Source organism: Kitasatospora sp. NPDC127060 (assembly GCF_042724935.1).
Classification (GTDB): Bacteria; Actinomycetota; Actinomycetes; order Streptomycetales; family Streptomycetaceae; genus Kitasatospora.
In genome coordinates, this window is the sequence record NZ_JBHXEG010000052.1 from 1 (window position 1) to 56783 (window position 56783).

Annotated in this window: 48 protein-coding genes and 1 pseudogene (1 of these 49 running past the window's edge); 21 read left to right on the forward strand and 28 right to left on the reverse strand. The window is 72.5% G+C overall.

Translation table 11 applies throughout. The features are described from left to right. Together ACFWIS_RS25685 and ACFWIS_RS25690 are read right to left on the reverse strand one after the other, a co-directional pair. Positions 1 to 437 (reverse strand): ParB/RepB/Spo0J family partition protein (locus tag ACFWIS_RS25685; RefSeq protein ID WP_380457830.1); only part of this gene is annotated, 437 nt, incomplete at its 3' end. 287 nt (positions 438 to 724) lie between these two features. After that, positions 725 to 1270, reverse strand: a complete 546-nt coding sequence (locus ACFWIS_RS25690; protein ID WP_380457829.1) for a hypothetical protein — start codon at positions 1268 to 1270, stop codon at positions 725 to 727. 231 nt (positions 1271 to 1501) lie between these two features. Here ACFWIS_RS25690 and ACFWIS_RS25695 point away from each other — a divergent pair, with 231 nt between their 5' ends. Then, positions 1502 to 2203: a DUF4328 domain-containing protein gene (locus tag ACFWIS_RS25695; protein ID WP_380457827.1), complete on the forward strand. Its 702-nt coding sequence runs from the start codon at positions 1502 to 1504 to the stop codon at positions 2201 to 2203. A 75-nt stretch (positions 2204 to 2278) separates the two neighbouring features. On the opposite strand, the gene ACFWIS_RS25700 is transcribed toward ACFWIS_RS25695, so the two are convergent. Beyond that, positions 2279 to 3124, reverse strand: a complete 846-nt coding sequence (locus tag ACFWIS_RS25700) for an SAM-dependent methyltransferase (protein ID WP_380524001.1) — start codon at positions 3122 to 3124, stop codon at positions 2279 to 2281. Between the two features lie 325 nt (positions 3125 to 3449). Between ACFWIS_RS25700 and ACFWIS_RS25705 the strand changes: the two genes are divergently transcribed. Next, positions 3450 to 5444, forward strand: a complete 1995-nt coding sequence (locus ACFWIS_RS25705) for an NHL repeat-containing protein (protein ID WP_380457823.1) — start codon at positions 3450 to 3452, stop codon at positions 5442 to 5444. A 347-nt stretch (positions 5445 to 5791) separates the two neighbouring features. On the opposite strand, the gene ACFWIS_RS25710 is transcribed toward ACFWIS_RS25705, so the two are convergent. Then, on the reverse strand, positions 5792 to 6184 hold the full coding sequence (locus tag ACFWIS_RS25710) for a nuclear transport factor 2 family protein (RefSeq protein WP_380457821.1): 393 nt from the start codon (positions 6182 to 6184) through the stop codon (positions 5792 to 5794). A 101-nt stretch (positions 6185 to 6285) separates the two neighbouring features. On the opposite strand from ACFWIS_RS25710, the gene ACFWIS_RS25715 reads away from it, so the two are divergent. The 3 genes from ACFWIS_RS25715 (at position 6286) to ACFWIS_RS25725 (ending at position 9242) form a co-directional block, all read left to right on the forward strand. Next, positions 6286 to 6732 (forward strand): MarR family winged helix-turn-helix transcriptional regulator, encoded by a 447-nt coding sequence (locus ACFWIS_RS25715; RefSeq protein WP_380457819.1) that lies wholly within the window; start codon positions 6286 to 6288, stop codon positions 6730 to 6732. A 197-nt stretch (positions 6733 to 6929) separates the two neighbouring features. After that, entirely contained in the window at positions 6930 to 8117 is a 1188-nt protein-coding gene (locus tag ACFWIS_RS25720) for a serine hydrolase domain-containing protein (protein WP_380457817.1), read from the forward strand. A gap of 105 nt (positions 8118 to 8222) precedes the next feature. Beyond that, the gene (locus ACFWIS_RS25725; RefSeq protein WP_380457815.1) at positions 8223 to 9242 is read left to right on the forward strand and encodes an AraC family transcriptional regulator; all 1020 of its coding nucleotides are present in this window, start codon (positions 8223 to 8225) and stop codon (positions 9240 to 9242) included. 165 nt (positions 9243 to 9407) lie between these two features. Here the strand turns inward: ACFWIS_RS25725 and infA are convergent, their stop codons facing one another. The 3 genes from infA to ACFWIS_RS25740 all read right to left on the reverse strand — a co-directional run bounded on the left by infA (position 9408) and on the right by ACFWIS_RS25740 (position 12000). Beyond that, positions 9408 to 9632, reverse strand: coding sequence for a translation initiation factor IF-1 (gene infA / locus ACFWIS_RS25730; protein WP_188306513.1), 225 nt, complete (start codon positions 9630 to 9632; stop codon positions 9408 to 9410). A gap of 117 nt (positions 9633 to 9749) precedes the next feature. Beyond that, positions 9750 to 10532 (reverse strand): GNAT family N-acetyltransferase, encoded by a 783-nt coding sequence (locus ACFWIS_RS25735; RefSeq protein ID WP_380457813.1) that lies wholly within the window; start codon positions 10530 to 10532, stop codon positions 9750 to 9752. Between the two features lie 367 nt (positions 10533 to 10899). Continuing rightward, the gene (locus ACFWIS_RS25740; protein ID WP_380457811.1) at positions 10900 to 12000 is read right to left on the reverse strand and encodes a chemotaxis protein; all 1101 of its coding nucleotides are present in this window, start codon (positions 11998 to 12000) and stop codon (positions 10900 to 10902) included. Positions 12001 to 12179: 179 nt separating this feature from the next. On the opposite strand from ACFWIS_RS25740, the gene ACFWIS_RS25745 reads away from it, so the two are divergent. Then, positions 12180 to 12590: a tautomerase family protein gene (locus ACFWIS_RS25745; RefSeq protein ID WP_380457809.1), complete on the forward strand. Its 411-nt coding sequence runs from the start codon at positions 12180 to 12182 to the stop codon at positions 12588 to 12590. Here the strand turns inward: ACFWIS_RS25745 and ACFWIS_RS25750 are convergent. From ACFWIS_RS25750 to ACFWIS_RS25760, 3 genes are all read right to left on the reverse strand, one after another. Beyond that, on the reverse strand, positions 12583 to 13830 hold the full coding sequence (locus tag ACFWIS_RS25750; RefSeq protein WP_380457807.1) for an NAD(P)/FAD-dependent oxidoreductase: 1248 nt from the start codon (positions 13828 to 13830) through the stop codon (positions 12583 to 12585). The genes ACFWIS_RS25745 and ACFWIS_RS25750 overlap by 8 nt on opposite strands. After that, complete coding sequence (locus tag ACFWIS_RS25755; protein ID WP_380457805.1) at positions 13827 to 14024, reverse strand: ferredoxin; 198 nt, start codon at positions 14022 to 14024, stop codon at positions 13827 to 13829. The genes ACFWIS_RS25750 and ACFWIS_RS25755 overlap by 4 nt, the downstream gene beginning before the upstream one ends. Positions 14025 to 14131: 107 nt before the next feature. Beyond that, a complete protein-coding gene (locus ACFWIS_RS25760; protein ID WP_380457803.1) occupies positions 14132 to 15331 on the reverse strand; it encodes a cytochrome P450 in 1200 nt (399 codons plus the stop codon). Positions 15332 to 15634: 303 nt separating this feature from the next. Between ACFWIS_RS25760 and ACFWIS_RS25765 the strand changes: the two genes are divergently transcribed. Both ACFWIS_RS25765 and ACFWIS_RS25770 read left to right on the forward strand, forming a co-directional pair. Next, the gene (locus ACFWIS_RS25765) at positions 15635 to 16246 is read left to right on the forward strand and encodes a MarR family winged helix-turn-helix transcriptional regulator (RefSeq protein ID WP_380457801.1); all 612 of its coding nucleotides are present in this window, start codon (positions 15635 to 15637) and stop codon (positions 16244 to 16246) included. 191 nt (positions 16247 to 16437) lie between these two features. After that, a pseudogene (locus ACFWIS_RS25770) lies at positions 16438 to 16695 on the forward strand (IS5/IS1182 family transposase); the annotation flags it as partial. A gap of 502 nt (positions 16696 to 17197) precedes the next feature. Here the strand turns inward: ACFWIS_RS25770 and ACFWIS_RS25775 are convergent. Beyond that, positions 17198 to 17809 carry a hypothetical protein gene (locus ACFWIS_RS25775; RefSeq protein WP_380457799.1) on the reverse strand — a complete coding sequence of 204 codons (612 nt, stop codon included), beginning with the start codon at positions 17807 to 17809 and terminating at the stop codon, positions 17198 to 17200. Positions 17810 to 17820: 11 nt separating this feature from the next. Next, positions 17821 to 29466, reverse strand: a complete 11646-nt coding sequence (locus ACFWIS_RS25780) for a LamG-like jellyroll fold domain-containing protein (RefSeq protein ID WP_380524003.1) — start codon at positions 29464 to 29466, stop codon at positions 17821 to 17823. Positions 29467 to 29902: 436 nt separating this feature from the next. Here ACFWIS_RS25780 and mycP point away from each other — a divergent pair, with 436 nt between their 5' ends. Further along, positions 29903 to 31132 (forward strand): type VII secretion-associated serine protease mycosin, encoded by a 1230-nt coding sequence (gene mycP / locus ACFWIS_RS25785; RefSeq protein WP_380457795.1) that lies wholly within the window; start codon positions 29903 to 29905, stop codon positions 31130 to 31132. Between the two features lie 30 nt (positions 31133 to 31162). After that, positions 31163 to 31696, forward strand: coding sequence for a hypothetical protein (locus ACFWIS_RS25790; protein WP_380457793.1), 534 nt, complete (start codon positions 31163 to 31165; stop codon positions 31694 to 31696). Here the strand turns inward: ACFWIS_RS25790 and ACFWIS_RS25795 are convergent. Further along, complete coding sequence (locus ACFWIS_RS25795; RefSeq protein WP_380457791.1) at positions 31691 to 33049, reverse strand: M14 family zinc carboxypeptidase; 1359 nt, start codon at positions 33047 to 33049, stop codon at positions 31691 to 31693. The genes ACFWIS_RS25790 and ACFWIS_RS25795 overlap by 6 nt on opposite strands. Before the next feature lie 157 nt (positions 33050 to 33206). On the opposite strand from ACFWIS_RS25795, the gene ACFWIS_RS25800 reads away from it, so the two are divergent. Next, positions 33207 to 36053 carry a BTAD domain-containing putative transcriptional regulator gene (locus tag ACFWIS_RS25800; RefSeq protein ID WP_380457789.1) on the forward strand — a complete coding sequence of 949 codons (2847 nt, stop codon included), beginning with the start codon at positions 33207 to 33209 and terminating at the stop codon, positions 36051 to 36053. Positions 36054 to 36089: 36 nt separating this feature from the next. On the opposite strand, the gene ACFWIS_RS25805 is transcribed toward ACFWIS_RS25800, so the two are convergent. Next, positions 36090 to 36218 (reverse strand): hypothetical protein, encoded by a 129-nt coding sequence (locus ACFWIS_RS25805; protein ID WP_380457787.1) that lies wholly within the window; start codon positions 36216 to 36218, stop codon positions 36090 to 36092. Positions 36219 to 36250: 32 nt separating this feature from the next. After that, positions 36251 to 36493 carry a hypothetical protein gene (locus ACFWIS_RS25810; RefSeq protein WP_380457785.1) on the reverse strand — a complete coding sequence of 81 codons (243 nt, stop codon included), beginning with the start codon at positions 36491 to 36493 and terminating at the stop codon, positions 36251 to 36253. Positions 36494 to 36604: 111 nt separating this feature from the next. On the opposite strand from ACFWIS_RS25810, the gene ACFWIS_RS25815 reads away from it, so the two are divergent. Next, a complete protein-coding gene (locus ACFWIS_RS25815) occupies positions 36605 to 37231 on the forward strand; it encodes a hypothetical protein (RefSeq protein WP_380457783.1) in 627 nt (208 codons plus the stop codon). Positions 37232 to 37306: 75 nt separating this feature from the next. On the opposite strand, the gene ACFWIS_RS25820 is transcribed toward ACFWIS_RS25815, so the two are convergent. The 7 genes from ACFWIS_RS25820 to ACFWIS_RS25850 form a co-directional block, all read right to left on the reverse strand. Then, the gene (locus ACFWIS_RS25820) at positions 37307 to 37669 is read right to left on the reverse strand and encodes a peptidoglycan-binding protein (RefSeq protein WP_380457781.1); all 363 of its coding nucleotides are present in this window, start codon (positions 37667 to 37669) and stop codon (positions 37307 to 37309) included. A 155-nt stretch (positions 37670 to 37824) separates the two neighbouring features. Next, positions 37825 to 38712: an NAD-dependent epimerase/dehydratase family protein gene (locus ACFWIS_RS25825; protein ID WP_380457780.1), complete on the reverse strand. Its 888-nt coding sequence runs from the start codon at positions 38710 to 38712 to the stop codon at positions 37825 to 37827. Between the two features lie 2 nt (positions 38713 to 38714). Continuing rightward, on the reverse strand, positions 38715 to 39815 hold the full coding sequence (locus ACFWIS_RS25830; protein WP_380457778.1) for a cytochrome P450: 1101 nt from the start codon (positions 39813 to 39815) through the stop codon (positions 38715 to 38717). Beyond that, positions 39812 to 41281, reverse strand: coding sequence for an AMP-binding protein (locus tag ACFWIS_RS25835; RefSeq protein ID WP_380457776.1), 1470 nt, complete (start codon positions 41279 to 41281; stop codon positions 39812 to 39814). Before ACFWIS_RS25835 ends, ACFWIS_RS25830 begins: the two co-directional genes overlap by 4 nt. 70 nt (positions 41282 to 41351) lie before the next feature. Beyond that, positions 41352 to 42092, reverse strand: coding sequence for a glycosyltransferase family A protein (locus ACFWIS_RS25840; protein WP_380457774.1), 741 nt, complete (start codon positions 42090 to 42092; stop codon positions 41352 to 41354). Next, positions 42089 to 43102 carry a 3-oxoacyl-ACP synthase III family protein gene (locus ACFWIS_RS25845; protein ID WP_380457772.1) on the reverse strand — a complete coding sequence of 338 codons (1014 nt, stop codon included), beginning with the start codon at positions 43100 to 43102 and terminating at the stop codon, positions 42089 to 42091. The genes ACFWIS_RS25840 and ACFWIS_RS25845 overlap by 4 nt, the downstream gene beginning before the upstream one ends. 154 nt (positions 43103 to 43256) lie before the next feature. Beyond that, positions 43257 to 43976: a ricin-type beta-trefoil lectin domain protein gene (locus ACFWIS_RS25850; RefSeq protein ID WP_380457770.1), complete on the reverse strand. Its 720-nt coding sequence runs from the start codon at positions 43974 to 43976 to the stop codon at positions 43257 to 43259. Between the two features lie 275 nt (positions 43977 to 44251). On the opposite strand from ACFWIS_RS25850, the gene ACFWIS_RS25855 reads away from it, so the two are divergent. Beyond that, a complete protein-coding gene (locus tag ACFWIS_RS25855) occupies positions 44252 to 45103 on the forward strand; it encodes a PIG-L family deacetylase (RefSeq protein WP_380457768.1) in 852 nt (283 codons plus the stop codon). A 186-nt stretch (positions 45104 to 45289) separates the two neighbouring features. On the opposite strand, the gene ACFWIS_RS25860 is transcribed toward ACFWIS_RS25855, so the two are convergent. Next, positions 45290 to 45994 (reverse strand): G1 family glutamic endopeptidase, encoded by a 705-nt coding sequence (locus ACFWIS_RS25860; RefSeq protein WP_380457766.1) that lies wholly within the window; start codon positions 45992 to 45994, stop codon positions 45290 to 45292. A 194-nt stretch (positions 45995 to 46188) separates the two neighbouring features. Between ACFWIS_RS25860 and ACFWIS_RS25865 the strand changes: the two genes are divergently transcribed. The 3 genes from ACFWIS_RS25865 (at position 46189) to ACFWIS_RS25875 (ending at position 49662) form a co-directional block, all read left to right on the forward strand. Beyond that, positions 46189 to 47142, forward strand: coding sequence for a LuxR C-terminal-related transcriptional regulator (locus ACFWIS_RS25865; protein ID WP_380457764.1), 954 nt, complete (start codon positions 46189 to 46191; stop codon positions 47140 to 47142). Between the two features lie 223 nt (positions 47143 to 47365). Beyond that, on the forward strand, positions 47366 to 48769 hold the full coding sequence (locus ACFWIS_RS25870; protein ID WP_380457762.1) for a uracil-xanthine permease family protein: 1404 nt from the start codon (positions 47366 to 47368) through the stop codon (positions 48767 to 48769). A 149-nt stretch (positions 48770 to 48918) separates the two neighbouring features. After that, complete coding sequence (locus ACFWIS_RS25875) at positions 48919 to 49662, forward strand: heparin lyase I family protein (RefSeq protein WP_380457760.1); 744 nt, start codon at positions 48919 to 48921, stop codon at positions 49660 to 49662. A gap of 57 nt (positions 49663 to 49719) precedes the next feature. On the opposite strand, the gene ACFWIS_RS25880 is transcribed toward ACFWIS_RS25875, so the two are convergent. The 5 genes from ACFWIS_RS25880 to ACFWIS_RS25900 form a co-directional block, all read right to left on the reverse strand. Beyond that, the gene (locus ACFWIS_RS25880; RefSeq protein WP_380524005.1) at positions 49720 to 50916 is read right to left on the reverse strand and encodes an MFS transporter; all 1197 of its coding nucleotides are present in this window, start codon (positions 50914 to 50916) and stop codon (positions 49720 to 49722) included. Positions 50917 to 51003: 87 nt separating this feature from the next. After that, the gene (locus ACFWIS_RS25885) at positions 51004 to 51210 is read right to left on the reverse strand and encodes a DUF397 domain-containing protein (RefSeq protein ID WP_380457757.1); all 207 of its coding nucleotides are present in this window, start codon (positions 51208 to 51210) and stop codon (positions 51004 to 51006) included. 11 nt (positions 51211 to 51221) lie between these two features. Further along, positions 51222 to 51434, reverse strand: a complete 213-nt coding sequence (locus tag ACFWIS_RS25890) for a DUF397 domain-containing protein (protein ID WP_380457755.1) — start codon at positions 51432 to 51434, stop codon at positions 51222 to 51224. 10 nt (positions 51435 to 51444) lie between these two features. Next, positions 51445 to 51642 carry a DUF397 domain-containing protein gene (locus ACFWIS_RS25895; protein WP_380457753.1) on the reverse strand — a complete coding sequence of 66 codons (198 nt, stop codon included), beginning with the start codon at positions 51640 to 51642 and terminating at the stop codon, positions 51445 to 51447. Then, positions 51635 to 52426: a helix-turn-helix domain-containing protein gene (locus ACFWIS_RS25900; RefSeq protein ID WP_380457751.1), complete on the reverse strand. Its 792-nt coding sequence runs from the start codon at positions 52424 to 52426 to the stop codon at positions 51635 to 51637. Before ACFWIS_RS25900 ends, ACFWIS_RS25895 begins: the two co-directional genes overlap by 8 nt. Before the next feature lie 181 nt (positions 52427 to 52607). On the opposite strand from ACFWIS_RS25900, the gene ACFWIS_RS25905 reads away from it, so the two are divergent. From ACFWIS_RS25905 to ACFWIS_RS25925, 5 genes are all read left to right on the forward strand, one after another. Further along, positions 52608 to 52853, forward strand: a complete 246-nt coding sequence (locus ACFWIS_RS25905; RefSeq protein WP_380457749.1) for a hypothetical protein — start codon at positions 52608 to 52610, stop codon at positions 52851 to 52853. 69 nt (positions 52854 to 52922) lie between these two features. After that, positions 52923 to 53414, forward strand: a complete 492-nt coding sequence (locus ACFWIS_RS25910; protein ID WP_380457747.1) for an NUDIX domain-containing protein — start codon at positions 52923 to 52925, stop codon at positions 53412 to 53414. Positions 53415 to 53640: 226 nt separating this feature from the next. Continuing rightward, on the forward strand, positions 53641 to 53988 hold the full coding sequence (locus ACFWIS_RS25915) for an SseB family protein (RefSeq protein WP_380457831.1): 348 nt from the start codon (positions 53641 to 53643) through the stop codon (positions 53986 to 53988). Then, positions 53981 to 54553, forward strand: coding sequence for a hypothetical protein (locus ACFWIS_RS25920; RefSeq protein ID WP_380457745.1), 573 nt, complete (start codon positions 53981 to 53983; stop codon positions 54551 to 54553). Before ACFWIS_RS25915 ends, ACFWIS_RS25920 begins: the two co-directional genes overlap by 8 nt. A gap of 4 nt (positions 54554 to 54557) precedes the next feature. Next, positions 54558 to 56783, forward strand: partial view of a putative T7SS-secreted protein gene (locus ACFWIS_RS25925; protein WP_380457743.1) — the 5' portion only. It continues 90 nt past the right edge of the window; 2226 of the gene's 2316 nt are visible here — the first part of the coding sequence; it begins with the start codon at positions 54558 to 54560; its stop codon lies beyond the right edge, outside the window.

Below are 56783 nucleotides of genomic sequence, written 5' to 3' on the forward strand. Positions count from 1 at the left end.
GCGGCGACCATCCGGTCCGACCACTGGGGGTGGGTGGTGAGGATCCGCCCGGCCGCGGACAGCCGCTCCGCCCGTGACAGCGGCAGGCCGTGACGGGTGTTGCTCTGCACCGCCAGGACGAAGGCGTCCCGGCGCGGCCCGTCGAAGTAGCGCACCGGAATGACGAGCGCGCCGTCGGCCGCCGCCGCGCGCAGCCGGTGCATCCCGTCGATCACCCGCATGCTCGGCCGGTGGACGATGATCGGCGGCAGCGCCGGACCGACCTCCGCCAGCGTGCGCACATGCTCCGGATCCTCTCCCCCCTCCCGCGGGGAGTCCCCCGGCAACAGCGCCGCCACCGGCACCGCCACCACCTCCGACAACACCGGCACCCACTCCCCGGACAACCGGGACACCGGGCGCCCCTGGGCACGGACGGCTGCGCTCTCAGGCTTCACGACGAGTCCTCCGACAAGTGACACGGACCGAAGGGGGCATGCATCGCAGCGATGCTAGGAGATCCACATACCTTTGGGAAGGTATTTTAGTGAGCAGCTGACATCACTCTTGCCCTCAACTGCTTTCACCGTGGCTTTCCAGCCATATACCTTCGCCAAGGTATATTTTTGGGTGGAGGGCGAAGGCCCTGGAGAAGGGCTGGTCAGTCCGTGTGATCCCCCGTCAGCCCTCTCCGCCGGTCAGCCCCGGTCAGTCCCCGTCAGTCCCCGGTCAGCCCTCCCCCCGGTCAGTCCTCGTCCTCGTCGGCCCGGGAAAGGGCGTCGGTGATCAGGCGGGTGGCGAACTCCTGGTCGTCGCCGCAGATCCGGTTGACGTACTCGGCGAGCAGGGTGGCGGTGGCCTCCAGGGGGTTCATCTCGGCGTCCGTCCACGGCCCGTACTGCGCGCGCCACAGGTTGGGGCTCAGGCCGCTGCCGGCGGCGACCAGCAGGCCCGCCATGGTGGGGATGACCTCGGGGCGGAAGGTCCTGGGCATCATGCGCATGGTGGCCACCAGGGTCGGCACCACGTACTCGATGACGTCCTTGCCGTGGTCCTCGCAGGCCGTCCGCAGCCAGTTCATGTACAGGTAGATGAGGGTGCAGGCGCCCTCCAGCAGGGCGCTGAAGTCGTCCGGGCCCATGGACGCGGCGAGGTGGTCGACCATCTTGCGGTGTTCCGGGTCGGTCTCGGTCCGGCCGTCGTAGAGGGCCTTGAGCCGGGAGTCGATCACCATGAGCGCCGCGCTCACGTCGCCGGCGGGGGCGTACTGGGGGTCACAGGGCGAGGGCACGGGACTCCTCCTCCGGGGCGGGGCGCCCGGTGCGGCGACGGCGGGTTCCGTCAGCCGCTCCAGGAGACCGGACCGGGGCCGGGCCCGGTGCCGGAACCGCCCCCGCGTCACCCGGACGGGATCCCGGCGGCGGCCGGGCCGTTGACGAAAAAGACTGTACGAACGAACGTGCGGACCCTAGGGTGACGCTCCGTCGATTCCGGCCCGTCCGCCCCTGGAGCCCGCTCACCGATGTCCACGCCCGCCCCGTACCGCTCCCCCCGCACGGACGCCACCGCCGCGACCGTCCTGCTCGCCGCCGCCGGTGCCGCAGCGCTGTTCTCCCTCTACGCCGACGCCCTGATGTTCGTGGCGTCCGACGACCTCATGACCGGCAGCGCCGTGAGCGGCGAGGCGTTCGCCGACGCACAGTGGTTCATCGGCACCGCCCGCGTCCTCCAGTGGGCGGTGCTGGTGTTCTCGGCGATGGCCTTCCTCTCCTGGTTCCACCGGGTACGGGTGAACGCCGAGTTCCTCGCCCCGCACGGGCACCGCTACGCGCGGGTGTGGGCGATCGTCGGCTGGTTCATCCCGGTCGCCAACTTCTGGCTCCCCCGGCAGGTCGCCGGCGACGTCTGGCAGGCCGGCGCCCGCCCCGACGGGCTCGGGGTGCGCGAGCCGCTGCCCCAGGCGCTGCTCAACCTCTGGTGGGGCACCTTCCTGGGGTCCCACCTGGTCGGCGGGCTGGGCGATCAGTTCTACCAGGACGCCACCTACGCGGACACCTACCGGGAGGCCGCCCTGTGGCTGGGCGCCGCCGACCTGCTGGAGCTGGCCGCCGCCGTCTTCGCCGTCCTGCTGGTGCGGAGGCTGACGGCCACCCAGGAGCGGCTCCTCGCCGAGCTCCCGGCCGGGCCGGTGTACGGGGTGCACGTCTCGACCGTCGAGGGCTGAGCCCGAAGCGCGTGCGAGGGGCCCGCTAGAAACCGCCAGGAATCGTGGCCCCTCACACGCGCCGGCAAAGCCGGGTCAGGGCTTGAGGGCGACGCCGGCGTAGAAGGAGACCTGGGCGTCGGTGACGTCGGCCGGCAGCAGTTCGGCGGTGCCGTCGGTGCCGTCGGGGTGCCAGCGGTGGGCGGGGACGATGCCCGGCTCCAGCAGCTCCAGGCCCTCGAAGAAGGTGGCGAACTCGGCCTCGGGGCGCAGCCGCAGGGAGGTGCCGGCCTGGTTGTAGATCTCCTGGACCTTGGGCGCGCCGAGCGGGTCGAGTTCGGCGGTGGCGTGGGAGAGGACCAGGGCGGAGCCGGCCGGCAGGGGGTCCAGGAGGTGCTTGACGATGGCGTGGGCGTCGTCGAGGTCCGGGACGAAGTGCAGCAGGGCGACCATCGACAGGACCACCGGCCGGGTCAGGTCGAGGGTCTGCGCGACCTGGGGGGTGGCCAGGATCGACGCGGGGTCGTGGACGTCGCCGTGGACGTAGGCGGTGCGGCCCTGCGGGGTGCTGGTCATCAGGGCGCGGGAGTGGGCCAGCACGACGGGGTCGTTGTCGGCGTAGACCACCCGGGCGCGCGGCTCGACGGCCTGGGCGACCTCGTGGAGGTTGGGCGAGGTGGGGATGCCGGTGCCGATGTCCAGCCACTGGTCCAGGCCGCGGCGGGCCAGGGCGCGGGTGGCGCGGTGCATGAAAGTGCGGTTGGCGCGTACGGCGGTGCGCATGGTGGGGAAGACGGTCAGGACGCGCTCGGCGGCTTCGCGGTCGACGGCGAAGTTGTCCTTGCCGCCGAGGAAGTAGTCGTACATCCGGGCGCTGTGCGGGATGTCCTGGCGTATCTGCGGCGACGCCGGCTCCGCGGGGTCGGGTTCGGTCGCGGTCATCCAGGTTCCCCCCATGATCATCCCTGTCCTTTCTTGATCACATCGGGCCGGGGCAGTCTAGCCAACTGGCCGGTACCGCGCGGCGAGTCGGCGGTGAACGGCGGCGTGGACAGCGGCGAACGGCGGTGAACGGCGGCGGGGCGGCAGCGCTCGCCCAGCGGCGCGCCCGGCGGGGCGGGGGCGGGACTCGGCCGTACCGGGCAATTTCCACCGCCTCCGGCGGCCGGTCGCGTGCGGGCGGCCCGGTGATGTGGCACTCAGGAGGGCGGCGGCCCCAGCGGGCGCGCCCCTCCCCCAGCGCCCCCTGTGACCGAACGGAGCCCCCATGCGCCGACGCCACGGCGTCCTGCTGACCGCCGCCCTGCTGGCCCGGATCGCCGCCGGGCCGCCCTCGTACGCCGCGCCGGACGCCGGGTGGGAGCCGGCCGACCAGTGCGGCGTGGTGCGCAGCGGCGACACCCCGCTCGGCGGGGCGCAGGTGACGCTGTACCAGGCCGGGGAGGGCGAGGGCGGGCGGCCGCGGGTGCTGGCCCGGGCCCGTAGCGGCGAGGACGGGCGGTTCGGCCTGGAGTTCCGTCGGTCGCGGGACGCGCGGGCGGTGCTGTACGTCCTGGCCGACCTGCCGGGGCCCTCCGAGGAGAGGGCGGACGGGCCCGGCCGGGGCGGGCCCGTGACGCTGGCCGCGGTGCTCGGCGGCGCCGCCGCCCCGCCCGAGCTGGTCGTCAACGAGCGGACCACGGTGGCCACGGCCTACGCCCTGGCCCGGTTCACCGGCCCGGACGGGGTGGCCGGTTCCTCCCCCGGGCTGCAGAACGCCGCGGCAGTGGCGCACAACCTGGCCGACACCGGCACCGGCGGCGTCGCTGCGCTGCTCGCTGCGCCGCCCAACGGCGAACTCACGTCCACCATGGCCGAGTTCAACACCCTGGCCAATCTGCTGGCGTCCTGCGTCAGCGGCGACTCCTGCGACCGGCTGCTGGACCTGGCCCGCCGCCCGGGCCGTGAGCGACCGCGCGACACCCTGCTGGCCGCGGTGGACATCGCCCACGACCCGGGCCACCACGCCGCCGAGCTGTTCGCGCTGGCCGGCACCGCGGTCCGCTACCGGCCCGCGCTGTCCACGGCCCCGGACGCCTGGACGGTGGCGCTGCGCTACCAGGGCAACGGCCATGAGCTGGACGGTCCCGGCAACATCGCCTTCGACGCGGACGGCAACGCCTGGGTCAGCAACAACTACCGCTACGGCCCGGACCCGGCCGTCCCGGTGTGCGGCGCCGACACGGTGCTGAAGTTCACCCCCGCCGGGCGGGACGCCCCCGGCGCCCCCTACCGGGGCGGCGGCCTGTACGGCGCGGGCTTCGGCATCACCGTCGACGCGAAGGGCACCGCCTGGGTCGCCAACTTCGGTTTCCAGGGCCGTGGTTGCCCGATCGATCCGGCTCCGCTGGAGCGCAGCGTCTCCCGGTTCGCCGCGGACGGCGCCGTGTTGTCCCCGCCGCAGGGCTGGCGCGGGGCCGGGATCGTCCAGCCGCAGGGCATGGCGGCCGACCGTTCCGGCACGGTGTGGGTGGCCAACTGCGGCTCGGACAGCGTGGCCCGGATCCCGGACGGCGACGCGGCCTCGGCCCGGGAGATCGCCACGCCGGGGCTGCACAAGCCCTTCGGCGCGGCCGTGGACCCGGCCGGGCGGCTGTGGGTGAGTGGCAACGGCAGTGACAGCGTCCAGGTGGTGGGCCCCGACGGGACGCTGGAGCGGACCGTGACCGGGGCCGGCCTGCGCCGGCCGCTGGCCGTGGCCACCGACAGCCGGGGCAACGCCTGGGTGAGCAACAGCGGGATCCTGCCGGTGCCCTGCGGCGACAGCACGGCCGGGGACCTCGCGGACGCGCTGGCCGGTGAGGACGGCCCGCGGCCGGGGACCTCGGTGACCATGATCGGGGCGGACGGGACCCCGGCGCCCGCGCCGTTCACCAACGGCGGCCTGTTCCTGCCCTGGGGCGTGGCCGTGGACGGGGACGACACCGTGTGGGTGGCCAACTTCGGCGGCCACCGCGTCGCCCGGCTGTGCGGCGTCAACCCGGCCGCCTGCCCGCCCGGGACGCGCACCGGCGAGCCGATCTCGCCGCCGGACACCGGGTACACGTTCGACGGGCTGGAGCGCAACACCGGTGTCCGGATCGATCCTTCGGGCAACGTCTGGCTGGCCAACAACTGGCGTACCGTGCCGGTCCAGGCCAACCCCGGGGGGCACGAGCTGGTGGTGCTGGTGGGCGCGGCGGCGCCGGTGAGCGCACCCGGGCCCGGCGGCGGGCGGCCCTGACCCGGCGAACCCCGAACCGACGGCGGGAGCGGACGGCGGCGGGAGCGAACGGGGACGGCGGCGGGGGCGGGGCGGGCGGACCGCCGTCGGGGCGACTGCTTGCCGGTCCGGACGGCCGGGGGCGGCGCACAGGGAGCACCGCGCCGGTTCGGCCCACCGCCGCGCAAGGAGCCCTCCGGGAGCCGTCCATGCCGCGCATCGGTACGGAGGGCGCGGGCGAACGGCCGTAGGCGGGTCCGGACGAGCGGCTGTAGGCGGGGGCTGGACGCGAGCGGCCGGCAGGTGGGGCCGGCGGGGGCCGGTGAGCCCCCGCCGGGCCGGGCCGCTCAGCGGCCGGCGGTCGGCTCTCAGCGGGCGCTGCCGAGATCCCGGTCGTGCTCGCCGCCCTCCAGCAGCAGGGTGGTCTCCTCGATCCGGCGGAAGCGGCCGTCGGGGGCGAACTCGGCGAAGAGGTAGACCTCCATGCGGACGGTGGAGCCGTCGGTCTTGGTGACGGTCATGGTGTGGCGGTCGGCGTAGCGCGCGCCGTCGCAGAGTTCCTCGTGGACCTCGACGGAGCCGTCGGCCACGACCGTGCGCAGGTGGGCGATGTGGGCCAGGAACTGCCCGCGGTCGTCCCAGCGGCCGTCGGTGCGCTGGCGGTAGTCGGGGGCGAAGTGGCGGTCGACGGCCTCGTGCAGGTCCAGGCCCGGGGTGAGGAGCAGGTCGGTCAGGGCGGTGGTGATGTCGGTGTGGCGCACGGGGTTCCTCCGGAAGGGTGAGCACGGACCTCAAATTCGTGCCTCAAGCACGCAAATCACGCTACAGGAAAAGCGTGTCCGGCGCACGCTAATCTGAGGGGGTGACGAATCCGACCGGACACCAGATCGCCGAGGCCCTCGGACTGCTGCTGCGCCGCAGCACCCGCACCGGCCTGCACGCCCAGCTGACCGACGGCCTGGGGCAGGCCCTCGACGAACTCACCTACCCCGTCCTCAGCGGCCTGGCCCGCACCGGCCCGTGCAGCGCCGCCGACCTCGGCCGCGAGATCGGACTGGACCGCACCACCGTGACCCGCCGCGCCGACCGCCTGGAGGAGGCGGGCCTGCTGCGCCGCGAAGCCGACCCCGCCGACCGGCGCGCCACCCTGCTCGTCCTCACCGACCCCGGGCACGACGCCGTCCGGGCCACCCGGGACCGCCTGGCCGCCCGCATCGAGGACTCCCTCGCCTCCTGGCCGGCCGCCGACGCCGAGGTCTTCGCCCGGCTGCTGCGCACCTTCGTCGACGATGGGCCGTTCCAGGCCTGAGCCCGCGGGCCCGGCACCGCGTCGGCACGCGTCGGCGCCGCGTCGGCGCCGCTCGACCAGGCGGGTCACGGCGGGCGCGCGGCCGTTTCCCGGGGCCGCCGGCCGGTGATCCCTTGCCGCCGGGGTGGCGGCCGTCGACCGCCGCCCCGCGTCACCCCACCACCGACCCGCCGAGCCGCCCCTTCGGAGGCCCCGTCATGCCGCTGCGCTCCCACCCCCGCCCGCCGACCCGCCGACCCCGACGGGCGGCGGCCACCGCCCTGCTCACCGCCGCGCTGGCACTGGCTCCCGCCGGCAGCGCCGCGGCCGGGAACGGCGGCCGGGAGGACAACGACCGGGCGCTGCGGGCCCGGCTGCAGGCACTGGTCGACCGCCCCGACGGCCCGCCCGGGGCCATCGCGGTCCTGCGCGAGGACGGGCGGGTGCGGGTGCTGCGGGCCGGGGTGGCGCAGCTCGGCACCGACCGACCGCCGCGGGCCGACGACCACATGCGGCTGGCCAGCGCCGCCAAGGCGTTCAGCGGCGCGGTCGCGCTGCGGCTGGTGGACTGCGGGCTGCTCGGGCTGGACGACACCATCGCCGCCCGGCTGCCCTCGCTGCCCGCCGCCTGGGGCGCGGTGACCCTGCGCCAGCTGCTCCAGCACACCAGCGGCCTGCCGGACTACAGCGCCGCCCCGGACTTCGGCGACCTGCTGCGCACCGACCCCCACCACGTCTTCGACTCCCGGCGCCTGCTGGACTTCGTCGCCGACCGGCCCCTGGAGTTCGCCCCCGGCACCCGCTACCAGTACTCCAACTCCGACAACATCGCCGTCGCCCTGATGGCCGAGGCCGCCACCGGGCAGCGCTACGAGGACCTGCTGGCCTCCCAGGTCTACCGGCCGCTCGGGCTCGACCACACCAGCCTGCCCGCCGGCTACCGGCTGCCCAGGCCCTACCTGCACGGCTACGCCGTCCAGCCGCCCGCCGCGCCCCGGGACGTCAGCACCGAGTTCGGCGCCTCCGGCGCCTGGGCCTCGGGGGGCCTGGTCTCCACCCCCGCCGACTTCAGCGCCTTCGCGGCCGGTTACGCGGGCGGCCCGCTGATCGGCGAGGCGACCCGCGAGCAGCAGCGGGCCTTCGTCCCGGGCGCCTCCGAGCCGGCCGGCCCGGGCACCAACCGCGCCGGGCTGGCGATCTTCGAGTACGGCACCCGCTGCGGCACGGTGTACGGGCACACCGGCAACACCGCCGGCTACACCCAGCTCGGCGTCGGCACCCCGGACGGGCGGCGCAGTCTGACCCTCTCCGTCACCGAGCAGGTGAACCAGTCGGGCAACCCCGACCTGCTGCAACACCTGCGGGCCGTCGAGGAGGACTTCGTCTGCGCCCTGCTCGCCCGCTAGCGGGGCCCTGGCGAGGGGCCCGGGCGGGTATCCGGACCGGGATCGGCTACGGTCGACGGTCCGGCAGCGGCCGGGCCGGGTGGCAGCGGGAAGGGAGGCGGCGAGGTGGCCGCGGGAGCGGAGAGCGTGTTCCGGGGTGAGGGTGTGCCCGCGCGGGAGCGGTTCGACTGCTGGCGGGAGCTGATCGGGCGCACCCGGGCCAGCGAGATGACCAGCGTCCACGCCGATGACTTCCGGGCGGAGATGCGGCGCCTGGAGCTGGGGCCGGTGACCCTCCTGAGATCCTCGTTCCCGCCGACCCGGTTCCGGCGCAGCGCCGCGATGGTGCGGCGCACCGACCCGGAGGCGTACCACCTGACGATGCCGCTCGCGGGCGGGCTCTCGCTCAGCCGCGGCACCGGGGAGCGCACCTTCGGGCGGGGTGACCTCTACCTGGCGGACAGCTCCCACCCGTACGAGGTGCGGGCCCTGGGGGTGCCCGCCGCCGGCCGCGGGGAGCAGCGGACCGAGGCGGTGGGCATCGACTTCCCGGTGTCGCTGCTGCCGCTGCCCCCGCAGCGGCTGCGTGACCTTTTGGGCCGGGGGTTCTCGGTGCGGGAGGGGTCGGCGGCGCTGCTGGCGCAGTTCCTGGTCGGGCTGGACCGGCAGGCCGCCGTCCTGGGCCCGGCGGAGACGGCCCGGCTGGGCAGCGTCGCCGTCGACCTGGTGGCGGCCTGGGTGGCCGGGGAGCTGGACGCCGTCGGCGAGCTGTCGGACGACGCCCGGCACCGGGCGCTGGCCGGGCAGGTGCGGGCCTTCGCGCGCCGCAACCTCCACGACCCCGAACTCACCCCGGCGGTGATCGCCGCCGCCCACCACGTCTCGGTCAGCCACCTGCACCGGGTCTTCACCCGGCAGTCCCAGGGCCGCACCCTCGCCGCCTGGATCCGCGCCGAACGCCTGGACCGGGCCCGCCGCGACCTCGCGGACCCCGCCCACCGCACCACCCCGGTGCACGCCGTCGCCGCCCGCTGGGGCCTGCCCCGCGCCGACGACTTCAGCCGCGCCTTCCGCGCCGCCTACGGGCTCTCACCCCGCGAACACCGACAGCGGGCACTGGCCGGGGGCGGCACGGACGGCGCGTAGACGCGTTGCCAAGGAAGTGGCGACGCAGTGACAACACGGCCGCCGCGCGCCCTGGCATCCTCCACGAGGTGACACTGCGGTGTGCCCGGGCCGGTCGGCCCGGCAGAACCGCTGGTGGCCCGGCACGCCACGGGGGAGCGTGCCGGGCCACCCTCGCCACCGGTACTAGTTGCGGTAGCGGTAGCGGATCCGGCCGCGGGTGAGGTCGTAGGGGCTGAGCTCCACGAGCACCCGGTCGTGCGGGAGGATCTTGATGTGGTTCTTGCGGACCTTCCCGCTGATGTGGGCGAGCACGACGTGCCCGTTCTGGAGTTCCACCTTGAAGTTGGCGTTGCGCAGGCACTCGATGACGGTGCCTTCGACTTCGATGCCGTTCGTCGTCTTGGTCATGGTCCTCACCTCTTCTTCGTTGTCAGTGCGTTCGATGCGGTCGGTACGGGCGGTGCGTTCGGTACGGTCGGTACGGGCCGTGCGGTCGGTACGGCCGGGGCGGCCGCGGGGCGGGGGTCAGCGGCGGACGAGCTCCAGGGTGCTGCCGGCGCGGCGGGCGCCGATGCCCTCGAACAGGGCGGTGGCGGCCCGGTCGGACTCCGTCACCTCCGCCCAGGCGGTGGCGGTGCCGTCGCGGTGCAGCGCGTCCAGCGCGTGGGCCAGCAGCGCCCGGGCGATGCCCCGGCGCTGCAGTTCGGCGCGCACGGCGATCAGCCCGATCCGCGGGCGGCGCGGCGGGGTCACCCGGATCAGCCCGACGTAGCGCTCGCCCTGGCGCGCCACCGCGTACCCGGCGGGGTCGACCACGATGGTCCCGGCCGGGCGGGGCAGCACCTGGGCGGGCACCGCCTGCCAGCCGGCGCCGGCCGTGACCTCGTCGTGGATGACGCGCTCCAGGGCGCGCAGCGGGCCCTCCTCGGCCCGGCCGGCGGGCACGATCGTCACGCCTGCCGGGGGCCCTACCGGGCCGAGCCCGGTGGCCCGCGGGTCGGTGGGCACCAGGTAGCCCCACTCGCGGCGCACCGGCGTGAAGCCGGCCCGCCGCCAGGCGGACAGCGCGTCCTGGTCGGTCTCGTCGACCAAGGTGTGCAGGGGTTGCGGCAGGTCGGCCGGCAGCGCGGCGGCGAGGCGGTCGAAGACGGCGTCGTGCCAGGCGTCGATGCTGACGAACAGCCGTCCGTCGGGCCGGCGCGAGGCGTCGGCGCGGCCGGCCACCCGGCCGTCCTGGACGGCGTGCCATTCGGTGTCCGAGACCCGCGTCACGGCGGGGGTGTTCGGGGCGGTGCGGGGAGAGTTCATGGTGTTGCCTTTCGGAAGTGCCTCGTCTGGGGCGCTCCCGGGCGACACCAACGTCAATCGCCCACCGTGACGACAAGGGGGAGCACCCACCCGGTTCCAGCCTTCATGGGTCTCACCTCCTCGCGTTTCTCTCACGGCTGGGCCGACCGTAGCAGCCCGCGCCCTCCGGGCCCAACCCGTTTTCCGCGCACCGGCGGGCGGCGGCGGGTTCCGGTGGATCGCCGTCCGCATCGGTTCTGACACCCTGTCGACTCGGGGCGACGGTGCTGCCGGGGGTGCGGATCGGCAGCGGGGCGATCGTCGCCGCCGGTTCGGTCGTCACCGCCGCGCCCGGGCGGTGAGGGGTCCGGGCGCGGCACGGGACTGGTCAGAAGCGCAGGTCGGCGGCGATGCGGCGGGTGTCGGTGAGGGTGCCGTCGGGGACGAAGGTGACCTGGGCGCCGGTGTCGAGGGCGCGTTCGATGACCTCGTCGACGACGTCATCGCGGGCGCCGGGCTCGTCGGCCTCGGCGGGGACGAGGTGGTCGCCGTCGTCGCGGACGGTGGTGCGGAAGTTCTCCTCGACCGCCAGCAGGGCGATGCGGCCCTCGGCGGCGGCGCGCCAGACCTCGTCGAGGCCGGCGGCGAACTCCTGGCGGCCGCGGGCCTTGTCGAGCCGGGCGAGGGTGTCGCCGACCTCGCGCTCGGCGTGGGCGCGCACGGCGGGTTCGACCACCTTGCGGACGGTCTCGACGTCGGCCTGGGCCAGGCCGCCGTGCGGGATCTGGGCGGTGGCCTCCTTGGCGATCGGCCCGGCGGCGTCCAGCAGGGCGAGCGCGGGCGCGTCGCCGACCACGTACAGCGGGCGGGGGTCGGCGGCCAGCACCTTGCCGATCGCGGTGTCGGCCTGGCGCAGGAAGGTCTTGGTCTCCTCGTCGCGGAAGGTGCTGGGGGTGTCGCCGATGCGCTCGCGGCGTTCCGGGTCGGGGTTGTCGAAGAAGGTGCGCGCCAACGGGAAGCCGTGGATCCTCTCCTCGCCGACCCGCTCCTGGTCGCCGCCCCACAGCACGGCCCGGTCGGCGGCGACGGCCAGCACCCAGTACGGGCGTTCGGCGGCCTGGGCGGAGACCAGGTTGCGGGTGAGGAAGGTGTCGGACAGGACCACCCGGGCGGGGGCGGTGCGGGCGAACGACCAGACCCGGTGCTCGCCGGGGGCTGCCAGGATGGCGAGGCCGTCCTCGGCGTGCACCAGGTCGACCTCGGCGAGGGCCCGGTCGAGCTGTCCGATGACGTCGATCCGGCCGGCCCGGGAGACCTCGGGGTCGGCCTGGATCCGCTCCTTCGCCTCGGCCAGCAGGTTGCGCAGCCGGACCGGGTCCTGGGCGTTGTCCGGTTCGCGGCGGTGGGTGGGCATCAGGATGGACACCGCCGGGTAGGGCCGGGGCCGGCGCAGTTCGGCGAGGACGGCGGGGCTGAGGGCGGGGCGCATGGGGACCCTTTCCGAAGGCGGTCTGCCTTCTTTGCATGGACGCACGGTGCCTGACACAGCTGCCAAATGTCCTCAATGTAGCGATTTGCGCACCGCACCGCCGGGTCGGCTCTTGCCCTGGGGCCACCCGAGACTGTACCTACTGGTACGTACAGACGGTCCACGGAGAGGGAGTCGGCATGCCGTTCGTCCGCATCGACACACTGGGAACCGGTCCGCGACGGCTCGACGCCCTGGGGCGCGCCGTGCACCGGGCGCTGGTGGAGGTGCTCGGGATCCCGCCGGACGACCACTTCCAGGTGCTCACCGACCACGACGGCGCCAACGGCACGCTGCGCTACGGCGGTTACCTCGGGGTGCGGCGCGACGAGGGCATCGTCTACGTGGCCGTCACGCTGCGCGCCGGGCGCACGGACGCGCAGAAGCGGGCCCTCTACCGCAGGATCGCCGAGCTCGCCAACGCCTACGCGGGTACCGAGCCGCGCAACGTGTTCGTCACCCTGACCGAGAACTCCCCCGCCGACTGGTCGCTGGGCGAGGGGCTGGCCCAGTACGCCCTCCCGCCCGGGGAGGGCGTACCGCTCAGCTGACCGGCGCGGCCTCCCGGTGGGTGACGGGCGGCCAGGGGGCGCCGGCCTCGACCTGGGCGCGCAGGGTGCGCAGGGCCCGGGCGGCGGCGATGCCCACCGCGCCGGCGACCCGGCCCCCGCGCACGCAGGCGGCGGCGAAGCGGTGCTCGGCGAGGCTGCCGTCGACCACCTCGAAGCCGTCGGCGGCGCCGGGGCTGCCGAAGGCCTGCACCCGCAGGCCGTACTGGTCGGTCCACAGGTACGGGACCGGGGTGTAGGCGCGGCGGGTGCCGTCCGGGCCGGCCAGCAGGTCGCGGGCGGCGTGCAGGGCCTGTTCGGCGGCGTTGGTGCGCTGTTCGAGGCGCCGGCGCCGGCCGGTGCGCGGGTCGGGCCAGGCGGCGGCGTCGCCCGCCGCCCAGACGCCGGGGCCGGCCGCGCAGTGGGCGTCGCAGGACACCCCGCCGTCCGCCTCCAGCGCCACCCCGCTGCCGGCCAGCCACTCGGTGGCCGGCTCGGAGCCGATCGCCATCAGCACGGCGTCGGCGGCCAGTTCGGAGCCGTCGGCCAGCCGCACGCCGGCCGCCCGGCCATGCCGCCGGAGCACCTCGGCGGCCGCGCCCCGCCGGATCCGCACCCCGTGCTCGCGGTGCAGCCCGGTCAGCAGCGCGGCCGTCTCGGCGCCCAGCACGGCGGCCATCGGGACGGCGGCGGAGACCAGCCAGGTCACCTCGGCCCCGAGGCCGACGGCGGTGGCCGCCGCCTCGGCACCGAGCAGCCCGCCGCCGACCACCAACAGCCTTACGCCCGACCGCAGTTCCTCGCGCAGGGCGAGGGCGTCGGCGAGGGTGCGCAGCACGTGGGCGCCGGGCAGCGGGGCCTCGCCGCCGGGCCCGGTCCCACCGGAGCCGGGCAGCCGGCGCGGGCGCACGCCGGTGGCCACGACGACGGCCTCGCAGCGCACCCGGCTCCCGTCGGACAGGTGCACGGTGCGGCTCGCGCGGTCCAGGCGTTCGGCGGCCACCCCCAGGCGCAGGTCGAGCCGCAGCTCCTCCAGCGCGCCGGGGGTGCGCAGGGCCAGCCGCTCGGGCTGCCACTGTCCGTCGAGCAGTTGCTTGGACAGCGGCGGCCGGTCGTACGGGAGCTCATGCTCGGCCCCGACCAGGGTCAGGCGGCCCTCGTAGCCGGCCCGGCGCAGCGCCTCGGCGGCGTGCAGTCCGGCGGCGCCGGCCCCGACGACGGCGACCTCGCGCGCAGCGGTCACACCTGTTCCAGGGTGATCGCCGCGGCCGGGCAGACTCCGGCGGCGTCCTGGACGGCCTGGTGGAGGCCGGCCGGCGGGCGGGCGTCGAGCAGGACGACGATGCCGTCCTCGTCGCGCTGGTCGAAGACCTCGGGGGCGGCGAGCACGCAGCTTCCCGCGCCGCAGCACTTCTCCTGGTCGATCCGGACGAACATGGGGGTTCCCTTCGGGGCGGTTACGGGGGGCGGGGGGGTGTGGTCGGGCGCGGGGGCCTGGTCGGACGCGGGGGCCTGGGTGCCGTCCGGCCGGACAGGGCCCGGGCTCACCAGGCGACGGGCAGCTCGTGGACGCCGTAGATGAGCATCTCGCCGCGGAAGCGGACCTCCTCGAACGGCACCGCCAGGCGCAGTTCGGGCAGCCGGCGCAGCACGGTGGCGAGGGCGATCTGGAGTTCCAGCCGGGCCAGGGGCTGGCCCAGGCACTGGTGGACACCGAAGCCGAAGGCCAGGTGGCGGCGGGCGTCGCGGGTCAGGTCGAGGTCGTCGCCGCCGGGGAACTCCGCGGTGTCCCGGTTGGCGGTGCTGACCATGCAGACGACGCCCTCGCCGGCCCGGATCCGGACCCCGCCCAGTTCGACGTCCTCGGTGGCGACCCTGGTGAGGCCGGAGTGCACGATCGTCAGGTAGCGCAGCAGTTCCTCGACGGCGCCGGCCACGGCCTCGGGGTGGCGGCGCAGGTGGTCGAGCTGGGCGGGGTTGCGCAGCAGGGCGAGGACGGAGAGCGCGGTCATGTTGGCGGTGGTCTCGTGCCCGGCGACCAGCAGCAGCCGGCCCATCGCGCCGATCTCCGCGGTGTTGAGCTCGCCGCGCTCGACGAGGCGGCTGAGGATGCCGTCGTCGGGCTGGGCGCGCTTGGTCTCGGCGAGTTCCTCCAGGTAGCCGGTCAGCCGTTGCTGGGCGGCGATGACGTCCTCGACGGCGGAGTCGCGGCGCAGCAGGACGCGGCTGCACTCCTGGAAGAACTCGTGGTCCTGGTAGGGGACGCCGAGCAGCAGGCAGATGACCAGGGAGGGCAGCGGCAGGGCGAACTCGCCGACCAGGTCGGCCTCGGTGCGGCCCTCGGTCATCGTGTCCAGCAGTTCGTCGGCGATGCGCTGGATCTCGGGGCGCAGCGCCTCGACCTTCTTGATCATGAATTCGCCGGTGAGCATCCGGCGCAGGCGGGCGTGCTCGGGGTCGTCCATCCGGATGAAGGTGGGCTGGCCGTTGTTCAGCTGGCGGGCGCCGGCGCTGACGAAGGGGAAGCCGGCGCGGGTGGAGTCCGAGCTGAAGCGGGCGTCGGAGAGCACCGCCTTGATGTCCTCGTAGCGGGTGAGCAGCCAGCTGGGGGAACCGTCCCACAGCGAGATGCGGCTGATCGGCTCCTCCTGCTGGGCCTGCTGGTAGGCCGGCGGCGGGGCGAACGGGCAGGCGCCGCGGGCGGCGGGGTGGGTGAAGCGGGGGGTCTGTGCGGCGGTGGCCATGGGGGGCTCCCCTCTCGGAGCTGGCTGTGCCGGACCTGGTCGGTCCGCGGTGCCGTACGGTGTGCGGCCGTACGGGCGGGCGGCGGTGCGGCACGTGGGTGTGCGGTGGCATGCGGGCATGCGGTGGCATGCGGGCGTGCGGGCCCGGAGCATTTACGTGCCAAAAGCAACTAACTCGCTGTCACGCTAACTCGCGGTCCGTGTCGGCGAAAGGGGCCACCGGGTGGACGGTGAATCTGTCCGAAATCCGGTCACCGGTCGGCACCGCAGCGGTGGCGGGCACCGGCTCGCTAAAGTTCCCCCATGTCGGACGCCCCAGACGATCCCGCGGACGATTCCGCAGACGACCGGACCGCCACCGCGGACCTGGAGGCCGTACTGGCCTCGCTCGCCTACCTGCTGACCCGCTCCCAGGAGCACGAACGCCGCACCGCCCGGGCCGGCATCACCGCCGCCCGCTCGGACGTCTACCTGCTGCGCGCACTCGCCGAGGCGGACGGCGCCAGCCGGGTGGGCGACCTCGCCGCCCGACTGATGGTCAAGCCCTCCCACGTCACCCGGCAGATCGACCGCCTGGAGAGCCAGCGGCTGGTCGAGCGCACCCCGGACGCGCTGGACCGGCGGGCCCGCCAGGTCGCGCTCACCGCCGGCGGGCGGGCCGTGCTCGACCAGCTGAAACAGGCCAACATCATCGGGCTGGCCGACGCCCTGGACGGCGTCCCGGAGCGGGACGTCGCCGCGACGGTCAGCGTGCTGTGCCACCTGATCGAGCGCTACGTCCACCGGGTGCGCAGCACCATGCTGTCGGAGGAGGACGACGGCTTCGCGCCCCCGACGTCGTCGCGCAAGGACGCGACGACGTCGGGGGCGCGGCCGATGCCGGCCGGACGCGGGTCAGTGCATGAGAGCGGATGAGTCGGCCGTCTTCCGCCCCCGTACAGACACCCCGCTCGTCGCAGCAACGGGTCCGTACTCAGAGGACGTTCTTGTCGTTGATGCAGCTATTTGGGGCTTTTGTTGCCTGCCAGAGATGCCCCGATAGAAGCAAGATGTCCCATTCCTGTGTGCCATGTGCTGGCGCCCACAACGTGATTCATCCAGTTTGATGGCGATCGCACGACTTCCCGCCGCACACCACGGTATTCTCCCACTTCAGTGCCTGGACTGCAGACGGGACGATCGAGAAGCTCGGCGTCCGCCTGCACCGCCTGGTGCGCGAGAAGGAAGGTCGGGCACCCGAGCCGACCGCCTGCGCGATCGACGCTCAGAGCGTCAAGACCGCTCCCAGCGTGCCGGCCGAGACCCAGGGCATCGACGCCGGCAAGAAGATCGTCGGCCGCAAGCGCAGCATCGTCGTCGACAGTTGTATCCCACCAGTGAATCCCTGCCGTCCGGATGAAGAATATCGAGGTATCCGCTGAACTGTCCCGGCCCGAATGCCTCGCAGAGCAGCTTGTAGTCACCAGGAAGCGCCACACCGAAATCGCCTTCCACAGCGGACCAATCAATGACCAGCCCGAGGGGCTGCCACCCGACTGCCTGAACGATCCGATCCACCCACAACATCCGAAAGACCTCCCACTGCCAGCGCTTACGCGGCCGCACCCTGCTCGACCGGCTGAAACAGGCGAACATCACCGGCGTGACCGACGCCCTGAACGGCGTCCCGGACTCGGACGTCGCCGCGACGGTCAGCGTGCCGTGCCGCCTGATCGAGCGCTACGCGCAACGGGTGCGGGACTCGATGCGCTCGGAGGACGACGCCGGCTTCGCACCCCCGACGCCGGGGGCGCGACTTGGTGCGCGACGCCGTCGAGTCCTGAGCTTCCTGACCCACGAGCCCCAAACCGTCGCTACCGAGAGGAATCACCCCGCGAGTGGATCAGGGCCCCAGAGATCCGTCCCGGTGCCCCGGTACCTCCTGATGTCGCAAGAGCGGTTGAAGCGCGACCCCGAATACCTGAGATCCGGGATCCAGAACAGTGGAATTTCTTGGCGAACATACCGGCACAGCAGATCCACCATGCCGCAATCGAACTGCATCCACGCCTCCGGGCCGGACCAGTGGCGACGCCACAGGACAGTTGTCCAGTCGTTGGGGTCGTCACCATCGGCGTACCAGCACAGCAGGTCGGAGTCCGTCGTCAAACCCCACCCGATCAGAAGGTCAGGGTCGGAGAACCCTTCTTCCTCTCCGGTGAACCGCGCGTCGTCGGTCACCCCCTTCACCGTCGCACTGAGGTCGTTCGGGTAGGCATCCGGAATCGGGGGGACCACAGACAGGAAGTTGTCGAATACACCCTCCCCGTAGATCCCGATGAACTCCTTGTAGTCGTCGGGAAGTCCATGATCGTATTCGATCGCAACCCGACCCCAGTCGACGGAGCTCCCGCCACCCGAGGGGGCGGCGACCAGGGCCGTCAACCCGTCGACAGCCCTACGCCCGTCACTGCCGCCAGAACTCCCGACTGCTGCCATCCCAGAATTCCTCACTTGATCACGTCACCGAGATTTACGCCGCCCACACCGTAGGTGTTGTCGACATCCATGTCACGATTGATTCCCGCTGCCCCGTTGGCGTAGTAGCCGCGAGCGCTCAGCACGAATTTGTAGGGCACCTTACTCGCGTCGGACCTGTACTTCGGAATGACCACGTAGAGGACGCTCTGCCCGCCGAGTGCAGCCTGCTTCACCTCACGCTCCATGACAGCCATGTTGTTTCGCCCCAGGCTGCCAGCACTGCGGTCGAAGGTGTTCACGCCGCGGAAGCAGGTCGCGAGGTTGCGCTGGTCGGTACCGGATCCGCCGAGCGTGTCCGCGATCAGGTGGCAGGCGTTGATCGTCTTCTCCGGCACGAGGCCCATGGTTTTGTCCACGTACTCCTGAGCCTCCGCATAGCCCGACAGGTCTGCCCTGGCCTTTTCCGAGACAGGCGACGTTCCAGATGAACGCACGCTGCTTTTGGTGACACAAGCCATCATGCCGTTTGATCGGCTGGAATCATCCAAGCCCAAAGGCAACTGATAGCCCACTCCGCTTCCCTTGGAGCAGTTCTGATCTATCTGATTGCCTGTCGTCGGGCTCCCAGGAGCCTGACCTGCGCTTCCCGGACTGAACGGGGCTTGCGCTGACTGGTTACCGAAAGTGTCTGGTATGCCCTGCTGCGTCAGGCCGTTCTCAGGGCCGTTGGGCAGTGCTCCCTGTGGGGTCGGGGTAGAGCACACGCGGCAGAGGATTGGGTCTACGTTGTGGGGATCGATCCGCTCCGGCGGGGTCGGCGCGTGGTGGTGGCGGTGGGGCGGGGGGCCGACGGGCCCGTCGGTGTCGCAGCCGCTACGGCCGGCAGCCATGAGGTCCTCGTCGGCCTCGATCTCCGCCTCTTCCGCAGCGATGGCCGCCAGGCCTTGAGCACGCGCCAGCTGGTAGATGGTGGCACCTGCGCTGTTCCCTCCCGCGCGCAACTCACCGGCGGCCTGTTCTGCTCCCGCGTGCGCGGCCCCGCCGCCTGCGCCGGTCCAGATCCACCCGGTGGCCGCAGCGGTGCTGATCGTGGACCAGTAGCCGCCGGCGTACTGCTGATTGGCGGACGACTCCCCATAGCTCATGCGGTCGTAGGAGGCCTTCCGTTCCGCGGCTTCCGCGATCTCCATGTCCGCCATGTGCTGGGCCTTGCGTTCCCAGGCGCTCGCGCTCATTCCGGCGTACGCGGGGGCCGAGGCCGCCCCCGCGCCGTCGCCGGCCGGGTTGTCCGGGTCCCCGCCGGGGTCGTCTCCTCCTCCGCCGCCGTCACCTGGCACGCACGGGTTGTGGCCGCTGGGGTCTGCGTTGGTCAGCGGGTCACCGGCGCCGTAGGTATAGCGGTTGGCGCCGGCCGCGGTGACGGGTGCGAGGTTGGCGGTGTCGCGGCTGGTGAAGTCGGCGGTGGCGGGGTCGTACCAGCGGCTGGCGGTGCTGACCTGACCGCTGGTCGGGTCGGTCCAGCCGCCCTGGTAGCCGAGGTCGTGGGTGGTGCCGGCGGTCGCGGTGGGTTTGCCCCAGGGGTCGTAGGCTCTGGAGCCGACGGTGGCGGTGCCGGTGGCCGTGAAGGTGCCGACGAGGTTGCCGTGGCGGTCGCTGTAGGCGAAGGCGGACCCGGCGGAGTTGCCGATGGCGGTGAGCCCGCCGGACGGCGTGCGGGTGTAGTTCTCCGTTCCGTCGGAGGTGAGGTTGTTGCTGGTCGCGTCGTAGCTGAAGGTGTGTCCGGCGCTGGTGGTGAGACGCCCCAGCGCGTCGTAGGCGTAGGTCTGTCCGCCCTGGGCGGTCAGTTCGTCGAAGGCGTCGTACGTCGCGCTCGTCGTGGTGGTTCCGGTCGTGGCGGCGGAGCGGGTGCCCCGGGCCGTGTAGGTGTAGTTGGTGGCACCGGCGCTGCTCAGCTGGTTGCGCTGGTTGTAGGTGGCCGTGGTGGTGCCGTTGGAGGTGAGGTTGCCGTTGCCGTCGTAGGCGTAGGCGGTGGTGGCGGTGCCGTTGTTCCAGGTACTGAGTCGTCCTGCGGCGTCGTAGCCGTAGGTGTGGGTGGTGGCGCCGGCAAGGCCGGTGGTGGTCTGGGTCTTCAGGTGGCCTGACGGGTAGTAGGTGTAGCCGAGCGAGGAGACGGCCGCGCCGGTGCTCGTCTTGACGCTGTCGGTGGTGACGTTGCCCTGGTCGTCGTAGGTGTAGGAGCGGGTGTTGCCCGTGCCGTACTGGATGGTGGCGACCCGGCCGGTGGGTGTGTAGCTGTAGGCGAGGGTGCTGCCGGTCTGGGGGTCGGTGAGGGTCTTCAGCTGGCCCGCGCTGTCGTAGGTGAACGTCGTGGTGCCGGCGGCGTCGGCCCGGGAGGCCAGTCGGCCCTCGGCGTCGTAGGTGTAGCTGCCGGTGCCCATCGGGCCGGAGGCGGAGGCGATGGCGCCCCGGTCCTCGTAGGTGTAGCTCTGGGTGCCGCGGGGGGTGGACAACGAGGTGATCCGGCCGTCGGCGTCGTAGCCGAAGGTGCGCGTCGGGGTCGGTGCCTCGCCTCCGCTGCCGGCCTGGCTGGTGAGGTGCCCCGCGGTGTCGTAGCTGCTGGAGATGGTGACCCCGCCCGGCTCCTTGAGGGACACCGCCTCGCCCAGGGGGTCGTAGCTGGTGGTGTAGGTGCGGTCGGCGGGGTTGGGGTAGGCGCTGGTGGCGGGCTCGATGGTGGATTCGGGCAGCCCCAGGCTGTTGAAGGTGGAGTAGGTGGTGTTGCCGTTGCCGTCCGTGTAACCGGTCCTGCGCCCTGCGGCGTCGTAGGCGAAGGCGGTGGTGATGCTGTGTCCTGCGGCCACCGGCTGCGTCTGCTGGACCTGGCGGCCGAGCCCGTCGTAGACCGCCGTCGTTGTGTTGCCGTCGGGGTCGGTGATCGAGAGCTGTTCGCCGGCGGCGTCGAAAGTGGCGCTGGAGGTGGCCAGCGTAGTTCCGGTGGCGGACAGTTGGGTGGTCGCTGTGTGGTTGCCGGCCTGGTCGTAGCTGGTCGTCGTGGCGGGTCCGTCGACGCCGGGTCCGGTGCCGGGGAGGGTGACCTTCACGACCTGTCCGGTGAGGTCGTAGCCGGTCCTGGTGGTGCGCTGGAGGGAGTCGGTGGTGCTGGTCCGCTCCCCTGCGGCGTCGTAGCCGAATGCGGCTGCCGCGCCGGTCGGCGAGACCGCGGTGGTGCGGTTGCCCGCGTCGTCGTAGCCGAAGGCGCTGGTGTAGGAGGCGGTCGGCTGGTTCGCGGTGCGGACCAGGTCCGTCAGGGTGACGGTGCGGCCGAGGTCGTCGTAGGTGGAGAGGGTCTGGGCACCGGCCGGGTCGGTGACGGACTGCTTCTCACCGTCGAGGTCGTAGCTGTAAAGCCACTTGCGGGTGGCCCCGCCGACGCTCGGCAGGTCCTTCTCGACGAGGTTGCCGAGCTGGTCGTAGGTGTTGGTGGCGGTGTTGCCCTTGGCGTCGGTGAGGGCCTTGGGCCGGCCCGTGGCGTCGAAGTCGGTGCGGGTGACGGCGGTGAAGGTGCCGCTGCCGTCGGGGGCGGTGTAGGTGTTGCTCGCGACGGCGAGGTGTTCGCCGGTGGCGTCGAAGGTGTGGGTGGTGGTGGTGATGCCGCCGGTCGGGTCCTTGGTCTCGGTGCTTTCGCCGAAGGTGTTGTAGCCGGTCCGGGTCTCGGGGGCGACGGTCAGCGTGAGGGGCTGTCCGGTCGCGCGGTCGAGGGTGGTGGTGGACACCGGCGGCTCGGTGATAGCGGTCTGCTGACCCGCCGCGTCGTACGAGTAACTGACGGTGTACGAGGCCGGGTTGGCGCCGCTGACGTTGCCGTTGGGGCTGGTGCGGGTGAGTGGCAGGCCGCGCTGGTCGTAGCTGAAGCTGGTGGTGGAGTCCTGCGGCGGGTTCTTGACGGTCTGAGCGGTGACGTTCCCGGCGACGTCGTAGGTGAAGTCGCTCTCCCGGGTCTGGGTTCCGTCGGCAATGGTGGAGCGCAGCACGTGGTCGGCGGCGTCGTAGGTGTTGCTGCTGGTGCGGTTGACGCCGCCGGGGTCGACCGTCGTGCTGGTGGCGCGCCCTGCAGCGTCCCAGGTGTTGGCGACGGTGGTCTTGCCGCCGCCGGTGACGCGCTGGGTCAGGTGGCCCGCCGCGTCGTAGGTGTTCTGCTGCAGGACGACGTTGCGCAGGGTGCCGTCGAAGGTCTTCGCGACGGGGTCAAAGTTGTGGAACGCATCGGCGTCGATCTCGGCGACGGTGTTGTCGTCGTTGTAGTAGGTGTGGGTGGAGCGGCCCATCGCGTCCGTCACCTTGGCCAGGCGGCCGGCGGGGTCGTAGGCGCGGGATTCGAGGATCTGCCAGCGTGCGCTGACCGGACTGGTCGGGCTGCCGGTGTAGTTGGTGACGGCGACCTGCTGCAGCCAACCCATCGGGGCGTAGTCGTAGTTGTAGGTGGTGCCGGCGGCGTCGGTGCTGGTGACCTTGTTGCCGTACTTGTCGTAGGTGTAGCTGGTCGAGCGGCCGGCCGGGTCGGTGACCTTCGTGAGCTGGCTGGTGGTGCCGGAGTACGCCCAGGTGGTGGTGCGTGGGGTGTCGCCGCCGGTGAGGTCGGCGACGGTTTGGGTGAGCGGGTTGCCGTCGGTGTCGTAGGCGGTGGTGGTCTGGCGGGTATGGACGGTGCCGGTGACGGCGTCAGTCGTGGCGGGATCCGTACGGGTCAGCGGATTGCCCTGGCCGTCCCAGCCGTAGCTGGTCGTGGACGTGCTCGGGGTCTGTCCGGGACCACAGTTGGTGCAGGTCTCGGTCGTGGAGGTCAGGCGGCCGAGGTTGTTGTACGTGTAGGTGGTCGTCAGGCCGAGTGGCGTGACGGTCTTGGTGAGGTCACCGGCCGCGTTGTACGAGTTGACGGTGCTCAGATTCGCCGGCACCGCGGCCTGGTTGGGGTAGGCGGCGTGGTCGACGTACGGGGACTGCGAGGTGACGAGCCCGGGCGGTTGGGTTCCGGTCGTCGGCTTGCCGTCGCTGCCGACGGCGGCCTCGGTGCCGCTGGTGCGGGCGACGTAGCTGGCGCGGCCCTGCGGGAAGTCCGCTGTGGCGGGCACGGTCGTGGAAAGGAGCTCGCCGGCCGGGTCGTAGCTGTACTGCGTGCGGTAGGTGGCGTCGCCGGGCCCGTTGGAGCGGGCGTCGCTGCGGTCGGTCACCGTGTCGTTGACGGCGCCGAGGTGGTCTGCCGTGCCGTCGAGGTAGTAGTGGGCGTAGCTGGTGTTGCAGTGGGTGGTGTCCTGGCAGGTCGTGCGGGAGAGCGCGTTGCCGCGGTCGTCGTGGCCGGTGGTGACGGTGTGTCCGTCGGCGTCGGTGACGGTGTGGAGGTAGCCGTTGGTGTCGTAGGTGTAGCGGGTGGTGTGGCCCCAGGCATCGCTGCGCGCGATGAGCTTGGCGGAGCGGCTGTCGTACAGGTAGGCGAGGGTGTTGCCGGTGGGGTCGATGACGTGGGCGGTGGTGACGGGCGTGGCGGTGCCGCCTTCGCCCATGGCCTTGAAGTGGGCGGCCACCGTGGCGGCGTCGAGCCGGCTGGTGTAGTAGGAGGCCTCCGCGATGTTGCCGGTGAAGTGGTCGGCGCCGCCTGCGGGCCAGCCCCAGCCGGTGGTGGTGCCGGCGCCGAGGTAGACGTACGGGGTGCCGTTGAAGGTGATCTTGCGGCCGGTGGTGTCGGAGGCGCTGGGTTGGCCGTCGATGTAGATGGTCTGGCCGCTGTCGTCGGCGGCGAGGACCACCTGGTGCCAGTTGCCGTCGTTGACCGTCCGGTCGGAGGTCATGACGGCGCCCGAGCCCATCCAGAACTCGCCGTGGACGCGGCCGTCCGAGCCGACGTACAGCGCCGGGTTCCAGCTGTTCCCCAGCGGGGAGCCGACCGGGAAGTCCTGGTAGCTGTACAGCGGTCCGCCGCTGGTGGTGTTGAACCAGAGCTCCATGGTGGCGGGGCCGTGGGTGGGTGCGGCGCTGGACGGGAGCTGGATCTGCGAGGTGGTGCCGTTGAAGACCGCCGCGCGCTGGTTGCCGTAGTCGTTGGACGGGCCGTTGGCGTTGAGGGTGACGTCGTTGTAGGTACCGGCGGTCAGGTCGGGCATGGCGGTGCCGAGTTCGGCGGCGGCGTACGAGGAGCCGGAGGGGTCGTTGAGGCGCCAGTACTGGATCGGCCCGGCCTGGACGACGGCGGCGCGGTAGGCGCCGGCGGCGTCCAGGCCGCCGGTGCCGGGGGTAGTGGCAGCCCGGTAGTGGTCGGCGACCGCGCCGGCGACGAGGGGGTAGCTGTAGATCGAGAAGTCGGCGATGGCGCCGTTGAAGTACCCGACTTGGTCGGAGGGCGGGTTGGGCCAGCCGCCACCGGTCCAGCCGGCGCCGAGGTAGTCGTACGCCGAGCCGTTGTAGGTGATGGGCAGCGCCGTGGTGCTGGTGGCGTTGGGTGCGCCGTCCAGGTAGAGGGTCTGGCCGTTGCTGTCGCCGGTCAGGGCGACGTGGTGCCACTTTCCGTCGGTGACGGTTGTGGTCGAGACCAGGGCGTTGTTGGCCGAGCCGGTCCACAGGGCGCCGTAGAGCTTCTTGTCGGAGCCGATGTAGAGCGCGGGGTTCCAGCGGTCGGTGGAACCGTTCGGCTTCCCGTCGATCGGGAAGGACTGGTGGCTGTAGAGCACGCCGGGGGCGGTGGTCTTGAACCAGAGTTCGACGGCCGTGCCGCTGTAGGGCTTGGGCGCGGTGTTGGCCGACAACTGGACGTAGGAAGTGGTGCCGTTGAAGCCCGTCGCCGTGGAGGTGCCGGAGGCCCAGGGCCCGTTCTGGCAGCAGGTCGTGTTGTGGTAGCTGCCGCGGTTCTGCGCCAGGGCAGCGGAGGAGACCACCTCGGTCGCCTGGTTGCCGGTGGTGTCGCCGAGGCGCCAGTAGCCGGTGGGGTGGGCATCGACGACAGCGGCGGCGTACTGGGTGGCGTCGGCGGTGGTGGCGAGCTGGTAGAGCGAGGAGATCGTGGCCGCGCTCAGGCCGTGCGGATAGGCGGCCACGTCGGCGAGCTGGCCCTTGAAGTGGCCCGCCCGGTCGGCCGGGGCCTGCGGCCAGCCGCCGGTCACGTTGCCCGCGCCGAGGAAGACGTGGCTGGTGCCGTTGGGCGTGATCGTGCCGTTGAGCGGTCCCGCGGCGGCGGCCCCGTCGAGATAGAGGGTCTGGCTGCTCTGGCTGTCCGCGGAGATCACCGCGAAGTGCCACTTGTTGTCGTTGACCGGGGTGCTGCTGGCCAGGGTGGGCGCGGCGTCGCCCATCCACAACTGGGCGCGCAGCTTGCCGCCGCTGTCCACGTAGAGCGCAGGGTTCCACCGGTCCGTGGTGCCGTTGGGACTGCCGTTGACCGGGAAGGACTGGTAGGAGAGCAGCACGCCCGCGCGGTCCGTGCGGAACCACAGCGCGAGCGCGCCGGGGCCGTTCTGCGGAGCGTAGGCGGCCGGCAGTTCCGCCCAGGACGTACTGCCGTCGAAGGTCGCCGAACCGGCTGAGCCCTTCATCGGACCGGGTGCGCCCAGGCTGACATTGGCGTAGTTGCCGTTGTTCGGTGTCGGTCGGGGCGTGTAGACCTGGTTGGCGGCCTGGACCCCCTGACTCTCCGACAACCGCCAGTACCCGGCGGGCTGCGAGCCCATGACCTGTCCGCGGTAGGCCTGGGAAGAGCCGGACACAGTCGGGTTGTCGAGCTTCCAGGTGCCGCGGTTCTCGTCAGTGATCTGGAAGGCGCGGTCCTTGGAGGTGTCGTAGGCCACGGTGAGCTGGGTCTTGCCGGAGGGGAGCTTCACGCTGGACAGCTCGGTCGAACGCTGGCTGCCGGCCTGCCACAGGGCCTGGACGGTCGGAGCGCCGAGGGTCCGGTTGTAGAAGGCGACGTCGCTGATGCTGCCGGTGAAGTAGCTGGCCCGGCCGGTGAAGTCGCTGAACGGGCTGTCCTGCCACCAGGCGCTGGTGAAGCCGCCGCCGATGGCGCCGGCGCGCTGCCCCGGCGCGAGGACGGGGCCGGCCAGCGTGTCCTGGGCCTGGCCGTCGAGGTATAGCGTCTGGGTGACACCGGCGGCCGACAGCACCGCGAAGTGCCACTGGCCGTCGTTGACCGCCTTCGAGGACTGCATGGGGTTGGAGGAACCGGCCCAGAACTTGCCGTGGAGCTTGCCGGAGGTCCCGACGTAGAGCGCGGGGGTGTAGTCACCCGCCGTGGTGCCGCTGCCCGGAAAGTTCTCCGTCTGGTAGCTGAACAGCACGCCCGAGCCGGTGGTCTTGAACCAGAGCCCGACCGACGTGTAGGACGAGTTGGACAACCCGGTCTGCGGCAGCGTCACGTAACCGCTGCTCCCGTCGAAGGTCGCCGCCGTCGCGGCCGCCGCCGGTCCGGGGGTGCCCAACGTGACGCCCTGCGCGGAGTACGTCGCGTTGTCGTTGCCCTGGTTCTCGATCACCTCGCTGGCCGCGGTGCTGCCGGAGGCTTCACCGAGACGCCAGTACGAGACGGGGGCGGAGTCGAGGACCGCCGAGCGCAGGTGGGAGCCCGGGTCGTAGGTGTACCCGGTGCAGGGCCTGGTCGTGTTGGTTCCGGCCGGCGGGGTGCAGACGCCGTTCAGCTGGTCCGGGTTACCGCTGTCGTACGTGTAGGTCCAGGTCTGGGCGGTGTTCCAGTCCGTCCCGGTCGCGGGGTCGGTGTTCACCTTGGCCACGTGCCGGTTGTCCGTCGTCCACTCGAAGTGCAGCGCCCGGCCCGAGGCGTTGTCCTTGACCGTGCTGAGCTTGCTGTTGGTGTAGGTGAGGTCCTGGATGTGGCCGGCCGCGTCGGTGACCCGGGACAGCGCGTAGGCGCTGCCGCTGGGTATGTGGAACTGGTAGACCACGCCGTCCTTGGCCGTCAGGTCGAATCCGGCGTCGACCTTGGTCAGGGAGGCGAACTCCCCCGGCGGCGGGGTGTAGACGGTGCCGCTGCCCCCCAACCCGAAGCGTCCGGTGCGGCCGTTCGCGGTGGTCAGCACGACTGCTCCGGTGCCGTCCTGGTCCGGTTGCACCTGCATGTCGAAGGCTGATGTCCAACCGGCTCCGAAGAGCGTGGAGGTGCGCGGGTCGAGGGAGTTGTAAGAGCGGGTCACGGTCAGGGCCGGGCCGACCGTCTTCACGCTCGCGTCCGTCGCGGCGGTGGTGTAGTTGCCCACGTGGGCGTCGAAGTCGTGCCCGGCGCCGTCACTGGCGGCGCCTCCCAAGTGGGAGGTGATGACGGGCTGTTGCAACTGGGTGGAGAAGGTCGCGTACCCCGACCACGGGCTCGCACCGATGTGGTCGCCGGCCATGACGGTCCACTGATAGCTGCTGTTCCAGGCCAGCTTGCCGGCCGGGACGGACCAGGTCTGACTCGGTTGCCAGCCCGACTCGGCGAGCAGCTGGGGGTCGCCCGACGACGGGTTGGTGTAGACGCGGAAGTTGTAGTCCACCCCCGTGCCCGGGTAGTTGTCCGGATCGTGGCCGCTCGCGTAGAGCTGCGGGGAGAGGGTGCCGACCACGGAGTTGGACAGCGGCACCATCGTGTCGATCTGCGGGTCGACGTTCTTTGCGGAGACCCACGTGCAGGTGTGGTACAGGATGCCGAAGTCGTCCCTGAGGGAGTACGTGCCGTTCACCAGGCCGTCCCAGCACAACTGGTAGCTGGTGCCCGGCGCCATCGGCGGGATGGTGGCCGTGAAGGTCACCGTGTCGCCCGTCTTGACCAGCCCCGGAACGCCAGTGGTGGTGCCCGCTCCCGGCCAGAACTCGTGCCAGCTCGCGTCGTAGAACCTCGGCTTGACCCGCATGCTGTTGGAGTTCCACCAGTTCGCGGCGATGTTGGTCATGGTGACCTGCTGCGAGCCCGGAGTGACGGCCGTGGGCTGTATGTAGTCCCCCGGGATGGAGTAGTCGGCGGCCCAGTCTACGTAGGTGAGCTTCAGGAACGGCGGGTGCTGGGTGTTGACGCTGTCGAACTGCTTCCAGGCCTGGATGTCGCTGTTGTCCGACGTCAGGGCGAAGCCGTAGTTGCCGCCGCCGTGGGTCCAGCTGTTGACGAGCTGGACGCCGGCGGTGGTCGGGTCGCTGCCGAGGTTGAAGGGCACGGTGACGGGCGAGCCCGGGCAGTAGTTGCTGTTGGGTGCCTGGAAGTTGGCGGAGGCGAGTACCGCGGGGTCGAACGGCACCTGGGAGAAGTTGTTGACGCTGCCCGGGTCCCAGGCGGAGGTGATGGCGTGTACGGCCACGTCGCGTGACTGGCAGCCGCCGCTCCAGATGGCGTTCAGGTCCAGCTCGGCCTTCTGGACGTACATGTTGCCCAGGTTCGAGCCGAGGGAGTCGAAGACGAGGTAGCTGACGTCATAGGACGCTCCCCCGTTGTAGCTGCCGGTCTTGAGGCTGTTCTCGCTCGCGTGGTTCGTGGCGCTGTTCGACACGATGTAGGTGGAGCGCGTGCCGTTGATCTGCCCGGTGGGGTCCACCTTGACCGGGAAGACCCGCTTGGAGTCCTTCAGCCACGTGGCGTCGAGGTCCATCTGGAGGGCGGGGTTGCCGTCCACCGTGGTCAGCTTGTACGTGACGGCGTTGGAGGTGACCCCTTCACCGGAGTGCGGGTCGAGCGCCGAGTCCTCCATGAACCCGTGCGGGATGGTCATCCTGACCTTGCCCGCCTCGTCGGTGAAGCGGACGTTGCCGGAGGTGTCCAGGGAGGCTGACAGTCCCGTGGTGTTCAGCGGGAACACCCAGGTGGTTGGGGCCGAGGTGCTGTGCAGGACCAGCGATTCCTTGATGCCCTGCGCGAGCGTGTTGTATTCGACGTCGGAGTCCGTGAGGGCGCCGGGGTAGGTGAGCGTGTTGGCCGCCGCGGTGGCCTGGGCCGGCTTGGCGCCCTGGAGGGTGTAGGAGATCCGGTGGCCGGCGTCCAGGGTCCAGTCGATCAGGGCGGTGCCGTCGGCGCTCGGCGAGAAGCTGAGCGCCTGGTCGTTGGCGGCTTCGGCCCACCTGTTGTCACGTCGGCGGGACAGGCCGGTGTCGATGTTCTCCCAGGTGCCGTCGGGCTTCTGGAAGTGGACGGGCTGGCTGTAGACGCGCATCGTCTTGGTGCCGTCGGGGTTCTGGAACACCGAGGTGGTGGGGGTCCTGGCCCCGGTGACCTCGGTGGCCCCTGCATCCGGGTCGGTCGGGCCCACCCAGGCGGTCGGCGAGTCCTTGGTCGGCGAGACCTTCCCGGTGGCCGCCTCGCCCTGACTCTTCGGCGAGCCGTCCGCGTTGCTCGCCTGGGGCCTGGGCAGCACCGGCGGCGTCGTCTGCTTGCCCTTCACCGGCACCGGGGCGGCCGGGGCGTGGGGCTTGCCGCCGTTCTGGCTGTCCGTCTTCTCGGGTGCCTCCCCCGGGGCGGGCACGTGTCCGGCGGCCACACCGGCGCCCTCGTGGCGCGAGGTTTCGTTCGCACCGACCTGGTGGCCCTGCCCACCGGCACCGTCCGAGCGCTGCTGCGGAACCCGGGGGGCCTGTGCCGATACGGCCGGTGTCGGGGCATGTGCCTGGGCGAAGGCCTCGGCAGGCTGGAGCGCCACCGCCTGCAGCAGGGACAGCGACAACAGCGCGACGGGCCAACGTCGCCTCGGAACGGACGCACGGTCCGGTCTGGTTGCTCCGCTCCCCGCACGACGGGCCGCACGACGGGGGTTGCTTCCGCCCCCGAGGCGCGACGTCTTCTGCGATTCACGGCGTGACAAGCGGCGCACGGCCGACCCTCCGGGAAAAACGAGTCCGAGACCGCCCATCAGGAAGGCCGAGAGATCTTCTATCGACCACAACCACTTCCGGTCCAGTGCTCAACTGCCGCCCGCCATCCGAGATGCCGGACTATCGCCCGCTTTGCCTTCAAATGGTCCTGGCAAAAATTCCGCAAAGCGCGGCCCCAACGCTTGATCACGAGGCCGAGAGGAAGGCGCATGTGTATAAGATCGCCACCGATCTAGGCACCGCCATGCCTTCTTGAAACACCGTCACTCCGTCCCAGGAGCAGCACCCATGGCCGCAATACGCCGGTTTTTCAACGCCTGTGGTGTTGTCGCATTCACCGTGTCCGTCCTGGTCACCGGAACTCCCGCGAGCAATGCCGAGAGCATCCGTTCCAGTGAATGGCCGCTGGACGCCGAACACTTCAAGGCCGACCGGGTCTGGTCGATCAGCCGCGGCGCCGGAACGACGGTCGCGGTCGTCGACAGCGGGGTCTCGGGCTCGCATCCCGACCTGGCCGGACAGGTCCTTCCCGGCAGCAGCCTGATCGGTGACGGCGACGACGGCCGGACGGACACCTCGGGCGACTCCCACGGAACCGCGATCGCCGGCATCATCGCCGGCACCGGTGGCCCGGATCCCGGCGAGGGTATGACGGGCCTCGCACCGGCTGCGAAGATCCTCCCGGTCCGCGTCGGCACCGGGAACCAGGTCTCCGCTCCCCTGGTTGCGCGCGGTATCGTCTGGGCGGCCGACCACGGCGCACAGGTCATCAACGTCTCCCTCGGCGCACCCGATCCGGACCCGCTGCTCAAACAGGCCGTCACCTACGCGATGGGCAAGGACGCCGTCATCGTCGCGTCGGCGGGCAACGAGGGCGACCGGGGAAATCCGCCGATGTATCCGGCCGCGTTCCCCGGAGTCGTGTCGGTTTCCGGAGTCGACGAGAGCGGCGGTTTCTGGAAGGCCAGCGAATCCGGTCGCGGCGTCGTCGTGGCGGCGCCCGCCGCCGATATCTACTCGACCAACAACCAGGGCCGCTATGTGAAGGCCGACGGCACGAGCTACGCGGCGGCCTACGTATCGGCCACTGCCGCGCTCATCCGCTCGGTGCATCCGGATTTGACGGCAGGACAGGTGATTCGCCGTCTCATCACCACGACCGTGGAACGGAACAACCGTCCTGACTCAAAAATCGGCTACGGCAGGATCGACCCGATCTCAGCACTTTCCTCCAGCGTCGACGGAGAACCGGAGAACCCACTTCTCCGTGAATCACACGAATCGGCCGGTGCCGGGACCGACTCGGATTCCGACCTGTTCGTCGTCTCGGCGTCATCCGCCGGAATCGTCCTTGCTGTCTGCGCCGCTGTCGTCCTGTTGCGCAGGTTCCGCAGCCGCGACAACGCCCAGGAGACCGTGCGGGCCCGGCCCGCGGTGAAATCGGCCGGCAAGTCCCCCCGGCCGGGCCCACGTTCGCGCACGTCCTCCCGCACGTCCCGTTCCAAGCGGAACGGCTGACCCGCTCCTCGCCCCCAGGAGGGCCCGTCCATGTCACCGCGCCCGCGTCCCGGCCGTCGCACCCTGGCCATCGCCGCCCTGCTCCTCGCCACCGCCGCCGCCCTGCTCGGCTACGCGCTGTTCGCGGATGACGGCGCTCCCAACCCGGCCGCCACCAAGGCGAACGACGTGTCGGGGCGGGCGACCGCATGCCTGGCGGCGGACAGCGCGAGCTCGACGGGCAGCGGCACGGTCACCGGGATCTGGTCCGCCATGCAGTCGGCCGGAACCCAGCACGGCACCAACGTCCAGCAGATGATCGAACCGGCGACCACGGCGGACCAGGCCGCTCCGCACCTCGCCGAACTGCTCGTCCAGCACTGCGACCTGATCGTCACCGTCGGCGTGCCCTTCGGGCAGGCGGTTCCCGGCATTGCCTCGGCCGCACCGTCGGTCCCGATCATCGCCGTCGACTCGACCCTGTCCGCCTCGGCCGCCAACATCACCCTCCTCGCGGGCTCTGACGCCACGACCCGGATCACCGATCGGATCAGCAGCTTGCGGCGACACGCTGCGGGGTCATGACCCACTGCCTCGGCGCAGGACGGTCACGGCGGCCTCGGCGGTGTTGGCGTGGTGGGCGGCCTGGCGGGTGACGGGCAGCCAGGTGGGGCGGAAGCGGCGGCGGTACTGGGCGCACCAGGCGTCCAGGAGGGCGGCGGGGCGGGGGTCGGCCGCGGGGGTGGCGCGGCGCAGCAGGGCGGCGGCGCGCACCGGGATGCGGTGGGCCCACAGGTCGATGCCGGCCAGGTGGGCGCCGGTGAGCAGGGGCGGCGGGACGAGGGGGTGCCCGGCGGTGCGCGGGTCCCAGGCGTCGGCGAGCTGGCGCAGGGCGGTCAGCTGGGTGTGGAGGGCGCGCAGCAGCGGGGTGTCCTGCGCTGGGAGGGCGGGGAGCAGTTCGGTGAGCCGGCGGCCGCGGTCGCGCAGTCGGTCGGCGGCGGCGCGCAGGTGCGGGTCGGGGTCGGCGGCGGGGCCGGGGTCGCCGAGGCGGTCGGTGGTCCAGGCGGGGACCTCGATGACGACGGTGTGGCCGCCGTGGCGCCGGGGGGCGAACCAGGTGGCGGCCCGGGCGCCGGCCGGGGTGTCGTCCGGGGCGTCGTCCGGCTCGGCGAGCATGCCGGTGGTGTTCTCCTGGGACTCGATGTGCCGGGGCTCCATCAGGAAGACGCCGGGGCCGGCGGCGGGCAGCCGGTGGGTGTCGAAGGAGCCGGTCTCGACCGGGATGCCCAGGGCGGCGGCGGAGTGGGCGAAGGGCGCGGCGAGGGTGGCCGGGTCGGTGGTGGCCTGGACGAAGGTGCCGCCCACGTCGGCGGTGTGCAGGGAGAGTTGGAGCGAGGGGCGGAGTTCGTCGATCAGGTCGAGCAGGATCCGGCTCTCCGGGAGGCGGCCGCCGATCGCCGGGGCCCATTCGGGCTGTTCGTCGGCGGCGGGGCGGAAGTAGCCGGCGAAGTAGGCGGGCAGGGTGCGGGAGTCCACGGCGCTCCGGGCGAGGTGGGCGCCGTCGGGGTCGAGGCAGAGCAGGAGGTGCCAGGTGGTCGCGGGGTGCCGGGCGGGGTGGGCCAGGGCCCGGTGGGCGAGTTCGACGAGGCCGGCGCGGCCGGAGAACTCGTCGGCGTGGGCGCCGGAGACGACCAGCACGTTGTCGGCGGTGTCGGCGGTGTTGTCGGTGGGGCCCCCGGGGCCGCCGGGGCCGCCGGGGCCGATGGTGAGGAGCAGCAGGGGGCGGCCGGCGCGGGAGGTGCCGAGGGTGCGCACCCGGCAGCGTCCGGGGTGGCGGGCGGCCAACCGGTGGGCGGTGTCGGCCAGTTCGTCGAGGGTGGGGTAGCGGTCGTGGAGCAGGACGGCTCGGCCCGCGCCGGTCGAGGTGTCGGTCAGCATCGGTCTCCTTCCCGTGGTGTCCGGAGGCCGGTGGGCCCGGAGGTGGTATTGGATCCGGTCGGGTGGTGATCCGTCCAGGGGGCTCCGGGCGGTGGCCGGGCGGTGGGACGAACGGTGTGTCACGGCAAGGTCGCCTACTGTCATATGCTTGTCATATTTGCTGGTCAGAGTGGGGGCACGGGTGGACTTCCGGTTGTTGGGCTCGGTGGCCGCGGTGGCCGCGGACGGGCAGGAGCTCGCCCTCGGATCCCCCAAGCGCCGCAGCCTGCTGGCGATGCTGCTGCTCAACCCCGGCGCCCCCGTCGGCGTCGGCCGGTTGACCGAGGCCCTCTGGGAGGAGGAGCCGCCCCGGCACGCCCGCACCGTCATCCACAACCACGTCTCCGGCCTGCGCGCCGTGCTCGCCGCCCATCGGGCCCCCGCCTCCGGCGTCGAACTGGCCACCGACGGCAGCGGCGGCTACCTGCTGCGGGCCCCGGAGGCCGCGGTGGACACCCAGCGCTTCGAACGGCTCGTCCGAACGGCCCGCGCGACCCGGCAGGCCGAGACCGCGGTGACGGCCCTGCGGGCGGCGCTCGCGCTGTGGCGCGGGCCCGCGCTCGCCGGGACGGCGCCCAGCCTGCCGCTCCAGTGCGCCGCCCAGGCCCTGGAGGAACTGCGGCTGACGGCCGTGGAGGAACTCGCCCGCGCCCACGGCCGGCTCGGCGACCACGGCGCGGCCGCCGGCATCCTGGCCACCGAGGCCGCGCTCCACCCGCTGCGGGAACCGCTGGTCGCCGCGCTCATGGCCGCGCTCGGCCGGGCCGGGCGGCGCTCGGAGGCCCTGGAGTGGTACCACCGCACCCGCCGGACACTGGCCGAGCAGTTGGGGATCGACCCCGGGGCCGAACTCTCCGAGGCGTACGAGGCGCTGCTGCGCCGCAACGGGGCGCCCGTGGCCACTTCGTCCGCCGCTCCCGCTTCGCCCACCGCCCCTGCCGCCCCTGCCGCTCCTGCCGCTCCTGCCGCCCCTGCCGCCCCTGCTCTGCCTGCTTCGCCGGCCGCACCCGCCGTACCCGCCGTACCCGCGCCGTGGCCCTTCCCGCGGCGGCCCCGCGGGTTCTCCGGGCGCGAGGACGAACTGGCCGCGCTCGACCGGGCCGCCCGCTCCCCCGGCGCCATCGCCGTCGTCACCGGCGGGGCCGGGGTCGGCAAGACCGCCCTCGCCGTGCACTGGGCCCACCGGCGCCAGGCCGACTTCCCCGACGGACGGCTGTTCGTCGACCTGTGCGGGCACAGCCCGCTGCCCGAACGGGCCACCGGCGCGGTGCTGCGCGAACTGCTGCTCGCCCTCGGCCTGCCCGCCGAGCAGATGCCCGCCGCCCCCGAGGCCCTGGCCGCCCGCTACCGGGAACTGACCGCCGGACGCCGGATGCTGATCGTGCTCGACAACGCCCGCCGCTCCGAACAGGTCCGCCCGCTGCTGCCCGACGGGGACGGCTGCGTCACCCTGGTCACCAGCCGCGACCGGCTCGGCGGCCTGGTGGCCACCGACGCCGCCCGGCCCGTACCGCTCGCCGAACTCTCCGACCCGCAGTCCGTCACCCTGCTCGCCACCACCCTGGGCCCCGACCTCGGTCCCGACCTGGTCGGCGCCGAACCCGAGGCCGCCGCCCGGCTCGCCCGGCTGTGCGACGGACTGCCGCTCGCCCTGCGCCTGGCCGCCGCCCGGATCGCCACCTGCCCGCACCGGGGACTTGCCGCCCTCGCCGAGGAACTCGCCGACGAACAGGGCCGGTTGGGGCTGCTGGAGGTGGAGGACACCAGCGTCGCAGCCGCCCTGGCCCTGACCGTCCAGCACCTGTCCGTCCCGGCCCGCCGGATGCTCCAGCGCCTGGGCGCCCACACCGGCACCACCCTGGACAGCCGCACCGCCGCCGCCCTCGCCGGATGCGAACTCCCGCAGGCCGCAGGGGCGTTGGGACAACTGGCCACCGCCCACCTGGTCGTCGAGATCGGCCGCGACGCCTACACCCTGCACGACCTCGTCCGCCTCTACGCCCGCAGCCTGCGCGCCCTGCCCGGCGAGGACGACACCGACACCCTCCCCCGTCTCCTCGACCACCTGCTGCACACCCTGCTCGCCGCGAGCGCCGCCGCCGAACCCGGCAGCGAGCCCTGCTGCCACCTGCCGGCCGGGGCCCGGCGGCCCGTCGACGTCCGCCCCTTCCCCGACCGGGAGAGCGCCCTCGGCTGGTACGCCGCCGAACGCGACACCCTGCGTGGCGCCGCCCTGGCCGCGGTCGCCGCCGGACTGCACGACCGGGCCTGGCGCCTGGTCCTGCTGCAGTGGCCGCTGATCGTGTGGCAGGTCCGGGACGGCTGGGTACCGCTGCTCGAACACGGGCTGGCCGCCGCCGAGGCCGACCTCGACCCCGGCGCCCAGTCCCGGGCCCGGGCCCTGCTCGGCTGGGTGCTGCTGGAGGAAGACCGCCCCCAGGAGGCCCTCCCCCACCTCGAACGGGCCCCCGGCCTCGCCGCCCTGGCCGGCGACCGCAGCGCCCAGGCCGTCGCCCTGGTCAACCTGGCCGTCGCCCTCACCCGCCACGGCGACGCCCCGAGGGTCCGCGACCTGCTGGGCCGCGCCCTCGCCCTCGCCGAACAGGCCGACCGCCCCGACCTCGTCGCCCTCGCCCACCAGCACCTCGCCGACACCTGCCTGAGCGGCGGCCACCCGGAACGGGCCGCCGACCACGCCGCCCGCGGCCTCGCCCTCGCCGAACCCCCCTTCCCCGCCGCCCGCCGCATCGTGCTGCAGACCCTCTACGGCCGGGCGCTGGCCGCCACCGGCCACCGCGCCGAGGCCACCCACCACCTCGACGCGGCCCTGCGGGCGGCACGGGCGCACCGGTACGGCGAGGGCGAGTCGGCCGCCCTCGCCGCGCTGACGGCCCTACGGGCCCTGCCGGGAGCGGCGGGAGCGGCGGGAGCGGAGCCGCGGGTGGGGCGGGGCAGGCGCTGCTGACCCGCGGGGCCGGGGGCCGGTCGCGCAGGCGGGGTGTCAGTGGTAGCCGCGTGCCGCCCGGGCGGGGTCGGCCAGGACGTCGGCGATGAAGAGGCCGAGGTCGAAGTCCTCGGCCTCGACGAACGGGGTCAGGTCGTCCGCCAGGCCGTACCACTGCGGCGGCACCGGGTAGCGCAGTTCGGCGACCTGGCCGATGGTCAGGACGCACTCCTGTTCGTCGATCCGGTGCCGGACGGTGGTGGAGGCGTCGACGTCGTGCTCCCCACCCGGATCCGCAGTCCGTTCGCGCCGCGGTAGAACACCACGCCGGTGCGGGCCGGTCGGCCGTAGTGGCCGTGGGTCGTCTGCCCGGCGTCGACGGCCCGCTCGGGGCCGAGCCGTCCGGTCGCCGGGTCGAACTCGGCGGCCCGGCCGTAGGAGTCGAAGGCGGCGATCAGCACGGCTGGCTCTCTCCTGTCAGGTCGGCCCGTCGCCGTAGCCTGCCAGGTTCCGGCCCCCGGCGCACCGGGCGCGGGCATGATGCGGGGATGGGAAAGGGAATGGAAAAGGGGATGGGAAGGACGTTGGAGGCAGCGGCCGTCGGGGAGTTCGGCGCCCTGGGCGATCGGGCGTGGGACGTGCTGGTCCCCGCCCGGGCCGGCTACCTGGCCGGGGTCTCGCCGCACTACGACGAGGTCTTCGACGAGGTCGCGTTGCGGGCGCGGCGCAGCGGCAGTCTCGGGAAGGCCGATATCGCGGCGCTGGCGGTCTGGAAGCGGCTGACCGCGCGGACCCGGTGGGTGGCGGAGCTGATGGGCCTGCCCGACGGCCTGGTGCGGGCCGTCACCGGGCGGGCCGTCACGGCCGTCCGCGACACCGCCGTTGCGCGCGGTGAGGCGGCCCGGGCGGGGCGTCGCGTTCTCGCGGACCTGCCCGGTTTCGGGACCGGGGACGCGCTCGCCTCGGCCGTGCTGACGGCGGCGGCGCCCGACCGGATGGCGGTCTACGACCGCCGCGTCCAGGGCGCGCTGGACGCCCTCGGGCTCACCCTGACTTCCGCGCCGGGGCGGTACGGGCGGTACCTGCGGCTCCTGGACGACCTGCTGCGGCACGGCGGGGCGCGGGCGGAGGGCTGGACGGCCCGGGACGTCGACACCGCGCTGTACTGGGCCGGCGGCGACCCGCCGCCGCAGCCCTGACGGGGGCAGGGCATCCGGATGCCCTGCCCCCGTCGTGGTTTCTACCGGCCGGGCCGGACGGCCTGGCCACCGACCTCAGCAGTTGGGGTAGATGTCCTTGGAGCTCCACCAGTCCAGTGCGCCCCAGGTCGCCGGGCCGACCTCGCCGTCGACCTGGAGGTAGCCCAGGCAGGCCTGGAAGGTGCGGACGCGACCCAGGGTGTCGTTGCCGAAGACCCCGTCGATGGTGAGCTTGCCGTGGGTGTCGGGGTTGAGCGAGTAGTTGAGCTCGCACTGGAGCTCCTTGACGGCGTCGCCGGTGGCGCCGTACTTGAGCAGCGGCTCGCTGGTGCTCCAGTCGCCGCAGCGGGTGCCCGCGGCGTTGGCGGTGCCGGCGGTGGCGACCGTGCCGGCGAGCAGCAGGCCGGTGGCGGCCAGCCCGATGATGATCTTGCGCATGGATAACCCTCCCGTTGGCGTGCGCCCGTTCTGGCGGCGCAGCGTGTGCCTCGACCGTAGCCAGGTCCGATGCCCCAGCGGGGTATCCAATTGACCGCCGGATCTGTGGGCCAATCGGGCCGGACCGGGGGCAGGACGGGGGGTCAGGACGGGGGTCAGGGCCGGTAGTCGGCGAGGGTGTGGCGGGGGTGCCAGCCCTGCGCGCGGGCCCGGGCGAGGTCGAGGGCGACGCCTCGGGTGAGCAGGTCGACGGTGTAGGGGGTGAGGCCGGGCAGGCGGGTGGTGCGGGCGGCGAGGCGGGCGAGAGGGGTGGGGAGGTGGAGGATGCGGGCGGGGCGGTGGTGGGTGGTGAGGACGTGGCGCAGGGCGGTGTCGCGGCGGTAGGGGGCGGGGTCGGCGATGTTGTAGGCGCCGGGGGGCCAGGGCGGGGTGCCGGTGAGGCCGAGGGCGGTGAGGCAGGCGTCGGTGAGGTTGGCGACGGCGGTGAGGCTGAGCGGGATGTCGGGGCCGGGCAGGGGCAGCAGGCCGTGGCGGGCGCGGGCGAGCAGGGGTGGCAGCAGGTGGGGGTCGCCGGGGCCGTAGACGGCGCGCGGGCGCAGCACGACGGCGCCGGCGGCGAGGGCGTGGCGTTCGGCGGCGGCTTTGGTGCGGCCGTAGGCGTTGAGGTGGCCGCCGGTGGTGGGGTGGTCCTCGGTCAGGGGTGTGGTGGTGGTGCGCGGGTCGTAGACGCTGGCGCTGCTGACGTGGACCAGGGGGCGGCCGGCGGCGGCGCGCAGGACGCGCTGGGTGCCGGTGACGTTGACGGCGTGCTGGTGGGATTCGTCGGGGTGGCCGGGTGGCAGGTCGGTGACGGCGGCGGCGCAGTGGACGATGACGTCGGCGCCGGTGAAGTCGGGGTCGGTCTCGGTGGCGTCCCAGCGGAGGTGGCGGCCGGTGGGGCCGGGGCGACGGCCGTGGCAGGTGACGTCGAGGCCGAAGTGGGCTGCGGCGCGGGCGAGGTGGGCGCCGCAGAAGCCGGTGGCGCCGGTGATGGCGATGCGCATGGTCAGGGGGTTCCTCGGCGGACGGTGAGTTCGGCGTAGCCGGGCAGGGCGGCGTGGCGGTCGGCGCGGGAGCGCTGGACGCGGGGTTGGTGGGGGGCCAACGCGAGCAGGGTGTCGGCGAGTTGGGCGCGGGCGAGGGCGGCGCCGGGGCAGCCGTGGGGGCCGGCGCCGAAGACGGCCTGGGTGGCGGCCGGGTCGGCGGGCGGGGTGCGGTGGTGGGCGCGGGCGGCGTGGCGGGCGATGAGGATGAGCCGGTCGCCGGCCCGGACGGGGTGTCCGGCGAGGGTGGCGTCGTCGGCGGCGGCTCTGGGCAGCAGGGGTGAGGGGGCGGTCAGGCGCAGGAGTTCGGCGGCGAGGGCGGATGCGGTGGTCTCGTCGACGGCGGGCCACAGGCGGGTGTCGGCGCACCAGGCGACGGCCCTGGGCAGGGCGGCGACGGTGGTGTTGACGGCGGCGACGGCGAGCATGGCGGCCTGGGGGTCGGGCAGCAGGGCGGTGAGGCGGGCGGCGGCCTCGGTGGCCGTACCGCGGTGGCGTCGGCGGGGGCCGGGCAGGTGGTCGCGGGCGGCGTGGGCGGCGGCTTGCCGTGCGGCGTGGGCGAGTTGACTGGGCCGGGCGTCGCATCCGGTCAGGGCTGCGGCGGTGGTGCCGGCCAATTCGGCGGCGAGGTCGACGAGTTCGAGGGTGCCGTCGGCCAGCGTGGGGACGCGTTCGGCGAGGACGGCCTGCCAGAGCGGGCGCAGCCGGTGCAGGGCGGTGGTGCCCAGGTCGGTGGCGAGGGCGCGGCGGGCGGTGCGGTGGTCGTCGCCGTCCTGGTCGAACAGCAGTCCTCGGCCTGCCAGTTGGGAGGCGGCGGCGCCGGTGGTGCCGGGTGCGGTGCGGTGCAGGGGGACGCGGGTGAGGGCTTCGCGGTAGGCGTCGGGGTGGTGGACCAGCAGGGTGCGGCCCAGGCGTAGGACGGGGCGGTGGCGGGTGGCGCAGAGCAGGGTGAACAGGAGGGGGTGGCTGCGCAGGTAGACGGTGCGGTCGCGGCGCCGGGCCCGGCGGGAGGAGGCGAGGGAGGCGGTGAGGTCGCAGGCGAAGGTCGGGACAGGGGCGCTCATCGGGTCAACTCCCGGGCGCAGTGGGCGGATGCGGCGGCCCGGTCGGGTTTGCGGGAGCGGCCGGCGAGCGGGACGGTGCCGAACAGGACGGCGTCGGGGCGGGCGGCGCCCATCCGCTCCAGCGGGACGGCCAGTCGGGTGCGCAGGTGCCGCGGGTCGGTGCCGGGGGCTGGTTGGACGAGGGCGACGAGCCGTTCGTCGCCGTGGCCGTCGGGGACGCCGACGAGCAGGGCGAGTTCGACGCCGGGGATGTGCAGGGCGGGTTCGTACAGGCCGGGGTAGATGTTGCGGGCGCCGCGCAGCACCATGTCCTTGAGGCGGCCGGCCAGGACGATCCGGCCGTCGGGGGTGAGGGTGGCGCGGTCGCCGGTGCGGATCCAGGGGTCGGGTTCCTGGCCGAGGTAGCGGTGGCGGGCGCCGGGGCCGGTGAGGTGGAGTTCGCCGTCGTCGGCGAGGTGGGTGCGGATGCCGGGCAGGGGGTGGCCGACGAGGTCGCCGTCGCCGGTGTGGGCGCTCTTGTCGTGCTCCTCGACGGCGGCGGCGGGGAAGAGTTCGGTGAGGGCGTAGACGCTCCAGGCCTGGTCGGCGCCGGCCGCTTTGGCGCGGCGCAGCAGGGCGGCGTCGGCGGGGGCGGAGCCGGTCCACAGGGTGCCGGTGAGGCGGGCGCCGGCGGTGAGGGCGGTGCGTAGCTGGGGTGGGGTGAGGTAGGTGTGGGCGGGGGTCAGGCGGGTGAGCTGGCGGGCGAGGGCGGTGGGGGTGCGGGCGGGCAGGGCGACGGTGGCGCCGGCGGCCAGGGCGGGGGCGAGGACGAAGAAGGTGCCGCCGAGGACGGTGCTGGCGGGCCGGGGCCGGACGAGGTCGGCGACGGTGTGCAGGCCGGCGGTGAGGCTGGCGTGGGTGTGGACGACGGCGCGGGGGCGGGCGGTGGTGCCGGAGGTGAAGACGATGACGGCGTCGGCGTCGGGGTCGTGGGGGCGGGGCGGTACGGGGGTGGTGGCGGGGCGCAGGCGGGGTGCGCAGCCGGGCAGGCGGCGGCCGAGGGTGGCGACCGGGCCGAGGGTGTGCAGGCGGGGCAGGTGCAGGTCGGCGCGGCGGGCCAGGGGTGCGGCCCAGCCGGCGGCGGCCTGGGCGGCGGCGTCGGCGAGGATGAGGCCGGGGGCGGCGAGGGTGAGGTGGGCGGCGAGGACGTCGGGGCCGGTGGTGGGGTCGAGGACGGCGATGCGCAGGCCGAGGCGGTGGGCGGCGAGCAGGACGGCGAGGGCGCGGGGGCCCGGGCGCAGGGCGAGGCCGAGGGTGGTTCCGGGGGTGAGGCGGCGGGCGTGCAGGGCGGCGGCGTAGCCGTCGGCGAGGTCGGCGAGGTCGCTGCGGCGGATCCGGGTGCGGGTGGTGCCGGTGCGGGTGTGCTGCAGGACGGCGGGGCGGTCGGGGTGGTGGGTGCGCAGGGCGTGGGTGAGCTGGTCGAGCACGGCGGGGTCCCCCTTCCGGAGACACGGCGGGTTCAGCGGACGTCGGCGGGTTCAGCGGACGTCGGCGGGTTCAGCGGACGTCGGCGGGGCGGGGGCCGGCCCCGCGTTCGAGGTACCAGCGGGCGGTGCCGAGGACGCCGTAGGCGCGGATGCGGCGGGTGGAGTTCTGCACGACCATGTCGCGGCGGCTGACGATGGCGGTGGTGTGGCGGCGGACCTGGTTGAGGAAGGCCCGGTCGGTGGGTGAGGGGCGGCGGGGCATGCCGCCGACGGCCTGGTAGAGCTCGGCGGTGACGGCCATGTTGTTGCCGGCGTGCATCCGGTAGGGGGTCAGGTAGCCGTGGCGGCGGTGGTGGGCGGGGCGGATGCGGCCGAAGAGGGCGCCGAGGGCCACCAGGGCGCGGAAGACGGCGCGTCCGGCGGGTCCGTGTTCGTCGCGGCGGGCGGTGACGCGGCCGCAGACGAGTGCGTGGCCGGCGAGCAGGGCGGCGCGGGCGGCGGCGGTCCAGCCGGGTTCGGGCAGGCAGTCGGCGTCGGTGCGGGCGAGCAGGGTGGCGCCGTGGGCGATGGCGTGGCGGAAGGCGGTGTCGACGGCGCTGCCGACGCCCTTCTCGGGTTCGACCAGGACGTGGACCGGGAAGGGGGCGTGGTCGGCGAAGGCGCGGACGGTGGCGAGGGTGGCGTCGGTGGAGCCGTTGTCGGCGACCAGGAGGGTGAAGTCGCGGTCGCGTTGGGCGGCGAGGGCGCGCAGGGCGCCGCCGATGCGGGCTTCCTCCTGGTAGGCGGGGATGATCACCCACAACTGGTTCACGAGGCCTCCCAGACCATGGTCATCAGGCTGACGCCGCCGCCCAGGCCGATCAGCAGCACCCGCTCCCCCGGCGCCAACTGCCTTCGTATTCGGTCGAGTTGGACTCCGAGGGTGGCACTGGCGATGTTGCCGAGTTCGGGCACGGTGAGGACCAGGCGGTCGGCGGGCACGCCGGTGAGTTCGACGAAGCGCTCCAGGTAGGGGACGGTCACCTGGTGGACCAGCACCCGGGCGTAGTCGTCCCAGCCGAGGCCGGTGCGTTCGGCGAGGGCGGCCAGCGCGGCGGGGCCGATCTGTTCGAAGACGCCGCGCAACTCCTTGCCGCCGCCGCGGAAGTAGCTGTACTCGTCGCCGCGCGGGTGGCGTGAGCCGCCGCCGGGGATGCCGCCGGCCTGCCAGTGTTCGGAGGCGGTGACGGCGGCGATGTCGAGGATGCCGCCGCGCTCGACCGGTTCGACGACGACGGCGGCGCCGGCGTCGCCGAAGGTGTAGCCGGCGAAGCCCTCGCGCAGGGTGGCGGCGTCGGCGGGGTCGCGGCGCATGGCGCGGCTGGGGGTCTCGCCGGTGACGACCAGGGCGCGGCGGGCGCGGCCGGCCAGGATCATGGCGCGGGCCAGGTCGATCCCGTTGAGGAAGCTGTTGCAGGCGTTGCTGACGTCCAGGGCGTGGGCGCGGGTGCCGAGTTCGGCCTGGACGATGTGGGCGGTGGCGGGTTCGCAGATGTCCCGGGTGGCGGAGGCGTACAGCAGCAGGTCGACGTCGTGGGGGTGCAGGCCGCCGGCGGCCAGGGCGCGGCGGGCGGCGGCGGTGGCGAGGGTGGAGGCGTACTCGTCGTCGGCGGCGAAGTGGCGGGTGCGGATGCCGGTGGCCTTCTCCAGCATCCGTTCGGGCAGGGCGAGTCCGGTGCCGGCGGCGATCTCGTCCTGGAGCTGTCGGGAGGTGAGCCGGCGGGCGGGCAGGTGGGAGCCGGCGGCGGTGATGCCGATCCTCGGGGTCGCTGCTGGGTGCATGGCCCCATGCTGGGGCGGACGAGCCGGGGCCCACCTGAGTACGGGTACTCAGGTGGGCCCGGGCGGATACCCGTTCGGGTGGTGCGGGCTACCCGGGCGGGTGCGGGTGCCGGTCCCGTACGGGGGACGGGGCCGGCGCCGTACGGGGAGGGCCTCAGGGGGTGAGGACCCACTTCTGGTTGGCCAGGCCGTTGCAGTCCCAGATGCCCAGCCGGGCGCGGTTGGAGCTGTCGAAGCCGAGTTCGTCCAGGCACTTGCCGGTGAGCACGTTCTTGAGCGAGCCGTCGGGCTGCGGGAGCCACTGCTCGCCGGCGCTGCCCACGCAGTCGTAGATCTCGACCTTGGTGCCGTTGGGGCTGTCGGCGCTGCCCCACACCACGTTCAGGCACATGCCCAGGCCGCGTACGGAGTTGTCGACGCCCAGGGTCCACCACTGGGCGCCGGTGCCGTTGCAGTCGTAGACCTGCACGGGGGTGCCCTTGTTGGTGCTGCCGCTGGCGATGTCCATGCACTTGCCGCCGTAGCCGACCAGGCGGCCCTGCTGCCCCTGCATGCCGATGACGACCGGCTCGATGGTCTTGGTGGCGTAGTGGCCGGGGTTGCAGTAGGCGACGGAGGAGCCGTTGCCGGTGACGATGGTGCCGTTGACCCAGTACGTGTACGGCGTGTTGCCGACGATGTAGAGGCAGACGGCCTGGGCCCGCCAGATGGTGCCGTTGGGCACGTTGCCGCAGTAGGCGGAGGCGACCGGGCCGCTGTGGGTGGTGGAGCACTGGCCCGGGGAGTCGGCGTGGGCGGCGGAGGGCAGGACGGCGACGCCCACCAGGGCGAGCAGGCTGGTGAGCAGGGCCGCGAGGGTTCGTCGCAGGCGCATGTGAGGGTCCCTTCCGAGTCGACGGGGCCCAACCGGTGGTGTGGATCGTGTGGTTGGTGCCGCCCAGCGTGGGCGATGAGCCGATGAGGCGTCAACTGTTGTGAATGGGTTGTCTGGAAACGATTCATGTCAGCTTTCGGCTGCGGTGCGGTCGGCGCTGCGGCCGGCGTCCGCCGTGAACGGGGCCCGGGGCGGGCCGCCGGGGGCCGACGGCCGGGTGTCACACCCGCCAGGCACACTGGGTGCGGACACCCGAGCGAACCGAGGACTGAACCATGGCCGACCGGCCCCTGACGTTGATGGCAGTGCACGCCCACCCCGACGACGAGGCCACCGGCACCGGCGGCGTCCTCGCCCGCTACGCCGCCGAGGGCATCCGCACCGTCCTGGTCACCTGCACCGACGGCGCCTGCGGCGACGGCCCCGGCGGCACCAAGCCCGGCGAGGACGGGCACGACCCGGCCGCGGTGGCCGCCCTGCGCCGCAAGGAGCTGGAGGCCAGCTGCCGGGTCCTGGGCATCGACCACCTCGAAACGCTCGACTACGGCGACTCCGGGATGATGGGCTGGGCCGCCAACGACGCCCCCGGCTCGTTCTGGAGCACCCCCGTCGCCGACGGCGCCGCCCGCCTGGCCGAACTGCTGCACCACTACCGGCCGGACGTCGTCGTCACCTACGACGAGAACGGCTTCTACGGCCACCCCGACCACATCCAGGCCAACCGCATCACCATGGCCGCCCTGGAGCTGGCCCCCGACCTGGCCGCCAAGGTGTACTGGACCACCGCGCCGCACTCGGCGATGAAGCGCTTCGGCGAGGCCATGCGGGAGTTCGGCACCGACTGGGACGCGCCCGCGCAGCCCGACGGCGAGAGTGCCCCGGCCCCCGAGCTGCCCCCGATCGGGCTGCCGGACGAGGAGGTCACCACCTGGGTGGACACCCGCGCCTGGGGCGGCCAGAAGTACGACGCGCTGGCCGCCCACGCCAGCCAGGGCGAGAACATCTTCTTCCTGCGGATGGGCAAGGAGCGCTTCACCGAGCTGATGGGCACCGAGACCTTCGTCCGGGTCCGCGACACCACCGGCGCGGCCCTGCCGGAGCAGGACCTCTTCGCCGGCCTGCGCTGACCCTGGCGCCCCTCCGACCCGGGCGCCTGACCCGGGCACCCGCCTCACCCGACCGCCGGACGGGTCGGGTGCGGCGGGCGGCGGGCGGCGGTGCGCCCCCCGGCGTGCGCGTCCGCCCCGGTCCGTAGCGGGTACGGGCCGGGGCGGGTGGGGCGGGCCGCAGCGGGCGGGGCGGGCGGAGCCGGATCAGGCGGGGACGATGGCGAAGGCGCCGTTGCTGAGCGAAGTCTCGGTGTACTGGCCGCTGTTGATGGCCTGCGGGGAGTAGCTGTCGAAGACCTGGCCGTTGACGGTGACGCCGGAGAAGTCCAGGCGGTCGAAGGACGGGTAGCTCTGGCTCGGGGACTCTATGACGGCCTCGGCGCTGACGTTCTGTCCGTCGAGCTGCTGGGTGGTGTTCTCGCTCCAGCCCTTGGTGGTGTCGGTGATCTGCAGGGTGTAGCTGGAGCCGCCGCTGTTGACGACGGAGGCGGTGAAGCTGTCGCCGGCGTCCACCGGGTCGTTGAAGTACTGCGGCGGGGCCGGGTACATCTCGTACCAGGCGGAGTAGACCGGGGAGCCGCTGGAGCAGTCGACCTGGACGCCGGTCTGTTCGACGGTCTGCGAGCCGTAGCCGTCGATGCCGACCCAGGGGGCGAACAGGTCGTTGGAGGAGTTGCACTGGACGGTGGGCATGGTCCAGGAGCCGGAGACGCTCTGGAAGCCGTTGCCCTGGGCGACGTATCCGCCCCAGACACCGCCGTCGTAGCGGGCTCCGTGGCCGTAGCGGTGGGCGCCGTGGGTGTGGCCGGCGTGGGTGGGGGCGGCGCTGGCCGCGGGGGCGGCGAGGCCGGCGGCCGGCAGGGCCAGCAGGGCGGCGAGCGCGAGGCGGCCGACGCGGGAAAGGGCCATGGAGGGCTCCTTGACTGGACGTTGTGGGGGTGCCGCCCAGCTTGGTGGCGCCGCGGCGGGGCCGGGAAGGGAGCCGTGGGGACCGGAACCCGACATGGCGTAAACATGTCAAGCGGTCAACCTCTTGATTTCGGCCACCGGGTGGCGCACAGTCGCTCTGATCCGCTGGCGGTGCAGGACGCGAGGAGGGTGTCGTGCCGGGGACGGGCATGCTCGCCGGACTCGGGCTCGGCGCGCTGGAGGAGCAGCTCTACCTGCGGTTGCTGGGCCTGCCGGCCGCCGAACCGCAGTGGCTGGCGGCGCAGTTGAACCTGCGGGCGTCCATCGTGGTGGCCACGCTGGCGGTGCTGGCCGAACTGGGGCTGGTGGAGGCGTGCGCGGCGGGGGCCTGGGCGGCGGTGCCGCCGGACGTGGCGCTGGAGGAGTTGCTGCTGCGGCGCGAGGTGGAGCTGCGGCGCGCCCGGGGCCGGATCGGCGAGTTGATGCGCGCCTACCGGCAGGGCCGCCCGGACGCGGAGGCGACCGGGCCGGTGGAGGTGATCAGCGGGCGCCGCTCGATCGCCGACCTGTGGCGCACCCTGCAACTGGGGGTGCGCGAGCGGGTGCGGGTGCTGGACCGGCCGCCGTACGTACGGCGCTCCGATCCGCAGACCGAACTGGCGCTGCTGGGGCGGGGCGTGGCGACCCGGGTGGTGTACCACAGCCGGGTGCTGCGCGATCCGGAGCGGCTGGCGGAGATCCGGGCCTTCACGGCGGCCGGGGAGCAGGCCCGGGTGCACACCGAAGTGCCGCTGAAGCTGGCCCTGTTGGACGACCGGTGGGCACTGCTGCCGGTGAGTGCGGGCACCGAGCTGGAGAGCGTGCTGCTGATCCGCCCCTCGACCCTGCTGGAGGCGCTGGCGGGGCTGTTCGAGCTGTACTGGGCGCACGCGATGCGCCTGCCGGAGCCGTCCGAGGAGCCGCCGGAGGACCGGCACCGGCAGCTGCTGACGCTGCTGGCCGCCGGGCTCACCGACGAGTCGATCGCCCGGCAGCTGGGGGTGTCGACCCGTACGGTGCAGCGCTGGGTGCGGGAGCTGATGGATCGCTTCGGCGCCCGCACCCGGTTCCAGGCGGGCATCCAGGCGGCCCGGGCGGAGCTGCTGTGAACCTCCGTCAGGTGGGCGGGGCGAGCAGCTGGCCTGGACACCTGGATGCACGAACTCAAGACCGCCGCCGAGGACTGCCGCTGACCGCCCGTCACCCCTCCCCCGGCCCGCTCCCCCGCGCGACTGCGCAGGTCAGGAGCGGGGCCGGTGGCGCATGGAAGGCCGGATGACCACGAGAATGGTGCGGACGGTCCCCCGAAAGTTTCAGAGAAGGAACCCCCACATGGATCTCGGCGTGCGCTGGAAGCTGCACGGTGACGGGCGGACGCCCGCACCGGGAGCGGTCGTCCGCCCCGACGAACGGCTCTCCTGGCCCCGTACGGCAGGGCTCGGCGCCCAGCACGTGGTGGCCATGTTCGGCGCCAGCTTCGTCGCCCCGGTGCTGATGGGGCTGGACCCCAACCTGGCGATCATGATGTCCGGCGTCTCGACCGTGATCTTCCTGCTGGCCACCCGCGGCCGGATCCCCAGCTACCTCGGCTGCTCGCTGTCCTTCGTCGGGGTCGCCGCGGTGATCCGGGCCCAGGGCGGCACCAGCGCGACGGTGACCGGCGCGGTGCTCGTGGTGGGCGCGGCGCTGTTCCTGGTGGGCCTGGCGGTGCAGTACTTCGGGGCCCGGATCATCCACGCGGCGATGCCGCCGATCGTCACCGGCGCCGTCGTCATGCTGATCGGCTTCAACCTCGCCCCGGTGACCGCCTCGACCTACTGGCCGCAGGACCAGTGGACGGCGCTGCTGGTGATGCTGTTCACCGGCCTCGCGGTGGTGTGCCTGCGCGGCTTCTGGTCACGGGTGGCGATCTTCCTCGGACTGGTCTTCGGCTACGGGATCTCCTGGGTCTTCGACCGGGTCTTCGGCAAGATCCACTCCGTGGACGCCGGCGGGCACCTGACCGACCACTGGCGCCTGGACCTCTCCGGCGTCGGCAAGGCCGACTGGATCGGCCTGCCCACCTTCCACGGCCCCTCCTTCCAGTGGTCCGCGATCCTGGTCGCACTGCCCGTGGTGATCGCCCTGGTCGCGGAGAACGCCGGGCACGTCAAGGCCGTCGGCGAGATGACCGGGGCGAACTTGGACGACAAGCTGGGCACCGCGATCTCCGCGGACGGCGTCGGCTCGATGCTCTCCACCGCGCTCGGCGGCCCGCCCAACACCACGTACTCCGAGAACATCGGCGTCATGGCCGCCACCCGGGTCTACTCCACCGCCGCCTACTGGGCCGCGGCCGGCTTCGCCCTGCTGTTCGGCGTCTGCCCGAAGTTCGGCGCCGTGGTGGCCGCGATCCCCGGCGGGGTGCTCGGCGGCATCACCGTCATCCTGTACGGCATGATCGGCCTGCTCGGCGCGCAGATCTGGATCAAGTCCGGGGTGGACCTGCGCAACCCGCTGAACCTGGTGCCGGCCGCCGCGGGCATCATCATCGGCATCGGCAACGTGACGCTGGAGTTCACCGACACCTTCAGCCTCAGCGGCATCGCCCTGGGCACCCTGGTCGTCATCACCGGCTACCACACGCTGCGGGCACTGTCCCCCGCGCACCTCAGGACCCAGGAGCCGCTGCTGGACGAGGGCACGTCCTCGTACGACGAGCCGTCCGGGGGCGAGGGGGAACGGCACGCGCCGTAGCCGTGGTTCAGGGCAGGCGGAACTGACCCGAACATGTCCGGAAGATACTTCCGCCGGCCGTTCCGCCTGGTCAGCAGGGCCGTCGGGTGGTCGAATCACAAGTAGCGATTCCGACCACCCGATCCCCCGCGATTCCCCCCGGGAGAGGCATGTCCCTTCTGCCCCACCACCGCAAGCTCGCCGTCGGGGCCCTGGCCCTCGCCACGTTCGCGATCTCCTGCGGCTCGGCCACCGCCAGCACCTCCACCGCCGCTCCCGCGGCAGGGAAGGTCCTGTGGACCCCGAACACCAAGACCGGCCCGACGTCCTTCCCCGGCGGCATCCAGTGCGCCGCCCCCAGCAGCTTCGGCGTCGTCAAGGACCCGGCCAAGGGCAGCGTGTGGAAGGCGTTCCAGGCCGCGAACCAGGAGCGGTGCGAGACGGTCGGCCCCGACCTGAAGCAGGGCGACACCTTCTACCTGGGCTGGTCGTCCAAGGTGGACATCAAGGACGACAACAGCCGGTACGTCTTCCAGCTCAAGTGCTCGCCCAGCGAAGGCACGGCCAACCACCCGATCGAGATCGACATCACCAACAACCGGGTGCGCCTCCAGGAGTGGGACACCGACCACGTGGCGCACCCGCTGTGGACGGCGCCGGTGAAGAACGGCGAGTGGCACGCCTACGCGCTGAAGATCCACCTGGGGCGCACGGACGGCACCATCGACTTCTGGTTCGACGGCAAGAAGCAGACGTTCGGCACGGGTTCGGGCACCTTCAAGGGCACCACCTGGGACGGCGACCGCAACTACCTCAAGTGGGGCTCCTACCACCCCTCCTCGGGCGACGCGACGAACACGTTCACCAGCCCGGTGATGGCCACCACCCTGGAGACGGCCACCGCCGGCTCGTAGGGGACGCCCGCAGGCCCTGACCCCGGCCGCCGGGTACGCCCCGGCGGCCGGGAGTCGTCAGCGGACCCTGGCGACGCGGGCCGCCGCCACGGCCACCAGCAGCCCCAGACCGACGCAGGACGCGCAGACGAGGAACATCGTCCGGTACCCGGTGGCCTCGGCGACCAGCCCGAGGGAGCCGCTGCCGGCGGCCAGGCCCACGGTGAAGCAGGCCCCGAAGGTCGACAGCGCCGTGGCACGCCGGCGCTCGTCGACCGAGCGCACCACGAACAGGCCCAGCACCGGGTAGATCTGCCACATGCCGACCCCGGTGAGCACACCGCCGACCACGCCCAGACCGAGGCCGTTCGACAGCCCGATGAGCGCGACCCCCAGGGCCTCGACGACGAACAGGGCGGCGAGCGCCACCGGTCGCGTGGCCTCCCAGCGGATCCAGGTGCTCGCCACCCGCAGCAGCACCACGGTCAGGGAGTACGCGGTGACCACGGCCGCTCCCCCGGCGACACCGAGGGCGTCGAACTTCGCGACCGCGAAGCCGGAGACGGCCGCGAAGCCGAACGCGGTGAAGACCAGTGCGATGCTGGGCAGCACGGTGCCCAGCAGCGCCCGGCCCCGGTCGATTCCGGCCGCCTGCTTCTCCTTCGGGGGCAGACGCACCTCGGGCACGGACAGGGCGATGGGGATGACGGGCAGGGCGAGCAGCCCGGCGATCACGAACGTGGCCGTCGTGCCCACCAGGTGCTCGATCAGTGAACCCAGCGGAGCGCCCAGGCCGATGGCCACGTAGATGACGGTGCCGCTCAGCCCCAGCGCCCAGCTCTGCCGGTCCTTGGCGACGAGTTGGACGGGCCAGACCCCGGTCGCGGCCAGCATGACGCCCATGCCGATGCCCACCAGCATGCGCAGGCCGATGAGTTCGGCGGTCGACCCGGCGAGCGGGTAGCAGACGGTGGCGAGCACGGTGAGGATCGCGCCGCCGATGGTCAGGGCCCGGGCGCCGAGGCGGTTCATCAGCGCGCCCGACACCGGGCGGGCCAGCAGCGCGGTCAGCGCGTACCCGCCGACGACCGCGCCGACTTCGGCGGGGCCGCCGTGGAGTCGATTTGTGACGAGGCCGGGCAGGATCGGGATGGTCAGGGCGAACGGCATGTAGCCGATGCCGCTGGCCAGCGATATCAGCAGGGCGTGCCGTACGGATCGCTTGTCGGTGGTCTCGGCAGCAGGCTGCTCCAGCTGCTCGGTCTGCACGCGCACAGGTTTCACTCCCCCAGATTCACGAACCCCCTCACCCGTGCGGTGCGAAGGCCCGGACCGCAGCGGCTGCGGCCCGGGCCCACTGTTTCAGATGTCGCCGAACTGGCCGCTGCGGACGGCGGCGACGAACGACGCCCAGGCCTCGGCCGGGAAGACCAGGGCCGGTCCGTTGGGGTCCTTCGAGTCACGGACCCTGCCGGGGTGCGCGTCATCTACCTCGATGCAGCCGCCCTGCCCGTTGCTGTAGGTGCTCTTGCGCCACGCGGCGTTGGACAAGTCTGCGGAGGGGATCATGACGGCCCTTTTCAGATGTCGCCGAACTCGCCGCCGCGCACGGCAGCGACGAACGATGCCCAGGCCTCGGACGGGAAGACGAGGGCCGGCCCGTTGGGGTCCTTGGAATCGCGGACGGGAGCCAGGCCGGGGAAGTTCGGAGCCACCTCGACGCAGGATCCGCCATTGTTGCTGTAGGAGGACTTGAACCACTGGGCCTCGGACAGATCTACGCGGTCAGCCATGATGCTCCTATCAGACTTCACCGAACTCACCGCTGCGGACAGCGGCGACGAATGACTTCCACGCCTCGGGCGGGAAGACGAGGGCCGGGCCCTGAGGGTCCTTGGAGTCACGGACTCTGCCCGGGCGCGCATCGTCCACCTCGATGCAGCCGCCCCCACCGTTGCTGTAGGTACTCTTGCGCCACTTGACGCCCGTTGGGTCATGCATGGTCCAGTTCCTTCCGTGCCTCCCGGATCATGGCCAAACTGTCCGGCTGGCTGAGCGCGTTGACCTGGAGTCGATCGTATCTATCGACCCATCGGGCCACCGTCTCGGCATCCTGTTCCAGGTATCCACGTTGCAGTGTCTCCGTATATCCGACCAGGGCCCGATTCGGCAGGGTCAGAAGCGTGACGGGGTGGGACAGCGGTCGATCCTCGGCGAGGCGGTACGGGGCAACCTGGATGATCACGTTCGGGAGCTCGCTCAGACTCTCCAGGTGGGAGAGCTGCCTGACCATGATCTCCCGGCCGCCGATCGGGCGACGCAGGGCTCCCTCATCCAGAACAGCATGGACCGTCGTGCCCCGGGCCAGCATGAGTTGACGTTGGGCCAGCAAGCCGAGCCTCCCGTCGGCTTGCTCCCGGGTCGCTTCGCCGCGTCGGACAATGCCGGCTTCGTAAGCTGCGCTGTAGTCCGGGTGCTGAAGTATGCCCGACACCATATCCGTGTCGAACAGCCTGGCTGTGATCGCTTCGCGTTCTCGGCGGAGGTACTCGGAGAACCCAGGCAACAGGGCACCGTTCTTCCAGCTCCACCACAGCCCCGTCAGAGCGCCACCGGCATCGAGGGCAGCGTCCACCCGCTCTACGAACTTTAAAGACGGAGCTTGTTTGGCTCGCTCCACATTCGAGATATAGACGTTGGAGTACCCGACTCGCTTGCCGAGTTCGATCTGCGTCATCCCTTTGGCCTGACGTGACCTGCTGATTTGAACCGCCAGAGCTTCCAAGGGAGATGACGTTGGGTCAAGTGTGCGACGAACCAAGATCGCCTTCTTTAAAATCCGCTGGACTAGAGATTTGAAACTCTTCCGATCCTAGAGGAGGCTGAGCCACCCTGGTAGTCATTCGGTCACCGACCGAAGTCATTCGCCAGGGCAGCACTGCGCACGTCTCCCATGGAGCCCCCCCATGCCCAACGGTCAGAACTTCCCACCCCCCTTCCAACTGCACGAAGTGGTGCAGGACTTCAGCATCCTGGAGGCTGGAAAGCCGCGCGAGGGGGTCTTCGTGGAGGTGCTGCTCGGCAAAGCCGTTCTCCGACCCCTCGGGGCGACCGGACCCGAGTGGCGGGTCGACCAGTCCCTCCTCCGATCCCTCGCACCCCGGGAGACCGCACCTGGGACCTGCGGGAATCCGCGCCGCCGACCGCAGTGACCATCGAACACTGAACCATCGAACACTGAACCACCGACCCCTGGAGCAGAGTTGAGCAGCATCCGCCTCATGAGCCGTCCGCCCGCCCGCCGTTCGGGCCAGCAGGTGTTCGTCCTGCGCGAGGACCCCGACGGGTCGGGCGAGCTCCTCGTCCTCCTGGTCGACCCCGCCTACCGGGACGGCATGACCCTGCCCGGTGGCAGCGCCGAGCAGGACGAGCTCCCCCACCTCGCCGCCCGGCGGCACCTCGAAACGGAGACCGGGCTCGTCCTCCCCCTCCGCACGATCCTCACCATCGACTACGTCCCCGCCTCGCGATTCCCCGAGGGCGTCAACTTCGTCTACGCCGGCGGCCTGCTCTCCCACCGCCAAGCCGAGGCCGTCCACCGCCACCAGCCGCCGCCGGACATCCGCGGCCTCCACTGGGTCTCCCAGTCCGGGCTGTGCGAGGTCATGGCGGACGACCAGTGCCGCCGCGTCGAGGACGCCTGGGACGCCTGGGACCACGGCGCCGGCCTCCCGCTCCTCATCCAGGGCGTCCCGATCGCGGTCGGCCGATGAGGGCCCGGGGCCTGCGATGAGAACTTGCCGTTGCCGTAGAGGGGCTCATGCCGACGACGGGGTGTCCTTCACGCGCGGCCGAGGCCCTCGCGGGTCGGTAGCACTCTGTTCGAAAGTGCGTGCGCTAAGGTGTCGGGGGTTCCGTGAGCAGGGGGTGACGGTGCGTAATACGGGCTTGGTGCACCAGGTTCGGATGTTGCGGGCGGGGGCCGGGGATCCGTTGGTGATGGTGGCGCAGTTTCGGCTCAGCGCCGTACTGGTGCCGTTGTGGGGCGATGAGGCGGTGTGGACGGCGGACGAGGGGGGTCTGCGGTGGGTCTTCGCGTTCTCGTCCGAGGAGGAGCTGGCGGCCTTCGTGCACTCGAAGGGGCTGCCGCTGGACGGGTTCCCGTACCTGACGGTGCTCGGTAGCCGGTTGTTGGATGTGGCGGTGCCGGGTCTCGGTGTTCCCGGGGGGATCGCGCTGGATGTGGCGGGGAAGGAGCCGATGCTCTTTCCACCGGTGCGGGGGATCGTGCCGGATGAGGTGGCTCTGGACGGGCCGGGGATGACGGGGGGTGTGGGCGTTGGGTGAGGGTTACCAGGCGGATCCCGAGGCGTTGAAGCTGGTGGCGGACGGCCTGACCGGGGTGATCGCCGAGTTGAAGTCGATCGGCATCGCCGGGATGGCGGAGGGCGGTAGCGGTTTCACCGAGCTGGAGCTGGGCGGGATGGATGCCGGCGACTCCGAACTGTCCGTGACGTTCGGGGAGTTCTGCGAGCGCTGGAGCTGGGCGGTCAGGTCGCTGGTGGTGAAGGGGTCCGACATGGCGAACCGGGTGGGCCTGGCGGCCGGCACCTACTACGAGCAGGAGCAGTACGCGAGCGGGCTGTCGAAGGACGTCGTGGCCGGTGTGTTCGGCAACCCTCACTTGACCGAAGAGCAGGTCGAGCACCGGTCGTGGTCTCAGACCTGGGCCGACAACCCGATCAACGACATCATGCACCCGGACTACTCCGGCGAGTCGTTCGACAAAGCCGAAGTCGACATCAAGCAGCAGTGGAAGAAGGTGGCCCAGGACGCCGTCCAGAAGCCCGGCATGGTCAACATGACGCTGAACGCGACGGTCGGCCCCGTCCCGCCTGCTGCGGAGAAGTGACGTCGTGGGATTTCTCGGAGATGCGCTGGACTTCGTCGACGGTGCCGTCGACAGCGGGACGAAGGTGGTTGCCAAGGGCCTGCAGAAGGGCGGGCACCTGGCAGGGGAGGCACTCGACGCGGCCGGCCTGCACGGCGCCGGGCAGACCGTCAGCGGCTGGGGCGACGACATCGCCGACGACGCCGGCCTCAAGGTCAAGGAACGCAACCTCGACCAGAGCGACGACCCGGCAGAACTGCTGCACGGCGACGCCAAGAAGCTGAACGAAGTCGCCGGACACCTGCAGAAGTTCCACGACGCGTTCGACAAGGCCGGCCAGGGCCTGACCCGTCTGGACACCGACCACTGGACCGGAGAGGCCGCCGACAACTTCCGCCGGGACTTCGACCCCCAGCCCAAGCAGTGGCTCGCGGCAGCGGACTCCTTCGCGAAGGCCGGCACCGCCCTGACCGCCTACGCCCACACCGTCGGCTGGGCCCAGGACCAGGCCAAGGACGCCGTCAGGATCTGGAAGGAGGCGCAGAAGAAGACGGACGCCGCCGCGAAATCCTTCATGAACGACGCGATGACGTACGACCTGCGCCTCAAGGCGTACAACGCGACACCCGCCGAACAGCGCCAGGGTGACCCGCCGGCCGACCCCGGCACATTCACGCCCCCTGCGGACGCGGTCGCCCAGTTCAAGGAGGCCGAGGCCAAGCTGGACGCAGCCCGCACCCAGCGCGACTCCGCCGCCCGCACCGCGCTGGCGGCGATCAAGGCGCTCGTGGAGTCCGCCCCGGCGATGCCGAGCCGCACGGAGATCCTCAAGGCCGAAGTGATGGACACCGCGACGTCCGTCCCGCAGCTCGTCATCCACTTCGGCGGCGGCATCGTCAAGAGCGCCGTCGACCTGAACAAGCTCCTGCGCAGCGTGAACCCGATCGACCCGTACAACGCCACCCACCCCGCCGAGTACGCCACAGGCCTGTCCGGCCTCCTGGCCGGTCTGTCCGGCTCCGCCAACAACCCCGTCGAGGCCGTCAAGGGCCTCGTCGGCAGCGGCTGGGGATCCGACCCCGCCGAAGCCGGCGGCAAACTCTTCGGCAACCTGCTGCTCGCCCCCGAAACCGGCGGCGGCAGCGTCGCCGCCACCGCCGCCGAACGTGAAGCCGTCGCCGTGGCAGAGAATGCGGCCAAGAACACCGCCAAGGAAGCGGCCGAGAACACCGCCAAAGAGGCAACTGAGAATGCCGCCAAGGAGACGGCGCACAAGCCAGTCACCCCGTCGACCGAATCGGCCGCCCTTCCTGATGTTTCGACGGCCAAGAACACGGCACAGGATGCGGCCGGAGCCCCGACCGGTGGCGCCGCGAATATTCCGTCTCAGAAAGTCCCCCACCCGGTTCAGCCTTCACCGGATCCTCTGCCGGCATCTCCCCAGCACCCAGAATTCGTAACCGGCCCGGTCAAACCCGCAGGGACGCACCCGCCCGGCAGCCCGCCCCTGGAATCGGGTACCGCTCACGGGAGCGACGCGCCCTGGGCGGAAACTCCGAAACACAGCGACACGGAGGCCCACGCCAGCGGCGCTGCAGATCAAACAGCCGCTCACGACAGCCAGAGTGCCGACGGTACTCCTGCGGCGGCAGAATCCGCCGGCGATGCCTCCACCGTCAAGAGTGGCCAGGACACAGCCGCCCCCGGCGGCGTGCACATGCCCGCAGACGATTTCAACCGGCTGATGCCGGAGGACCAGATGAAGGTCGCCTGGGCGGAAACCTCCCAGGGGGCGAGAACGTTCAAAAACAACTTCGAGGCCCAGGAGTACGGCGCCGACTACTGGAACCAATACGCAACAAACCTCCCCGAGTCCCAGAGGAATGCGGTATGGGACTACACGGGGGACGACCCATATACCAGCTACAAAGCCACGAATCCCTATCTGAGATCCGGCGGAGAAGCAACCCAGGACCTACTGGATAGAATTGCAGGAATTGATGGAGCACTGGCTGGACGCCCCATCCCAGAGCCTATTATGGTGAGTCGCGGAACCGACCTTTATCACATTCCCATGCGGCCAGATGAAATGGTTGGAGAGGTGTTCAGGGAGGATTCTTTCACATCGGCCTCGCTAGGTGGCAGCCCCTTCACCAACAACCAGGCCATGCTACACTTGAAGGTTCCTGCGGGAACACCCGGATTGTGGGTGGAAAAAGTATCACAATACGGCAGTGGCGAGCAGGAGATT

Bases quoted from the DNA above. Each gene is read 5' to 3' on its own strand.
- ACFWIS_RS25695 (WP_380457827.1), top strand. From the start codon at position 1,502: ATGTCCACGCCCGCCCCGTACCGCTCCCCCCGCACGGACGCCACCGCC.
- ACFWIS_RS25700 (WP_380524001.1), bottom strand. From the start codon at position 3,124: ATGACCGCGACCGAACCCGACCCCGCGGAGCCGGCGTCGCCGCAGATA.
- ACFWIS_RS25705 (WP_380457823.1), top strand. From the start codon at position 3,450: ATGCGCCGACGCCACGGCGTCCTGCTGACCGCCGCCCTGCTGGCCCGG.
- ACFWIS_RS25720 (WP_380457817.1), top strand. From the start codon at position 6,930: ATGCCGCTGCGCTCCCACCCCCGCCCGCCGACCCGCCGACCCCGACGG.
- infA (WP_188306513.1), bottom strand. From the start codon at position 9,632: ATGACCAAGACGACGAACGGCATCGAAGTCGAAGGCACCGTCATCGAG.
- ACFWIS_RS25735 (WP_380457813.1), bottom strand. From the start codon at position 10,532: ATGAACTCTCCCCGCACCGCCCCGAACACCCCCGCCGTGACGCGGGTC.
- ACFWIS_RS25740 (WP_380457811.1), bottom strand. From the start codon at position 12,000: ATGCGCCCCGCCCTCAGCCCCGCCGTCCTCGCCGAACTGCGCCGGCCC.
- ACFWIS_RS25745 (WP_380457809.1), top strand. From the start codon at position 12,180: ATGCCGTTCGTCCGCATCGACACACTGGGAACCGGTCCGCGACGGCTC.
- ACFWIS_RS25755 (WP_380457805.1), bottom strand. From the start codon at position 14,024: ATGTTCGTCCGGATCGACCAGGAGAAGTGCTGCGGCGCGGGAAGCTGC.
- ACFWIS_RS25760 (WP_380457803.1), bottom strand. From the start codon at position 15,331: ATGGCCACCGCCGCACAGACCCCCCGCTTCACCCACCCCGCCGCCCGC.
- ACFWIS_RS25765 (WP_380457801.1), top strand. From the start codon at position 15,635: ATGTCGGACGCCCCAGACGATCCCGCGGACGATTCCGCAGACGACCGG.
- ACFWIS_RS25775 (WP_380457799.1), bottom strand. From the start codon at position 17,809: ATGGCAGCAGTCGGGAGTTCTGGCGGCAGTGACGGGCGTAGGGCTGTC.
- mycP (WP_380457795.1), top strand. From the start codon at position 29,903: ATGGCCGCAATACGCCGGTTTTTCAACGCCTGTGGTGTTGTCGCATTC.
- ACFWIS_RS25790 (WP_380457793.1), top strand. From the start codon at position 31,163: ATGTCACCGCGCCCGCGTCCCGGCCGTCGCACCCTGGCCATCGCCGCC.
- ACFWIS_RS25795 (WP_380457791.1), bottom strand. From the start codon at position 33,049: ATGCTGACCGACACCTCGACCGGCGCGGGCCGAGCCGTCCTGCTCCAC.
- ACFWIS_RS25815 (WP_380457783.1), top strand. From the start codon at position 36,605: ATGGGAAGGACGTTGGAGGCAGCGGCCGTCGGGGAGTTCGGCGCCCTG.
- ACFWIS_RS25820 (WP_380457781.1), bottom strand. From the start codon at position 37,669: ATGCGCAAGATCATCATCGGGCTGGCCGCCACCGGCCTGCTGCTCGCC.
- ACFWIS_RS25825 (WP_380457780.1), bottom strand. From the start codon at position 38,712: ATGCGCATCGCCATCACCGGCGCCACCGGCTTCTGCGGCGCCCACCTC.
- ACFWIS_RS25830 (WP_380457778.1), bottom strand. From the start codon at position 39,815: ATGAGCGCCCCTGTCCCGACCTTCGCCTGCGACCTCACCGCCTCCCTC.
- ACFWIS_RS25845 (WP_380457772.1), bottom strand. From the start codon at position 43,102: ATGCACCCAGCAGCGACCCCGAGGATCGGCATCACCGCCGCCGGCTCC.
- ACFWIS_RS25850 (WP_380457770.1), bottom strand. From the start codon at position 43,976: ATGCGCCTGCGACGAACCCTCGCGGCCCTGCTCACCAGCCTGCTCGCC.
- ACFWIS_RS25855 (WP_380457768.1), top strand. From the start codon at position 44,252: ATGGCCGACCGGCCCCTGACGTTGATGGCAGTGCACGCCCACCCCGAC.
- ACFWIS_RS25860 (WP_380457766.1), bottom strand. From the start codon at position 45,994: ATGGCCCTTTCCCGCGTCGGCCGCCTCGCGCTCGCCGCCCTGCTGGCC.
- ACFWIS_RS25870 (WP_380457762.1), top strand. From the start codon at position 47,366: ATGGATCTCGGCGTGCGCTGGAAGCTGCACGGTGACGGGCGGACGCCC.
- ACFWIS_RS25875 (WP_380457760.1), top strand. From the start codon at position 48,919: ATGTCCCTTCTGCCCCACCACCGCAAGCTCGCCGTCGGGGCCCTGGCC.
- ACFWIS_RS25885 (WP_380457757.1), bottom strand. From the start codon at position 51,210: ATGATCCCCTCCGCAGACTTGTCCAACGCCGCGTGGCGCAAGAGCACC.
- ACFWIS_RS25890 (WP_380457755.1), bottom strand. From the start codon at position 51,434: ATGGCTGACCGCGTAGATCTGTCCGAGGCCCAGTGGTTCAAGTCCTCC.
- ACFWIS_RS25895 (WP_380457753.1), bottom strand. From the start codon at position 51,642: ATGCATGACCCAACGGGCGTCAAGTGGCGCAAGAGTACCTACAGCAAC.
- ACFWIS_RS25905 (WP_380457749.1), top strand. From the start codon at position 52,608: ATGCCCAACGGTCAGAACTTCCCACCCCCCTTCCAACTGCACGAAGTG.
- ACFWIS_RS25910 (WP_380457747.1), top strand. From the start codon at position 52,923: ATGAGCCGTCCGCCCGCCCGCCGTTCGGGCCAGCAGGTGTTCGTCCTG.
- ACFWIS_RS25915 (WP_380457831.1), top strand. From the start codon at position 53,641: ATGGTGGCGCAGTTTCGGCTCAGCGCCGTACTGGTGCCGTTGTGGGGC.